Consider the following 56,425-nt stretch of genomic DNA (forward strand, 5'->3'; position numbering starts at 1 on the left):
CCGACGGGATGTTGATGCGCGCTTTGTACGCTGCGTCCATGACGGTCTCATAGTCGCCGACCTTGATGACCTTGGTGACGCCGTCCTCGAAGCTGAGGGCTACCTGATGGCCCATGATTTCCTCCTGGCTGGGAATCGCGTCTTCACGACCCCGAAAGTTATTGCTGTTGTCTCGTGTGAGGTGATGTCCGGCAGGACGCTGGGGACCGTGACCTCTAGCGAGTACGGCCGACGGCGCGGGCCGTCAGATCATGTAGACATCCACCACGTGGTGGATGTAATCGTTCTTCAGGACGACCTTCTTCTTGAGGATCACCGGCTCGCCGCCGGAGAGATCGATCGTGTAGAAGCTCGTGCCGAAGTAAGTGTCCGTGGTGTTGTAACGGAAGTACAGGGTGAACCAGTTGAAGCGGACCTTCACCTGGTCGCCATCATGCTCCAGAATCTCGACGTCGGTGATGTTGTGTCCGGTCCTCGGTTCCGGAAGCGACGTAGCCGACGAGCGGTCGGTCTTGATGCGGAAAACGCGGTCTTCAATCCCGCCACGGTTGTCGTAGTAGATGAGCGAAATTTCGTTCTGGGGATCCTCGGTGAGGCGGTCATCGACGTCCCAGGCCGGCATCCAGAACTCGGAGTCCGGGTGGTAGCACTGCAACCACTCATCGAACTGGCGGTCATCCAGCAGGCGGGCCTCCTTGTAAAGGAAGGCACGCACTGTTTCGAGGGTGGCAATCTGCTGGGCGGTTTTGAACGAGGTCACGGGTGTGGTCAGGCTTGTCATGGGTTTTGCAGCTCTCTCTGGGTCCGTTGGTCTGATCAGGCGGTGACGGGTACGGATTCCGGTGTTGAGCGCTCTTCCTCGGTTAGGGCCCTGTCCATGACTTCCTTCCAGTACCCATGCTGGATCGGGTACAGTCCCTCGTCCTCGGTGCGCACACCGGAGGCGATGACCCGGGTCATGCCCAACGCCTGTGCCTGCTCGTCCGGGCCCTGGATCTCGTGGGTGGAACCGCGGGTCATGTCATTCCACGGTGCAGCGGTGGCCCAGTAGGTCTTGTTGCAGGAACGGAACTCTTCGAGGTCATCGGGAGTGGCCATGCCGGTGGCGTTAAAGAAGTCTTCGTACTGCCGGATCCGCTTGGACCGGTTTTCCTGCGATTCACCCTTGGGGGCGATGCAGTAGATCGTGACTTCGGTCTGGTCCGCCGAAATCGGCCGGAAGTGCCGGATCTGCGAGGAGAACTGGTCCATGATGTAGACATTCGGGTACAGGCAGAGGTTCCGCGAGATGTTGATCATGAAGTTCGCCATTTCCTCGCCGTACTTTTCGACGAGTTCGTCGCGGCGGTCCCACAGGGGGCGGTCCTCGGGGTTGGTCCATTCCTGCCACAGGAGCAGGTGCCCGTGGTCATAGGAGTAGAACCCGCCCTTGACCTTGCCCCACTTGCCGGCGTCCATGGCCTTGGTCTTATTGGCTGAGTCGCCGGCGCTGCGGCGCGCAGTTGTTGCTGCGTAATTCCAGTGGACAGCGGTGACGTGGTATCCGTCTGCGCCGTTTTCCGCCTGGACCTTCCAGTTGCCGTCGTATGTGTAGGTCGAGGAGCCCCGCAGGACCTCCAGTCCTTCGGGCGACTGGTCCACGATGGAGTCGATCACCTTGGTGGCGTCGCCCAGGTGTTCTTCAAGCGGGAGGACATCGGCATTGAGCGAGCCGAACAGGAAACCACGGTATGACTCGAAGCGGGCGACCTTGGTGAGGTCGTGCGAGCCTTCCTTGTTGAAGTTCTCCGGGTACCCGGCATTGCGGGAGTCCTTGACCTTCAGCAGCTCGCCGGAGTTCTTGAACGTCCAGCCGTGGAAGGGACACGTGAACGTGGTGCGGTTGTCGGTCTTGCGGCGGCAGAGCATCGCGCCCCGGTGGGAGCAGGCATTGACGATGCAGTTGATCTTCTCGTCCTTGTCCCGGGTGATCACGACGGGCGTCCGCCCGATGTAGGTGGTGAAGTAGTCCCCCACGTTGGGAACCTGGGATTCGTGCGCCAGGTAGACCCAGTTGCCCTCGAAGATGTGCTTCATCTCGAGTTCGAAGATTTCTTCATCGGTGAAGATCTCGCGCTTGGCCCGGATGACGCCGTTTTCACGATCATCGATCACGGCATCTGCAAGGACCTCACGGACCCGGCTCAGGTTCTCGGTCATGACGTACTCCTTCTTCGGAGAGTTTGGGGCTGGCGGGCGGCGTCTCGAAGACCACGGTTCCTGCCGAAAGAAAAATGTATGTGAGCAATTCTGCTTCAAGGTGACAGCACTCACATCAGGTAAAACCCTAGGATCGACCAAGGGTGGCATTGATTACTGCCGGTGTCATAATCAGCCGCTAATAAATATTTGTTTCGTCCTTATCGGCGGCCTAACCTGAGATAAATGTCACGTGAAGCCACCTGACCGCTGTTGCGGCGGCGGGGCGCTCACGACAGGATGGGAGCCCTTCCCGTCCCCGCTACAAGGATCAGTGGAGATCACCATGACTGAAATTCAGAACGACATCCGCCAGGAAAACGAGGGAACCGCCGTGGAGGCCGGCTCGAAGGCCACCGAGCGCTTCGCCGCATCGGGCAAGACCTCCAGCGTGGCCGTGCCCAAGGAGCGCGTGAGCCTGCTCGCTGGCGCCTTGATTAAGGCTGCGAACGACATCGTCGTCGAACACCAGGTCACCTATGAGGAGTACAACGCGCTGAAGGCGTGGCTGATCAAGGTCGGCACCGACGGAGAGTGGCCCCTGTTCCTCGACGTGTGGCTCGAACACACCGTTGAGGATGTCAACTCCCAGGACCGTCCCGGCACCAGGGGAACCATCGAAGGCCCTTACTACGTGCCGGACTCGCCCGTGCTCGAATCCCCGGCCACCGTCGAGATGCGTGAGGATGAGGAGGGCACGCCGCTGCGCTTCAGCGGCCGCTTTACCGATACAGACGGCAACCCGATCCAGGGAGCACAGATTGAGATCTGGCACGCCGATGCAGCCGGTTTCTACTCGCAGTACGCACCGGGCCTTCCGGAGTGGCTGTTCCGTGCAACGGTCAAGGCCAATGACGATGGGCAGTTCACCATCCACACCATGCGCCCGGCTCCATACCAGATCCCTACAGACGGTGCCTGTGGGCAGCTCATCGAAGCAGCAGGATGGCACGCCTGGAGGCCCGCCCACATCCACATCAAGGTTTCCGCGCCCGGATTCCAGCCGGTGACCCAGCAGCTCTACTTCCCCGGAGACCCGCACAACGCTGATGACATCGCTTCCGCAGTCAAGCCCGAGCTCATGCTCGACCCCAAACCGCGCACCGATGGCGCGGCGGGCGAGGAAGCTGTATACGACTATGTTCTCGCCCGGGTCGGAGAGTCCAAGTAACAACTAACGCGCCTGCCCCGGCCAGGGGCGGCCCGTCCAGATGAGGCGCCCCGGAGCGGAAGGCTCCGGGGCGTTTCTCCAGCCGGCGGAGCCATTCCCGGCCAGCTCCCACCGCCCCTGAGGGGATTCGTTGTTGTTGATAACGAATTACGAAAACTCCTTCACCGAATTTCCATCGCTATGCCCAGTGCAGCCAGCTTCACCTCGTTCGCCATGACCCGCCCCGCCTCACTGAAAGGAACCGCGCCGTTGAAAATCGAACGGATTGAAGTGATTCCCTACTCCATTCCCTATACGCACCCCTTGAAGTTCGCCAGCGGTGAGGTGACGAATGCCGATCATGTTTTGGTGCGCCTGTACACGGACGACGGTGTCGTTGGAGTCGCAGACGCACCCCCACGTCCGTACACCTATGGCGAGACCCAGGTGTCAATCGGGACGATCATTGAGGGAACTTTCGCCCCGCAGCTGATCGGCCTTGAGATCACGGACCGGGAGCAGATTCATGCGGTGCTGCGTCGGACCATCCACAACCAGGTGGCAAAGGGTGCGGTCGACATTGCGGTATGGGACGCGATCGGCAAGACACTCGGCACTCCGGTCCACAAGCTCCTCGGAGGGTACACAGACCGGATGAGGGTCAGCCACATGCTCGGCTTCCGGCCCGCCCAGGAGCTTCTGGACGAGGCTCTGCGCTTCGGTGAGGAATACGGCATCACCACGTTCAAGCTGAAAGTGGGCCGACGGCCGCTGTCACTGGACATCGAGGCATGCCGCGTACTGCGCGAGGGCCTCGGTGAGGACGTGGAGATCTACCTTGACGCCAACCGGGGCTGGACTGCCAACGAGGCCCTCGAGGTACTGCACCGCTCCGAGGGGCTCGGACTGACCCTGCTCGAGGAACCGTGCGATGCCAAGGAAGCAATGAGCCGCCGGCGCCTGGTCGACAAGTCGCCAATCCCTGTGGTGGGTGATGAATCCGTCCCCACGGCAGGGGACGCGTCCCGCGAGCTTCTTTCAGGCGGTTGTAATGCCATCTGCATCAAGACCGCGCGATCGGGTTTCACTGAGGCCACTGAGATTCTGGGGCTGTGCACCGGGCTCGGGGTCGACGTGACCATGGGCAACCAGATCGATACGCAGGTCGGCTCGCTGGCGACGGTCGCCTTTGGTGCCGCCCACGAAGCCACCAGCCGCCGGGCAGGGGAACTGTCGAACTTCCTGGACATGTCCGATGATCTGCTGGCCGATCCACTCCGGATCATCAACGGGACGATTGCCGTGCGCGATCTGCCCGGCGTCGGCGCAGAAATCGACGAAGTCAAGCTCGCGAAGTACCGGCTGTCCTAGCCCCCCGATCACCAGGAGAACGAAATAATGTTGTTTTTGGCACGCATGGACGTGCAGTTCCCCCCGCACCTATCCGCAGCGGATATCACCCGCATGCAGGGACTGGAGAAGGAATACTCCCAGCAGCTGCAACAGGAAGGCCGACTTGCCTCGATCTGGCGGGTTGTCGGCGAGTACGCCAATTACTCGGTATTCGACGTCGCATCAAACGACGAGCTGCATGGTGTCCTCAGCAGCTTCCCCATGTACCCGTACATGAAGGTCAAGGTCACACCCCTGGCCAAACACCCCAACTCCATCCGCTGAGGGTCCATCCTCATCGATTCAGGAGCAACCATGCCCCAGTCCTCGAAGGCCCGGTCCACAGCCAACAAGTCGGCACGGGCCCTGCAACCAGGTCCCCAACCGCTCTTCGAGAGACCCAGGGTCCGCCCGGCAGGCATCCGCGATTTCTTGCGGGACATCGGGCCGCACTACGCCTCGAACGGGGCAGTCGGACTGGCCTTCTCCGCCTCGGGCCCGATTGCGGTCACCCTTACCGTCGGGTCGCTGGGCGGACTGACCCAGGGCCAGCTGGCGTCGTGGGTCTTCGCTATCTTCCTCTCGGCGGGTGCGGCGACGGTGCTCATGTCCATGATCTATCGCCAGCCCCTGGGTTTTGCCTGGTCCATCCCGGGCACCGTACTGCTGGGGCCATCGCTGCAGCACCTGTCCTTCCCCGAGGTGGTGGGGGCGTTCTTCTCAGCCGGAGTCCTGATCCTCGCCCTCGGCGCCACGGGAGTAGTGCGACGGATCATGGCGGCCATCCCCCTGCCGATCGTCATGGCCATGGTCGCGGCCGTTTTCCTCCGGTTCGGTACCGACATTGTCACCTCCACGCGCGACGATCCCGCAGTGGCGGTACCCATGGTAGTTGCGTTCCTCGTGCTCACCGCTGTGCCGGCATTGGGCAAATATCTCCCCCCGGTACTCGGCACCCTTGCGGTGGGCATCGTCTCCGTCGCACTCAGCGGCCGATTCATCATTGAGGGGGGAGGACCGGTTTTTGCCTCGCCATTGTTCACTGCCCCCGTCTTCACCTGGGCAGCCCAACTGGAACTGGTCATCCCTCTGGCGCTCACTGTCCTAGTCGTGCAGAACGGGCAGGGCGCAGCTGTGCTGACGGCCGCAGGCCACAAACCGCCAATCAACGTCTTCGCCATGAGCTCCGGGGTATTCTCCCTGCTCAATGCCTCCTTCGGCGGAATTTCGGCATGCGTGACCGGCCCCACCAATGCCCTGTTGACCGCCTCCGGGCAGAAAAATCGCCAGTACACCGCCGCGGTGATCTACGGTTTACTGTCTCTGGTATGTGCTCTGGTGGCTCCCATGCTGACCCGGCTCATGCTCGCCACCCCGCAGGCGTTCATTCTGGCCTTGGGCGGCATTGCCATGCTCAGGGCCCTCCAGCAGGCGTTCGTTGCTGCCTTCGCGACGAAGTTCACGCTCGGCGCCCTCGTCACTTTCGTCGTCACAATTTCAGGGCTAAACCTCTTCAACATCCACGCCGCGTTCTGGGGCGTCGTCATCGGTTACGGCGTATCCCGCCTGCTCGAGCGGCAGGACCACGCGACGACATGAAACTATCGCCGACGGCATGGAATATTCCTGCCTCCAGACGCGCACCCATAACTGCCGTTTGTACCTGAAAACGTTGACCTGCACTGCCACCGACCTGAAGGGAGTCATCGTGGCCAAGCCGAACATCACGGGCGAACTGCTATCGACCGTACCAGCCGATTCCTCGGCCGCCCCCGAGATCCAGGCCTCGCTTCCCAACTCCAGCGTCGTGAAGGCATTCAACACCACCTTCGCGGCCACCCTGGCCTCGGGCGAAATCGCCGGGCAGCCCACCACGGTGCTGATCGCCGGGGACGACGCGGACGCGAAGACCCGGCTCGCTGGGGTCATCACCGCCGCCGGCCTGCGCGCCATCGACGCCGGATCGCTGCGCCGGGCACGTGAGCTGGAGGCAACGGGCTTCCTGCAGATCGCCCTCGCCGCCGGTGAAAAGATCGCCTGGACCGGCGGCTTCGCCGTCAAGGCCTAAGCAGGCAGTCAACCCGACTCCGCACCACCGTATTTTCCGGGAGCCGGCCGCCTAATAGGCCGGCTCCCGCACCACGGGCGCGGCTTCCGTACCGAGAAAGAACCACCTCCGATGCCAGTCTCACCCGTCCGGCTGAACCATGCCGTACTCTTCGTCACCGACCTTGCCAGGACCGAGCGCTTTTATACCCAGGTCTTCGGGATGGAAGTCGTCGCCCGCGAACCGCGCGCCAACGCGTCCTTCCTGAGGCTTCCGCGCTCCGGTAATCACCACGACCTCGGCCTCTTCGGGGTAGGCGCCAGCGCGCCGCCCAGGGTGCGTGGCGGCGTCGGGCTCTACCACCTTGCCTGGCAGCTGGACACCATCGAAGAGCTGGCTGAAGCCCGAAGGACCTTGGAAGATGCCGGCGCGTACACAGGTCAATCCAGTCATGGGGCCACGAAAAGCGTCTACGGCGCGGATCCGGACGGCAACGAGTTCGAACTTATGTGGATGCTTCCCCGCCAGCATTGGGGCGAGCACGCGAACACCGCGCCCGTTGAGCCGCTGGAGCTCGACGACGAACTGCGCAGATGCTCCGGTGTGCCCACCGCTGGCCGAATCACCGACATTAACCCTGATGAGGACAACAAATGAATGACGCCTTCGCCGAACCCACGGTTGTCTGGCACAGCCCTGACACCACCGACCGTCCCCTGGTGGTGCTGCTGCACGGACGCGGCGCCGATGAGACCGGCATCATCGGCTTGGCCGGACACCTCCCAAAGGGCCCGTCGTACGCAGCTGTCCGCGCACCGATTCCCGCCGGAGGCGGATACGCCTGGTTCGCCAACCGTGGAATCGGCCGTCCGGTCGCGGAGTCCCTCAAACAGACCATGGCTTGGTTCCGGACGTGGCTCGACCACCTGGCACCCGCCGGGCGCCCGGTAATACTCGTTGGCTTTAGCGGCGGCGCAGCATTTGCCGGAGGTCTGCTCCTGTCCGATCCACAGCGATTCGCAAGCGCCGCCATCCTCTACGGAACGTTACCGTTCGACGCCGGCGTCCCAACTTCACCTGCCCGCTTGGCCGGAGTGCCCGTTTTCGTAGCCCAAGGCGAAACGGACACAATCATCCCGCGCGAGCTCCTGGACCGCACATGGACCTACCTGCTTGGTGATTCCGGCGCACCCAGCTACGCCCGCCGCGACCCCGGCGGCCATAATCTCACCAACACCACTGTTGCCGAGCTCGGCGGATGGATCGCGGAACGGCTGCACTTCCTTGCCTCTCGCGGCACCCTGCCGTCCGACGATGGCACCTGGAGCAACCTTCCCGACGGCGCACTCCCGGCCCGTTCCGGTGCCCGCCCCGACGTTTCCTGGTCAATACCGCAGGAGCAACGCTCCGACAATAGCCCGCGCCAAGTCCGGGAGCGGCTCCTGAACCGGGTCCTCGCCTTGCCCGGGGTAACTGCACGCCAGTCAGCCATCTCCGTACCAGGTGCAACCGGGTTCATGATCGAACGCGACCCGCGGACGCCGCTTGATGCATTCCTCGTTCCACAGGCCGGAGAGTTTGCGCACCTCCACCCCGAACACGACGGATCACTGCATATGGCCTTGCCTCCGGCGCTTGCCCGCGAGGCCATAGCCAAAGGTTGGGGCGTGGCTCATCCCTTGGCCGGCATCAGGCTTGCCCGGGGAATGGTCATGATCTACGGACCACGGAACGACGCTGAACTTGATGTCGTCACCGGAATCCTGCAGACAAGCCACGCCTACGCCACCGCCCCGCTCCCCGCAGGCAGCGGAAACGCCTGACATCCCGCGGAGCCTCTAGCTTTGGCGGACAGCAGCCCTCACGGTTTGCGAGAGGTGAATCGCCCTCACATCCGCGCCGCCCGGGAGTTGCATCTGGAGCGGGATGTAGCCAAAGCTGATGCCGTACAGCGGGTCGGCGTACCCCAGCGCTCCACCAGCACCATCATGGCCAAACGCCTGGTAGCTGCCAAAATCACAGCCTGGGTGGGGCTTCATGAAGACGACGCCGAACGCCGTCGGGAAATTCAGGACTCCAATCCCCACACCTGTTGCTGGCTTTTTTGCCGCAACAGTATCGGAGTCCAGGAAGGCATCCCCGTCAGGCCAATTGCCGCTGCGCAAACCTGCGCCAGCCCCCTTGACGATCCGACTACGCCAACTGCGGCCGGCCCAGCCCGGCGATTGGGTGAGTAATGAAAGCCCCGCAAGAAACAAGGTCGTCAAGCTAAGTACACCCCAACCTGACGTCAGGCTGGGGTGTAGAAAGCGTCAGGATAGGATCGAGAATCCCCCTTTCTCGACACACCTTCTCGGGGGCCTTAGACCCCAACCTGACACTTCGGAGCTGGAAGTTCGAGTGGCGGCTAGGCGCATCGAATAGGCATTTGCGTGGGGTTCTGCGCTTCGTGGCGGCGTTCAGATCCACGGATGTCGCCATTGCCAGCGTCAGTTGCTGGTTTCTGGCTCCCCTGCTTATCCCGATGGGCGTGTAGCCGGGAATGCTCGGGTCCAGGAGGACTCTCATGTGGCGGTCTGCCAGGTCGCGCTACCAGACGCCCACGCTGGTGGCGGGTCGAGGGGCAGGTGTTCACAGAAGGGACGCCGCGGACACACGTCCCCACCTGAAAAACAAACTAGTCTAGATCAGGTTTGTGTGTCGGCGAAGATTTGGGGATCTAGTGAATTCACGTACAACTAACAGCCTCATTACGGCCTCCTATGTGGCTTTCACAATCGGTTTCGGTGCAGTCATGGCGGATCTCACCATGCCGGGGTGGGACCCTCCAATCTGGTCTAGCTTGTGCGCTCTGCTACTCATGGCCCCCGTGCCTCTCGCACTTGTCGGGTGGGTCAGGCGCTATGGGGCACAACATGTACCGGAGGCCGAGCCGGACTCCTTGCTTGGAGTGGCATCCTTTCTGTTGACTGCCATTGCGTTCTTCGCAGTTCCCGTTCTAAACAAAAAACCTGAACCAGATGTAGACGGATGGACACTGTTCGGAGCCGTGCTTGGGTTGATCCTAAGTGCTGTCAGCTTTCAACGCGGACTAACTCATCCAGGGGCCGCACTGCCGACTGCACGTCGCGAACTACGCGAGTGGAAGAAACGCTGTAGAAAGTCGGAGCGACTGGCCCAGACGATAATCTCCCTGAACGCCCAACTTGCCAACTGTTCCCCAGCCCAAGCCCAGAGCTTGAAGAGTCAGCTATCTTCAAAACTGAACGAGCTTGATAGTCACTTAGGGCAGCCGCTGCCCTAGTCTTGTTCCGCCAGGCACTTGGTCAGCAAGAAACATGGACTCCTGTTCGTGCCGAAGCCCCACTATGAAGACGTGGCTTAAAGGGCCGCAGAACGGCTCGTGGAAGAGCGAATAGCGATAGTCCCCTTTGGGATGGGAACCTCGCCCGCTGGTAGCAGTGGATGATGCTCCTATAGGCCCGGTACAGGCCGCCCATATTCGGGCACACTGCCTTCCAAGCCCTCTCGCCGGCGAGTTAGCCATGGGGTAGACCACGGTCTGGAGGCCGTTTCCGGCCTCTGACGCCGTCCTGTCACCTCTGTTTTGGATGACACGACAGGCATGACTCCCCGCGCCACGATGGAACTTTTATCCAACGAACGGATGAATATCTGGCCGTTTGCCTGTATGAATGAAGCAACTTCCCGCCACCCCGACAGGAGGTGCGGGAAACCGTGCCAAAACCCCCCGCCCGGACCATGAGGACAGCATCTGCCATCACCGCCGCTGTGCTGGCAGCTTCGCTCAACACAGCGACCCCCGCACTGGCCCAGCCGACGCCAACCCGGACGCCGACAGCCGTAACGGCAGCCCTCACACAGACGCAGCAGCGGCAGCAGATCGCAACCCTCTTCAACACAGTCAACGCGACGCGCGCCCAAAACGGTTTCAAGCCTCTGAAGTTCGGCGCCGCCGCCACAGCAGTGCTTCAGGACTTCGTGGACCATCCCGGGCAGGACCCAGCCGGTCCGGATTCGCTGGAGTTCAGCAAACGCATCCGCGGACACAGCGGCTACGAGCACTACGAGGCAGCACCCACAACGTGGTGGTGGGAATGGAACGCCTTCACCATCCAGTCAGGCATGAGCGTCATCGGCATGGTCTCCGGCACGGATTCGATGCATGCGGTCGGCTACAAGTACGTCACCCCTCCGGCAGAAACCTTCGACACCGCCGATGAATACTTCGCCTACATGGACCGCACCCAGGTCAGCGGACCTGCCCCCACGGTGAGCGGTGACCCCGTCTGGGGCGGAACCCTCAACGTTGCTCCCGGCACCTGGCCTGAGGGCACAGGCTTCGCCTACCAGTGGTTCTACACGAACGAGTACGGGTATAGCTGGCAGGTGAACAACGAGGACCACGCGCCCGCGAATTCGATCTTCATCTCCGACGTGGACATGCGCAGGAAACTCTCCGTGCGGGTGGCCGCAACACTCCCCGGCTACCGCGACAACGTCATGTTCGTCGACGCCTCCGACTTCATCGCCGTCCCCGGCTACGTCCAGGGCCCTGCGACTGTCGCTACCACGGGATTCGCCGAACCCGGCGGCACCCTCATCGCTAACCCCGGGATCTGGGAAGCGGGCACGACACTGATGTACCAGTGGCTCAACGGCTCGGGTTACCCGCTCGACGGCGAGACTGGCAAGACGTTCACCTTCCCCGTGGACGGCGGCCCGGCGACCAGCACGGTGAGCGTTCGGGTCACCGGTTCCAAGGTCGGCAAACGGGACACCTCGGTCACCTCCCCGCAGACGGCCGTCACGGACCTGAACACCACCCGGCCCTTCGTCCTGGTCGGCAATCCGTTCGTGGACCTACGCGGCGGCGACGCCGAGGTCGGCGAAATCCTCAACGGCTACGACAACGCCTGGCTCACCGGCACAGTCCTCACCCGGCAATGGAAGCGTGACGGCGTCGCAGTCGCCGGAGCCACGACCGATAAGTACACACTCACAGCGGCAGATATCGGGCACACCATCACTTTCGTCGTCACTGGTAGCCGCCCCGGTTACACGGCCAGGACTGTGTCCTCCGAACCGACCACCATCATCGTGGCCCGCCGCCCCCAGGTGCAGAACACGGCAGCGCCCCGTTTGACCGGCACCGGACTGGCCGGCAAAGCTATCTCCGCCTCGTCCGGAACCTGGACACCCGGCACCAAACTTGCGTACCAGTGGTTCTCGGTCGACGGTGTGACCACCGCCCCGATCACCGGCGCGACAGGCACCAGCTACACACCGCCCGCAGCCTCGCACGGCCGCTACGTCTACTTGCAGATCACCGGGACCCTGGGCGGATACGATCCGAAGCAGGTCCGCACAGCCAACTCGCCGAAGATCTCCAAGAACGTCGTGATCGCTCCGTACATCGTTAATAAGACCTGGTACGCCGGGGATCTGATCACCGCCGGTGTCTGGAACAGCGGCGCCAGGCTGACCTACCAGTGGAAGCGGAACGGGGTCGCCATCCCCGGTGCCACCGCTGCCAGCTACAGGCTGGGCCTGGCCGACCTCGGGAAAATCATCACCCTTACGGTGGCCGGTTCGCTGGCGGGCTATCCGACGGCAACGGCGTCGTCCACCCCGACTACCAGGATCGCCCAGCGGTCCATCATCATGTCCGCGCGGCCTACCACCAGTTGGGGCATCGGCCGCACCTATCCGAAGGTTGGGCAGACGGTGAGGATCGTCAGTGCAGGCCGCTGGTCGACTGGAGCGAAATCCTACTATCAGTGGAAGCTCAACGGTGTCCCTATCAAGGGCGCCACCGGCACCTCATACTTTGTGCCTTCCGCGGCTGCCGGAAAATTCCTAACGGTCACGGTGACCGCGAAGATCCCGTATTGGAGGGATGCCTCCACGACAACAGCACCGGCTCCCGTGTTGTGGCGCTAACCGCCGAATCATCCCGAACGGTCACCGCCTGACAATCAGCCAGAGAGGGGGGCCGGGACCATCCCCGTACATAGTGGGCATGGAAATACTCAGCCGTTCGGGCCGGACCCCCGCTTCAACCTTCCGACCTCCGGACACGAGCGCGGTGTTGAGACTTTCGGTCTTAATTGTTCGTTCGCCGACAGCGACGCTGGGCGCGCATAGATCCCAACTCGACATTGAAATGGGGCAGGGCAGCAGCATTGCCTTAGGTGCAGCAGCACTGCCTTAGGTTGAGCAGATTTTCTTACGCAGGCTGGGTCCGTACGTCTGGGAACCATCCGTCCGGTGCTTTCTTTGGTTCCAGGTGTTCGGGGTCGCGGTGTTCTTTCATGTCGCAGTTGTAGAAGGGGCCTTGTGGGTCGAGGAGGACGCGCATGTGGTGGTCTGCGTGGTCGCGCCACCAGACGCTCATTCCGGTGGCTGGGTCGAGACGCAGGTGTTCCCAGGCTCGCCACAGGGCGGCTATGCGCGAGACGGCTTCGGGGTGGAAGTACCACTGGATGCACCATTTGGCTGATTTGCCGGTGACGCTGCGGACGTATGTGGGCAGCAGCTGTTCATGCAGGAATTCTTCGGCCGAGCCGTACACGAGCTCCGGTGCCATTTCCTTGCTCTCGCCGTCGCTCTTGCCGGGAGTCGGTGCCGGGGTGTCTGTGTCGAACAATCCGAAATCATCTGCCATGGCTGACTGCATCCTTGCCTGTGATCCAGGGGTTCGCGGTCGTCGCAGCCGATACCGGGACTGGCTCTTCTTCGGGCTGTGGGCTGTATTTGTTGATGGATGCCTCCACGGCGTCTTTGTGCGGGCCGGTGTACCAGGGGAGTGTACGGACCAGGGTGGCGGGTGCGCCGGAGGCGAGCACGACGGCGCGGCCGCGGTCCAGTTCGGCGAGGTTGGAGACGTCGAAGATGCGTTCCTTGGCCTCCTGTCGGGATCGGCTGGAGCCGGACCTGCCGGAGGATGCGGAGACGTTGATGTAGCTGTAGTCCCCGATGAGGTCCGAGAGTGCCCGGAGGAAGCCTTCCTCTGCGACGCCGCCGCCGTAGACTTTGACGTTCGCGGCCGACCAGATTTTCCGCATGTTCGCCTCCCCCCACAGCTCGACGCCTTGGGACCATGACTGCAGGATGCCCATGACGATCAGTCCCTTGGAACCGTAGTGGCTGAACTGGTCCGGCAGGGCTGCCCAGCGGACGACGTTGGCCAGCTCGTCCAGGGCGAACAGCGCCGGCTTGGGCAACCGGCCGCCGCTGCGCTCGGCGCGTTCTTCCATGGCCTCGGCGATGGCCACGGTCAGGGCGGTGGTGAGCGGGGCGGCGGAGCCGGCCCCTTCCTTGGAAAGGATGTAGATGGTCTCCTGCGAGGCGGCGAAGGCGTGCGGGTTGAACAGACGCCGGCGGTCCGTTGCTACAGTCGCGCCGCCGGTAGGGGCGACCCAGCGCAGCGTGTTCCTGCTTTTGAGGCACTGGACCATCTTCTCGGCGGTGCCGAAGATACCGTCGCGCTGTTTGTCGGCAAGTTCCAGGGTTGATTCCAGGCCTTTGTACTGCAGCTCGTAATCGTGCTGTTTAAGGATGTTGATGGGTTCCCGGTTCACCTGCTCGGTCACCCACAGGTAGACCTGCGTGATGGGCAGGTTCCCGAGCGCGGCGGCGAGGAAGTACGAGGAAAGAATGTCCTCGGCTTTGGGGTCGAAGTAGGCATCGGGTTTGGATCCGGGGACCCGTGAGCCGGACGAGAAGTGCTGGGTGAGCTTGTAGGCCTTCTCTTCGTCGGTGACGTAGGCGAGCGGGTTCCACCACCAGTCCGGTTCTTCCTGGGCGATCTTCTGCGGGTCGAACACCCACACCGGTGCCGTGGCCTCGCGGACGCCGCGGGTGCCGTCCACGACGTCCCGTTTGTTCGAGGTTGAGACTACGGCGCCGGGGGCGTCGAGGATGGCGGGGATCACCCGGGAGGTCGATTTACCGGTCCGGGGTCCCCAGATATCGAGGCTGAGGTCTTCCCACGACTGGATGAACTTCTGGCCGGTGGAGACCACCTTGCCGACGACGATCCCGGGACTGCCCGTCACGCCCAACCGTTCCGCTTTGGCGGCGGCACCCTTCTCGGAGAACGGGGCCAGCGATTTTCCCCGGCCCAGGTACGGGGCGGCTTTGTCGACACGGGCACGCTGGGACGAGCCCTTCCTCCAGGCCACGAGCACGACGAGGGCCACGGCCAGGAGCAGGCCGGCCATGACGCAGGCGGCTACCGTGGCCTGCGTGGGCCAAGGAACCCTTCCTTTGATGAGCCCTGCGATCAGGTCGATCGGATGGGCCGGAGGTGCCTGGATGCCGGCCATCCAGGAGCCTAGGTGGGCGGCCCCGTAGGTCCCGCCGCCAAAGATCACGACGAACGCGATGCCCAGCCAGACCAGCAGCGCGTCACCGAGGCCTATTCCTTTACGGTTCCGTGCGCTCACAGGGTCCCTCCTTCAATGGGCTCTGGAGCTTCCGGCTCCATAAGCGTCTTTGGGTGCCATTTGGTGTTGGTGTCGTTCAGTCCCCCGTCCCGTTCGAGGGAGGTCAGCCCGATCTGGACGGGGATGCCCGGGCGGCCGCCGACCTTGATCAGGAACTTCCCCCGGCCCGGGGGTTCGACGTCGACGCCGCGCGAATCCCACGCGGGCGGGTCCTGCCAGGAAATGAGCTTTTGCTGTTCCTGCCGGGACAACGGGATCGCGGAGGTCAGCAGGCGCATTTCCGAGGCCGGCAGGCCGCCGCAGATCACCATGCCCGAACGCTCCACGAAGCCGCGGGCCTTCATCCGGTCCTCCTCAGCAGGCAGTGCCAGAAGGTCGGACATGGTGTGGGAAATCATGATCTGCCCGACCCCTACAGACCGGTTCAACCGGGTCAGGGCATCGACTCGATCGACCATGCCCTTGCCCGAGCGCAGCGCCCGCCACAGCTCGTCCAGGACCACGAAGTAGTTCCTGCGCGGCTCCAGGTCCGCGTCGGCGAGGGCGTTGGCGACGTTCACGGTCCCGAACCCGTAAGACCAGCACGCCAGCAGCACCGCGGCCTGCAGATCAGTCTCGGTCTCATCGATGCTGGAGACATCAAATACCACGGCCCGGTCGCGCCGCATGGGGTTGGTAGTCTGCCGGGAGAAGATCTCTCCGAGCTTCCCTCCCCCGGTCAGGCCCAGCAGGGTCGCTTCCAGCGCCCGCGTCTCCCGCAGGTAGACGCTCCTGTCGCCGCGGTCCAGGGCGACCTCGCGCAACTCAGCCGGGGCGGACACGATCACGTCGAGCAGGTCTTTCAGGACCGGGATCCCATCGAACCGGTCATCGAGGACCCGCAGCGCCCGGTCCAGGATCGTCTGCTCCTGGTCGGTAGGCGGGTTGTTCCTGCTGATCGTGATCAGCGAGACGACCATGTTCAGCCGGCGGCCATGCGCGTCGGCCCGAACCCGGGCAGCGGCAGCGTGATGACCGTCAGCTTCGAGGAGCCCGGCGGCCTCGACGGCCTGGCCGGGATCGAGGATGTTCAGGTAACCGACACCGCGGCCCAGGCAAATGACCTGCCCGCCGAGGGCCTGGACGGCTTTGATGTGCTCGCCCTTCAAATCCCCGAGCACGAGCGGGTGGACGCCTTGGGCGGACAGGCCGAGGAACATCCGGCGCACCAGCGTGGACTTTCCCAGCCCGGGTTTGCCGAGGATGAAGGCGGAAGGGTTGGAGATGAGCCGGGCGCGCTGGAACCAGCTGATCGGGTCACAGCACACCGTGGCCTGGGTTTCTTCGTGCCGGCCCAGCGGGACGCCGATCATGGGCGAGGACGCGCCGGAGGAAAACGGCCACAACCCGCAGACCTGGATGGTGGTTCCCCGGTATTCCGTCACGGACGGGACGAGCTGCGCCATGCCACCGCCGCGTCCGGGCCAGCCGCGGGCACCCGGCCCGGCCTCGCGGGACTCCTGCTTCTCAACGTTCGGGGCGGGCTTTGCCGGGCCAGCAGTTCTCCTGGAGAGACGGGCGAAAAGCTTCATGTGGGCCATTACAGGGCGTCCTTGATTTCGGAGGGCAGCATGCTGTGTTTGGGCAGGACCAGTCCCAGCGGCAGGGAAGCAGCGAAGGCGGTGTCCTGCGCGCCGTAGGCGCGGCGCAGCAGTACGCGGGCGGTACCGGAGGTCTGTTCAATGGCGGCCACGGCATCGGGGAGGCGTTCCCTGTCGGTGACGGTGGCGGTGACGACCATGCCGAAGTTCACCAGCCCGGCGCCCTGGGCTTCCTCGGCCGCTGTCTGGGCAGCGGATCGGGCATCGACCAGGGCACGGGCGCTGGGACGGGTCCCGGAGGTGATGCGGACGTTGGCGTTGTTCTGGTCCCGCTCGACCACGGCAGCGGCCCGGGCCGAATCCATCGGCCGGTACAGCAGGGAGACCCGCTTGCGGTCGATATCGCCGTGCGGGGCCAGCAACCGGGACAGGACTGAGGAGTTCACGGACCCGCGCGGGGCTCCCGTCATGGTCCAGGACGCCGAGAACGCGGAATCGTGCCGGTAGTCCTCCCAGTTCGCCTGTGCCGCGGTGGGTCCTGCCTCACCCCAGGTCAGGGAAACCGGGGACCCGGCGGCGTGGGCTTCATCAATGATCAGCGCAGCGGGGGGATCATAGGCGACCCGGACGACCTCGCAGAGTTCCTGCGCCGTCATCGGACGGGCGATACCGGCGCCGGTGGACTGCAGGCGCGCTGACAGGCCGGGGATGCGGGCGGCGAGGTCACGTGCCACGTCTTCCGGTGTGCGCTTCTTCGCCCCGGCCCGAAGGGCGGCGTTGAAGGTCAGGGACACCCAAGCGCGGACCGTGGCCGATCCTTCCGGATAGGTGTTCACGACCTCGTGCAGGATCGCCTGGGCAAAGTCCGGTGCGCCAGGGTCGATGTTCATGTCCACTTCGTTCCGCAGCCGGTACCCGGAGTCCGGGGCGGTTTCCACCGTGACGGCCGCAGCGTCCAGTCCGGCCTCGTCGGCCAGGCCGGCGAGCCAGCCGCCCCAGTTCGCCACCCAGGCATCGACCTGTTCCGGGTCCACCAGTGAGGCGCCGTCAGGTTCGGTGGAGAAGATCACGGTGAAGTGGCTCGTGGCCGGGACGTGGAGCATGGCGAACGGGCGCTTGTAGGAATCGGTGAACTCGTAGAGGGTCGACTTCGCGGCAAGGCCGGGGAGCTGGTACATGCCCCATCGCGTGACGCCCAGCGGGCCGGAACGGTAAAGGTTCGTCCCGGTGGATCTGGAGATCCGGAAGCTCATCCGGGTGCCGAAGCGGTCGACGACGGACTGGCCGTGCTTGTCCTTGACCGTCAGCAACAGGACGCTGACCCCGGCCAGGGCCAGAACGCCCAGCCCAATGAGAAGGCCCCAGATGGCGAAGCTGATGATGCCCATCAACAGCCCAGCCATGACAATTCCGGTGCCGATGGCACCGAGGTTGCCCAGTCCGGCAGAGCGCGGGATGCGCCAGTTCCCGTAGGACGGTTCCTTGTACTCGGTGTTAATTGCTGCCACTGGGGCCCTCCCCGGTTGAATCCTGTGCGGTTTTTTCGATGGCCTGCGACGTCCTGGACGCCACCTGCGCGCCCACAGTTACGGCCGTGCCGGCTGGACCGGCTGCGGCTGTTGCCCCGCTGGCTCCGGTTGCTGCACGAGCAGTGCCTGCTGAGGCCCCGGCTCCTGCCATGCCCGCCTTACCTTCGGCTGCGGTGCCGGCAGCTCCGCCAGGCCCCGTGGCACCGGGCATGGGTTGGCCTCCCCCGCCTCGCGGGCCAGGCGTTCCGTCACTGCCCTTCGGCGCGTCACCGGCATCGGGGCTGCGTGTGCCGGACGTGCTGGTTGTGCTCGCCGGGATGGGGGCGGCATTGCCGCGTCCGCTGCCACCGCGGCCCAGGGAAACAGCGCCAGTGGCCAGGGCCCCAACCGCGGCTCCTGCCCCTGCTCCCCCGCCGGAAGCGACGGCGGCCACCATCGGTGTGACGAACCGCATCAAGGCCGGCAGGGCGAACAAGGCCACGATCATCAAGGTGAAACCGGTGATAGTGCCGACAATGGCATCCCTGCCGTCCTTCTTGTCCATGAGGAGAAACGCGACCGAGTACACGGTGGCCGCTGCCGGTTTGTAGAGGATGAAGGCGATTGTCCAACCGACGGCCTTTTGGAACCATTGCCGGCCCATCTCCGTGTTCGTGAAAGCGGCCGTGGTGGGCAAGATGCCCGCCAGGATCACCAACATGCCGCTGCGAACGACCATCAGGATGATCTGGACGAGGGAAGCAATCAAGCCGATCAGGCCCAGAACAATGAGGACAAACACGCCGATGCCTGTCTGACCTGTCACGACAAGGATTTTCATGGATTCGGCAAAGCCCTTGCCGTCCGTGGACCGCTCGATGATGGCGGCCGAAAATGCATCGGCGGCGATGACGAGAATCGAGATGACTCCCAAGCCAAGCCCAGAGACCAGTGTGAGCGTGATGAGGGAACGGAGCAGATCTTTCAGGGGTGCTCCGCGCTGTTCCCAGATCATACGAAAGCCCCCGGTAATGACTGCGAGAACTGCCAGCGTCAGGGTCCAGGTCATCAGTTCGCTGTTCACCATAGACACGACAGAGCTCGGCTGAGTTCCGTCTTCGCTCGTGAGGTTCACCGCGGGCATGGAGACCCAGAACGTGGACAGTGTTGTCACCATCTGGCTCATGCCCTCCATGATGGCCTTGGCCATGTTGCCCATAGCGTCGTCAGCCAGATCAGATACGGCGGCGCCAACTCCGCAACCAACGTCCAGAAAGCCGCAAGCCATTTCAGACCCCGGCCCATAGGATCAGGCCACTCAGGTCCCTGATCTGTGTGGGACCCATGAAGGTGACGCCATCATCTGCTGGCTTCACTTTCCAATCTCCCTCCATCCAACGCATGGACAACGTCAGCCGAGCCAATGCACCCTTATCTGTCTCAAAGGCAAGGTCGATATTTGCTTCGGCAGGCGTGTAGGACTTCATGAGAAAACCACGCACCTGGATGGGAGTGCTTGAGCCTGCGGTACCGGAGCCAGCAGCAACTTCGCGCATCGCTGCGTCTCTACCAGCACCGGGAACAAGCAGCTTGTCAGCTAGCTTTTGCTGCAGCTCGGTGGAACCGGAAGAGCCCAGAGCGGCGACATTCATTGCTGCATACAACGCCCCGGTCGGGGAATGCGCAAAGCAAGACCGAAAACCACTTTCATCGGTTGTGCCCGGTCCGATTGTCTTCGGATCGGTGGGCGTGGCTATGCGTCCCACAAGCTCCCAGTTTGATTTTGGCGCACTTCCCAGCGCTGTTTCCGACGAGGCAGGCAGTCCGCAAACACTCTTGCCAGCTTCAGCCGAAGCGCTGGGACTGGCTGCCGGACTACCGGACGGTGCTGTTGGGGCCGGCTGTGAATTGGCGGATCCTTTGGGAAGCAGGAAGATGACGACGGTTGCTGCGATCAGCGCGATCACCAGCGCGGCGGCGATGATGAAACCGGGCTTGGTGAACGGGTTGCTTGCGGTGGTGCGCTCTGTTGATTGGCTCATGGGGGACCTCCCGTTGCTGGTGCAGGCTTAGACGAAGGCGCGGACGATGCCCGAAGAGCCGCTGATGATGATGCAGCCCATAAGGACCCAGCCGAGCTTTCCGATGGCTTGGGCGCCCTCGCCGCGCTGGAGCTGGATGACCATGCCGATGCCGACGATGATGACGCCCAGGACCCCGAGGATGAGGCCGATACCGGAGGCCCAGTTCAGGATGGTCAGCAGTCCGCCAGCCTGGTCGGGGACGGTCGGGGTGGGGTCGGGGATGACGCTTGCTGCACGGGCGGAGAAGGAGTTCATGGTGGGACCTTTCAATTGGTGGTGCTTGGTCGGGTGGCCAGAACGGTGATGTCGTTGATGAAGCATTGGTACTCGCGGGCCGGCGGCGCCGTGGATTCCCCGTGCCGCCAGGCCTCTACCCAGGGCAACCTCCATAGGCGGGGTGCTCCCCCGCCGACGATGGCGGCTAAGTCTCGGAGCGCTTTGGGAGTCTTCCCTGGTGCGTCGGCCAGGATGGCCAGGCCGAGCAGATCGACCTCCGGCGCCGCCCCTGATGCCCATTGGGTCAGTACGCCCCTGGCGGCTGTGAGGCCGTGCATGTCGGCCCGGCAAACCAGCAGCACGCTTGGCCTGCTGCCGTCCTGCAGGACGGGCCAGCAGTGATCGGTGACGCTGGCCCCGTCGAGGAGGCCAGCGATTCGGCTTTCACCGGATCCACCGTGGGCGCCCGTGATCCAGACTGCTGCCGTACCTGACATGGTGCGCCGGCCCAGGCAGTCTGCGGCGTCGGGTTCGACCATTCCACGCAGCGGCGCAGTTATCACTGCGACAGGGGGTAGGTGTTCGGACGGTGCTGGCTCGGCCGCGTCTTGAGCGATAGTTGGGCTGGTGATCCAGGGGTTCAGGGACTGTTGCATGTTCCTCCTCTCAGGGTCCGTTGGGGGTTGGGTTGTCTTAGAAGCCGTGGGCGACGGCGGCCGCTGCGGCCAGCCACGCCCGCTGGGTGGCAGGCTGAAGTGCCTCGTGGCGGATCGGGCCGTTCACCAAAGCCGGGTCGTAAGGAATGCGGACGACGGCACGGACGAACGGCTCAAAGCCGTCCGCGATCCGTTGTGCCTCGGCCTTGGCGCGCTTAAGGGCCTCCCCGGTCATGCTGCGTTTGGCGTCGGTGGATTCGGAGACGATTACGACGGCGTTGCGTGCCAGTTCGGCGTCGTGGCCTCCGCGGGATTCGAGGGTCTGGAGGGTCAGTCGGGCTGCTTCGGCGCGGTCCTCGATCGCCGTCACGGGCACGACGAGCTGGTTGGTGTGGTCGATCATCCGTCGCCAGTTCGCTGCCCGGGCGGTGTTGCCCGAGTCCATGACCACCAGCCGGTAGTAGCGGGTGAGGACCTGGTGGGCGATGTCGACTTCTTCGGCGGTGACTTCGTGGTCGCCTTCTTCGTTTTCGTCTGAGCGCAGCACGTCGAACTTGTCGGCGGTCTGATGGTGGACGAACTTGGCGATCTCGGCAGCGTTCGTTGACGGTGAGAGGAGTTCGGTGGAGGCATCGATCAGGTCCAGGACGCTCCGGTCATGGGCGCCCTTTTCCGTCCGCCAACCCAGGGTGCCCTGGGATTCGTTGTTGTCCCAGGCGACGGTCGCGGCCCCGCTATAGCGGGCGAGGATGGCCGAGAGCATGACGACGGTAGGGGTCTTGTTCGCCCCGCCCTTACGGTTGACCACGGCAATGGTCCTGGGACCGGGCCAGTGCTGGCTGACAGTGCTCACATCCTCCCGCTCAGAGAGTTCGTCGGCGGAGGGGTCCATCCGGAAGCCAAGGCGCGTAAGCGCTCCCCGCCAACCACGTGTGGCCGGTTCCAGAATGGGGGCGCTTACCAGGAATGAAGTTTCCTTCAGGTTGCGCCGGGTCGGAGCCGTGGTCTCAGCGGTGACAGCCGTTTGCGTTTTCCGGGCCGCCGGTGTCTGTCTGGACTCTGATGAGGCAGGGCCGGGTGGCCACGTCTGATGGTCCACCGTGGCGACAGGCGCAGCCGCGGGTTCTCCCGGGGTGGCCACAGGCTCAGTTGCAGGAGGCGGGACGGTACGAGTGACGATGGGAGCGGAGGTCTTTGTAGTGAGTGCTTCTGCTCGGCGCTGGGCGGGGTGTGTCTCGTAAGAGACAGATTCGATCCTGCTGTCCGGGTGCACGATCAGTTCGCCGTGCCCTTCGGGATCCTCGATCCGGACCCTGACAGGTCTTTGCAGTGTCTGGGCTTCGCCCACGACAAGGGCAAGGGCTTTGTTGCGGAGGTCCTGCAGCGATTCCCCGTCAGGAACGAGACGGGAGTTACCCGCGACGACGACCTCGGCCGTGCCGTTGTCGCGGACGATGGCCCTGATCTTTGGAAATGCCAGGACTTCGGTGGGTGCGGTAGCCATGAACTTCTTCCTTTACGTGAGATACACAGGTGCGGGGCTTAGGAGGATGGGGGTGTGAGCCGGTTGACCTTCCACGGGGCTTCCTTGTCCGTGCGCAGCAGCTGCAGCGTGTAGGTCCCGGCGTTGGTGGGGACCGCGGCCAGGACCCCGTAGCCGTTGGCTTCATCCACGCTCAGCGTGGCCGGCCCCACGCGGTTGGCCGGGACGTTGGCCGGGTCAACTGCCGAGTAGTCGGCGGTGGCCTGCGGTGTCAGCCAACGGGCCAGATCGTTGGCCCACTGCTTTTGATCCACGGCAGGGCGGGCAAAGTCAGCCATCGCCTGTTCAGCTACTTCCATGGCCCTGTCCCTGCTGGCCTGATCCCAGCCAATGCTTGTGGTGGCCGGGGCTGTGCCGCCGGGTGCCTGGGGGCCGCTGTTGGCGCTCAGCGAGACCGGCGCGGAGGCGGCTGGGGAACTGCCCGCTGATTCTGCCGGTGCTGGCATTGTCCTCGCTGGCGGTGCGCACGCAGCGCACAGCAGAGCCACGGCGATGAGGGCCAGGGGTGTTTTCACTTCTTCTCCTCTGGAGTGGGCAGGTACAGGAAAGCGGAGGGGACGGTGCTGCGGACGGTCCGGGTGTAGTAGTTGTGGTCATCGGGGGGCGGATTGCCGTTGTAACCCTCTTCGACGTAGGTCCCGTCGGCCTGGACTTTCTTCACCACGCCAACGTGACCGAATCTCGGGTCCGCTCCCCCGACGCCGGGGGCGTACCAGACGACCGCCCCGACCCGCGGAGTGGTTCCGGTGGGCCAGCCCTTGGCGTCCCAGCCGGCTTTCCACGTCACGGCAGAACCCAACCGTTCCCCGTCCGGACGGAATGTGCCATTGAGGAACTTGAACGGTGCGCTGATGGAGCCCATCTGCTGGTTCACCCGCCACAGCGCGAAGTCCACACACTCGCGGTAGTACATATTCAGGGGCGAAGTACTGACGTCGTTCGCCCCCACCTGCGACCAAGTAGGCGAGTCTTTCCAGGGATAGTCATCCCCGGCACCGGACTGCCCCGGAATGGCGCAGCCGCTGCCTTCCAGGGAGAGCTTCCCGTCTGAGAGTGCCTGGACGAGTTTGACGGCCTCGGGCCAGTACTTCCGGTAGTGGTACGGGTCGGCGTTGCGCTGCACCTTGCTCGCGGCGATGGTCGGCTCCAGCAGCTCCCACCCCTCAACGGCCTGCAGGGCCCTAACAAAGTTCGTCGCACTGATGGCGGGGTCCATGCGGTCTGCATAGGAGCCCCACGCGCCGTTGCCGCGCTGCTGGAACAACCCGCGAGAGTCAGGGCCGGCTCCGTCACCGTAGTCCAGCACGCGCAGCCCGGACTCCCCCAGGGCGACCATGACGCTGACCATCTGGCCCTTCCGGGGCAATTTCAGCGCCTTGCCGGCGTCCATGATCAGCGCAGCATTTTTCAACTGCTCTTGGGAATAGCCATCGACGCCGTTGATCGCCACTGAGACGGTCGGGCCGCAGTCGGCAGCGGCGGGTTTCGCCGGGGCAAGGAGTAAGAGTACGGAAAAGAGCAGCCCGAACAAGAGGCTGGGAACCACGATCAGCGCCACGAGGCCAAGTGACTTCCGCTGCATGTGAATCCCCCTTCGAGCCGCAGGCGTCAACTGGCTCGCTCAAAACAATACATGCGTGTAGTGAACATGTGCAATGCTTGTAGTGGATACGCATTGTCCATGTGCATTCCCTTAGGGGACGTTACGATGATTTGGCTTCGTTGCTCTTCCTGGATCGGCGCTGGAGGGTGAGACCTAATGCTGACGACACGGCACGGCCTGGCCTGCCTGGCGTTCCTTGTACCCACGGCCGCACTATCTGGATTCGCGGTTGTCATGGCCCGCAAAATCGTTAAACGGGGACCAAAGGACTACCGTCGGGCCGAACTGACAAGTGATGGCCACAGAGTCCGCATCGATTTGGACGACTACACCAAAGCCCCTGGTGACTTTGGAGTGTTCGATCCTGTGGCAGAGCGCTACACGAGAGTCGGTGAGGTCACGCTGATCGACGAGGATCGAAAGTACGTGGAACGCCGGATTCATAGGCCGGACTCCGGGCCGGCGTCCCTGGGGCCCGTGGTCGATTGGACCCCCGATGTGTTCTTCGAACCCTCTGCGGTGGCCGGACGGTTCGAAGAGGTACACATCCCCACCGCGTACGGCGCGGCGCCTGCATGGCTATTCCAAGGAAAGAAGAAGGACACGTGGGTGATCCATATCCATGGCAGCTGGACGGACCGCTCGATCATGTTCCGGGACGTACACGCTTTCAGTCCCTTGGGATTCACCTCCTTGGTTCCCTCATTCCGTAGCGACCAGGAGGTGAGCCCACCACAGGCCGAATCGAGCCATCTTGGGCAAACCGAATGGCGTGACGTGGAAAGCGCCGTGGCCTACGCCGTGGCTCATGGAGCGAGGCGAATCATCCTCTCGGGCTGGTCAATGGGTGGGACCATTGCCCTGCTCACAGCGGAGCGCAGCGTCCACCGGGACCGGATATTCGGCATCGTCCTGGTAGGCCCGGTCACGAGCTGGCGTAAGACCATAACAGCGGGGGCAGCGCGCGCAGGTGTGCCGGCGGTAGGGGCAGGCCTTGTCATGTCCCTACTGCAGGCTCCCCCGTTCGCGAAGATGCTCGGGCTGGAGGAACCGATCAACTTCAATGCACTTGAATGGGTCGATGCACCCAACCGGGTGTCTGTCCCGACGCTGGTCTTGCACTCCAGCGCAGATCAAGAGGTTCCCTGGGAGATCTCAGCGGCGTTCCAACGCGCGAATCCTGACACCGTCACCCTGATTCCCCTACCTGAGGCGCACCATACCCAGGAGTGGAATGCCTCGCCTCGCACCTTCACCGACGAACTCACGAGTTGGATCAGCAAAACGATCCTGACTGAGCAGGGCTAGCTTTGCGCGTCCAGCTTGGTCTCAATTTGGCTGATTCTGCCTTGAACAGACTCCGGGAACGTCGTCATGTTCCCCCGCTGGTAGTTGTGCAGAACAATGAGGCTTTTGTAAACGCCATTTTCGAGCGTTTCGTTGAAGAGGTCCCACGCCGGACTGACTCGTGAGTGATCTGCATTTACCCGGATCCTCAACGCAGTAAGCCAAAGCGCATCGATCATCCAGAGACGCAACTTCGGGAGCTGCTTCGACAGGAAAAGAATCAGCCACCCCGCAGCCGTCACCGAGAGGCCTGCATAGAAAAGACGGTCAAACCAAGATCCGATCGCTTGGGCGAAGGCATGCCAGGGCGAGAAATGGAACAGCAGCACGTACGTAATGTGGCACGAGCAAGCCGCCGCAACCACGAGCAGGCCCGCTGAGAATGTTGCGTACAGGCCCCTCGCCTTGTGGCGAAGCATGTAGATAATCCTGAGCACGGTGAATAGCAACGCGAGCATGTACGTGCCGCTGTACGCGGCAGTTGCGAGCTGGTCCATCCGGTAATCAATGAAGCCCGCAGCCGTTGGAGCTTTGTCCTCAATCAGGGCGAAGCTGACAATCATGATGGGAATGCTCAGCAACGGAGCGTAGTAAGTCCACCTGACTGGTACGTTCGCTAACCGCCGCACGCTGTCGTTGAAGAAGAAGATCGCCAGCAGCGCGAAGATGGCTTGAAGCAGGTTCGTCACGTTGACGCCACCGAGGTAGCTGTCGATGGCCGCTAGCGGTGTAACCGTTCCCAAGACATAAAGCGCCGCGAGGCCGAACATCGATGCCAGCCACGACGCCCGGGATTCCGCCACCTTGACCACCGAGGGGATCCGAAGGAGGCATAGGGCACTCAGCAGCGCAAAGAGCAACTGTTTCATGGTCTATCAGAGGAAAGGATCAGGATCGGACGAGCTGCGTGGACGGGTCTTCTTCGACATCTCGAAAGCGAAATCCTCTACCCACCGTTCGACAGGATGATTCGGAACGGACCGGCAGCTGACACTAATTGCGTCCGCGGTTTCCCGTAGCATCTCTTCCGAGAGATCCGGCAGAGCCAAGGGAGTCCGAAAGCTCTCCAAATAGATGTGCCCGAGCTCGTGATAGATGCAGTGAAGTTTGTACTGCTGCGACTTCTGCGGTGGGAAATAGACGTTAATACGATCTTCAAAGTCGGCTTTGAAGGCCGTCAGCGCACCCCAGGACTCCTGGAACTCGATTAGATTGATCGGCTTCTCGCAGATCACGGCGAGGCGATCGACAACTTCCTTCATCGACGTCGTGCCGTCACCGCACAACTCCCGAACCTTGTCCTGAACCGGTGGGAGCGTCATTCACTCTTCCTCTTCGCCGTTCATCGACGCATCGATAATCCTGGTGATCGTCCTCAGCATTTCTGGCGAGGTGGCCCCCAGGTTTCTCGCTGCAAAGTTCTTCACCTTTAGCTTCCGCATCTGCACAAGGAACTCCATACGCGCTTCCACTTCAGGAGGAGTCTCACTGTTGAGGTCACACAGATAACTAGCTGGTACGGCAAAAACGTACTCAGCTATGCCCTTCAGCAGTTCTTGATCTGTCACCAGGCTTCCAGTGCCATTGATCAAGTAGGACCACCGCGTCCGCGACAGGTGGATTCCGTGGGCGGAAAGTGCTTCTTCGACATGCGGGTACGTGAGCGCAGTGTTGTTATCGGACTCCCAGATATCGACCAGGATGCCCATGCGGTCCGCTAGCCGCTCTTTCTTCTGTTGCTGCGTAAGAAACACGCTGCGGCCCCCATTTGCCATCTATACAGCTCCTTAGCCGTAGCTCAGCTACTTGTGTAGACCGCCACACAGATCAGGCGGGCAGCTGACACAAAATGTTACCCGATGCCTACCGGAGGGTACAGGCAGTGAGTTGTGCATGTGCGGAGCATGTATGTAGTCTGTCGCTTGCTTGGTCTTTTTTGAAGGAGCAACCGGTGACGCCTTAGCAGAATCTGTATCTCTACAGGTTCTGCTGAAACCGAAGTGAGGGTGATGATATGGACGAATACCGTCCACCCAAGCTGATCGGCAAGAAGGCGCCACTGAACTGCCTTGTGCTCCCAAATCAGCACCACGCCGCCTGGAAGGCGACACAGCGGTACAACATGTCCTTCGGTGCGTACGTCGGCGCTCTGATAGACCGCGCGGAAGGACGTCCGAACAAGCTTGATGGGATGCAACAGGGGGCATTGCCTATCGAAGAGTCGTAGGACGCCGAAAAGCGTCACGTCACAAAGACGACACGCTCCCGTTTTCTGAAAACAAATCCCCAGAGGGCTGCTGGGCCGGTGATAGTTTCGGACCAACCGCAAAGGATCATCCAGTGATCCCGCGGGGCGGGCACCACAACGATGAAGCTGTAGCCGCTTAGGCGGCGGCTACAAAATCAAAGGACACAGCAAATGACGGCAGTAGCAGTAAATCGAGGCGGCGGGCGTCCCAGCAAGGGGCTGCGTAAGTTCATTGGTTTTCGCTCACCCGAACCTACCGCTGACGGTATCGCTAAAGTGGCAGCGCACAAGGGCCTGACCGTTACGGAATACCTTCTGTCCGTTGTCGAGCCACGCCTCAAAGAAGACCTAGCCGCACTTGACCAGGACGACTACCAGCAGGAGCTGCCCATTCGCATCGCCTCATAACACAAAAGAAGGCCCGTACTAAGACGGGCCTTCGAAGCTTGAGACTCACCATCTGGATTGCTTGCCGGCGGATCAGATTGTAAGTCGTGGAGGGCCCTAACAGGCCATCCCTTGTGTTGCTATGAAACCGATCTGGCAGGATCGGCCCTTTTTGGTACCTCAATCCCCGAAAGGATTACCCACATCGTACATCAGCACATCTCCGTGCTTCCAGCATGCCCAGCTTTAGGCGTGTCGAACCAACGCGACAGCCCGGCTGCCGTTTGGGCAGCCCTGGCACCCCTGCTAGCCGGCCAGCCCAGAATGCGCCTTTCTCGCGATGCAGGCAAAACATATCCGCAAAAGCACGAACGGAACTTAACGGAAGCGCTTCCCTCGCTTCCTGCGGCTGTGAGGATCTTCGGGAAAGATGGCACATGTGCAGCCATCTTTCTCGACTTTGACTCCTCCGTAGCAGGCCTGGACCGGGTTCAGGCGGACGTCCGCTCCGTTCAGGCCTGGCTGCACTCGGTCGGTGCCCGCTGGATTGAGGACTACTCTCCGAACGGCGGCCGCCACGTCTACGTCCCACTGGCGCGGCGGATCACGTTCTCTGAAGCGCGTGATCTTGTCGAGGCGCTGGGCACCCGGTACCTGACCCTAGACAAGACCCCTCACCAAAACCTGCTCCACGGCTGCATGCGAACCCCCGGATCACCGCACAAGCGCGGCGGCCACCAGGAACTGGCGATGAGCCTATCCATGGCCTACGACATCGTCCGCCGGCCCAATAACGCCTCCGTCTGGGCGGCCATGACCAACGACCTGGCCGCTGAGATCAAGGCCGTCCGCGCGCTCCGGCAGGATGAGACCTTCACTCCGGCGACCTCCGACGCACCCGCCATCAACGAGCCCGTGGGGCGCATGTCCCGGACCATGCAGGTGCTCGCCCAGACCGGCATGTACGACACCAACAGATACGCCTCTGACTCCGAGGCGCGCCAGGCCGTCATCCTCAGTGCTGCGGCCGCCGGTCTCGAGCTCGTGGATGTGGAGCGCCGGATGCTGCAGGGAACCTGGCCCGGATTGGCCTCCTTCTATGCCCGCTATGCAGCCCGCCACCGATTCACGTCACTGCGCCGCGACTGGATGAGCGCCCTCAGCTACTTGAGCAAAAGGACGGTCCAAACCGACCGGAATGACAATGTCCGCAGATCCCCCACAAGCCAGCCATCTACACAGGCGGTAGGGGTAAAGGGTTCAACCCAAATTTCAAACCCCGATGCGGAGCATCGGTTTATTCGGACCTGGCGAAGTGCTCTAAGGATCAAGGAGGTGAACTACCAGCACCCCAGGTCTGGTATGGCCCGGCGAATGGTGTTGAGGGCTTTGGGGGAAGCAGCGCACATGTCGGCATCTCGTTTTGTTGAATTCGGCGTCCGGTCCATTGCCGTGGCCACTGGCCTTGACCACACGACCGTTGCGCTGCATCTAAGGGAGCTGCGTGCGGAGAAGGATCCCCTGGTTACCTTGGTTGAAGAGGCTAGGGGCACTAAGGGCGATCTATACATGCTCACCGTGCCCGAAGAGTTGAAGACAGCGGCCGAGGATGCTAGCTGGCAGAAGGGGAAAATCCACTCCCTCCGCCCGGTTTTCCGTGAGCTGGGGCTGCCGGCCGCGTTCGTCTACGAAGCGCTTGAGCACTCCCCCGCGATGCCGACAGCTGAGATTGTGCGGATCACCCGGCTGTCTCGTTCTGCGGTCCACGAAGCCCTGGAAGTCCTCGCCGCCTGGAACCTGGTCGTCCGCAGTCCCAGCCGGGCCTGGTCAATTGTAGCCGGGACATCGCTGAAACAGCTCGCCGAACAATTCGGGGTCTTCGAAGCGGTTGCCCTCCAATTACAGCGCTACCGCAATGATCGGATCATCTGGCGGGAATGGCTCGCCAAGAACGTCAACACCGTGCCGGAGCTGCTTTCCCCCGACGAAGACTATCCATGGGAGATGTTCGAGGGGCCACCCGATGAATGGTCACTGTCCGCCATGGCCTTCAACAGAACGGGATGAGGGTCAGTGCCAAAGGGGGCATGCGAGTTGTGTGCCCATTCCCCCCGTCTGCACTCCTTGACGGGTGGATGCGGCTGGCCGGCGCATCCACTTCCCAGGCGCAACTTTGACACTCTCTGTTTCGTGCCATAACTCATGCCATAAGAACTATTGGAAGACAAGCCATGCCTGTCGCAGGTGGTCCAGCATCACTCCCCCGCAGGCTGTCCCGTTTGGATATGAAGCTTGAAGACGACCGAGACGAGCGCGCTGCGTGAGGGTGCGTCGAACTCGGTGACCTTTTCATCCAGCCAGGCAACCTGCAGCCCATCGAGGCGCAGCTGGATCTGGATTCCGGCCTCTCCCCGTTTACGCGCAGCGCGGCGGGGCATGCCGGAGCTCGTCAGCGTGGTCTCGGGAGTGAACTCCTTGGCGATCTGCTCGTCATCGACGGCTTCGAAGGCGTCAATTAACAGGTCCGCGTACGTGGTCCGCTCCTGGTAGACGGCATCCTTGACCCGTGCCAGGAGCGCCGGTGGCAGGTACACCCCGACGTTGCGCAGCGCCCCGGGAACCAGCTCGGAGGCTTTGGTCGCGTTAGTAGCTTTCTTGGCAGCAGGCTGCTGCCGCGTGGTGGCCTTTGGGGCCTTGACGGATGTAGGCGTGGGCTCCGCCCGCTCTCCTGCCGCCTCAAGGGGCGCCTCCTCAACATTTGCATGCTCAGCGGGCCGCCTATCCGTCTGCGGCTGCTCAGTAGGTACCTGCGTGTCAGTGGGCTCGGGTGCAGCTGTTGGCGGCACCTGGACAAGTTCCCGGGCCGGTGCCTCTACGGACTCTCCGGTTTTGGGTTCCGGCGCAGGCGCGCCCCTCCCCCGCTTCGGAGCCAGCAACCCTTGTAGTGCTGCACCGCGGGCAGGCGCTACAGGTGCGAATGCCCCGGCAAGGCTCTGTCGGCCGCTCATGCTTCGTTCCCGCTTTCGATCTCGTTCAGTCGGGCGAGGATCTCGCCGGTCAGCTGCTCGTACTCTTCAGCGAGTCCCCCGGCGTTGCGCGAGAAGAAGCCGTCCGCGGGCTTCTCCCCCGCCCGAAGCGCCTTTAGGCGGTTCTTCTGAGCGTCGGTAACGGCACCTTCAAGTTCGTGGAAGAGCAGGCCTTTGCGGCGGGCGTCCGCGCTTGCGCTCTCCAGGTTCCTGATGCGGGTTGCGAAGACCGGGGCGACGGTGCCGAGCATTTCTTCCAAGGTGTCCCGGACGCTGCGTTCGAGGCGCATGGAGCGCGGGCCGACACCGAACAGGACGATGCCCGCCAACTGCAGGGACGGGTTCCGGTCACGTACAGCCATGAAGCGGCGTGCGATGCGTTCGACACCATCGATGCTCGCATCATCGGAACGGGTAGGAATGACGACTGCACTGGAGATCGCGAAGGCGCCTTCTACGAGGATCCGCTCCCCCGGGGGGGTGTCGATCAGGATCAAGTCGTAATCGTCTGCCAGCGGGGCCAGGACGGCGTAGAGCATGTCGCCGAAGTCGCCGGCATCGGAGCGGCTGGAGCGGGACACCATTAAGCCCTGGATGTCTTCGAGGTCCTGGCCGCCCGGGATGACGTCCAGGTTTTCCCGCACGTCGCGCAGGATCATCGGCGGCGTCCCGGCGATCAGGGCCTGGAAGAATTCCCTCCCTGTCTGCCGGTCGTATCCGAGGTCGCGGGCCAGGTCACCCTGCGGGTCAAGGTCGATCAGCAACACACGGGAGCCAGCCAGCGCGACGTACCCGCCAACGTTGGCTGCGGTGGTCGTCTTGCCGACTCCGCCTTTGCCGTTCGCCAGGGAGATGACACGGTCAATGGCCCGTGTTGCCTGGGGTTTCGGGGGTACGGGGGTTTGCAGTGATCGTGCCATCGGCCGGCGACTCTCCTACTTGGTGGGTTGCATGTTGTCCTGCTGTCGACCCTATGTGCACTCCTCTTGGAATGCTGGCAATGACACGCATAAGAGGGATCACAGTGCGTAGAGTAGGGCGATTCACCGCACTTCACGTTATACGTATGGCGGGATGTAAAGCCCTGTGCCCTACCTTATTTCAAAGTCGAAGTTCCATTGATGTCTCAATGTCATCGCACGTTGACACTATTGCCGGACGGCCCGTGTGGGTTTTCATTGCGCATCCCATAAGCCATCCAGTGGTTTTTCCTGCATCTTTAGTAGCTCGTCCTCGTCTGGGATATACAGCGTAGTCACTTATTGACACACATATTGTGCTTATGGTGGGCCTTTAGGCCTCGCATGAGACAGGCATAATGGCAAGACTTCCGGTTAGTTCTCTAACAAGCGCTATACTCTGGCGTCCAATAGGAGCTATGGCATGTGTTATGGCGTGAATGTTTGTTGGTTCGAAAATGGCCTTCATAACCTATGTCGCAACAAGGAGCACGGTTGCGCCTGCCGGGCCTACGGTCATGTTAACCGGGGAGCCCGGAGGCCGCCATGGCGGGGGAGCGGCCGAATTAACACAGTCATGTCACTGCGGGTGCTCAACCAATGACGAGGGCTTCGGCTGGGGGCATCGGGGAGGAGGCATTGCTGCTGCTTGGCTGAAGAGAAACGACCGTTTCTGACCGGCCGGCTGCTTGCCACGCAGGAACGCCTAGAAAGCTCTCTTATTCCTGGTCAAAACTGGTTCTCGAAATGAAAACCAGTCAAAACCCAGAGGGGAGGCTTTTTGACTTAGCGACGTTGTCCTCAGCCGGGACATGTTCCGGGGGGGTGTCCCTATGCTTTTGGTCAAGCGGCCAGGGCGGGTTTTTCCTCGTAGAAGGTGCCGTGTTTGAGCATTGAGTAGATGACGTCGCAGCGCCGGCGGGCCAGGCAGATGACGGCGGCGTTGTGCTTCTTCCCCTGTGCCCGTTTCTTTTGGTTGTAGGCCTTCGACGCGGGGTGGTGGCAGCTGGCGATCCAAGCGGATCTGAAGAGGGCGTTCTTGAGTTGTTTGTTCCCTGATCGTGCGGGGAATTCGCCGCGTATCGAGGTGCCAGAGCGCCGTGTGACAGGGGCGATGCCCGCGTAGGCGGCGAGGTGCCCGGGAGTGGTGAAGGTGCCGGCATCGCCGATGCTCAGGAGTATCGTCGCTGCGGTCTTGATGCCGACTCCCGGCATGGACATCAAGACCTGGGAAAGAGGGAAGTCATCGAGGAGCCTTTCGACTTCTTCGGCCACGATGGCTCGCTGGTGTTTGAGTTCCTTGATCTGGGCGGCGACGCGGGGGATGACCAATTCGACGGCTTCGGTGCCGATCACGGTGACCGTCTGCTCGCCCAATGCCGCGAAGATGGCGTCAACCACGTTCACCGGGTCCTTGCGGTTGTGGTTCCTGGCCCAGCGCAACACGTTGGATCGCCCCGCGGCCCGCAAGCCGGTCGGCCCGGCGTATTTGATGAACAGTTCCAGGACCAGGGACCGTGTCAGCACTGTCCCCGGGAAGACTCGCTCCAGGGCGGGGAAAATCTGCAGCAACAGCGACCGCAGCCGGTTGATCGCCCTGGTGCACTCATGGGTCAGGTCTGCGTCGAATCCTGAGAGCACCTTTAGTGCCGCGAGCACCTCGCTGTCCCGGTCAACGGCCCGCAGCGTGTGCGGCATTGCACGTGCAGTCTCGGCGATGATGAACGCATCACGCGCGTCGGTCTTGGACTTTCCCGGATACAGGTCAGCGGCTTTACGCATAGCCAGGCCGGGCAGGTAGGCAACAGTGCAGCCGCAGTCCCTCGCCACGGCTATCGGAAGAGCGCCGATGGTGTTGGGCTGGTCGACGATCACGAGCACGCGGCCGTGCTGCTGCAGCCCGGTGAACAGCTCGCGCAGCCGCGCCTCATCCTGAGGCAGGGGCTTGTCGAAGACTCGTTCGCCGGCTGCGTTCAATGCCGCGGCGTGGTGCTCGGATTTGCCGACATCAAGCCCGCAGAAAACCTCGTATCGTTCGTCCATCCGGCGCTTCTTTGCACCACTCATGGCCGCAGTCACGACACCCGATGCTGGCACCCACGTTACAAAGACCTGACCCCATCGGAAGGAGCCGGCCGTGTCCCTATCAGCAGTCAACGCGTGCCTCCGAACCCGGCGACAACACCCCCCGGATCATCAAAGACAGGGCAAGAAAGTCATACCGGATCCAGCGACCAAATCCCCGACCCTCGGGGACCCAATAAATGTAACGGGGCTGTCAGGCAGAATGGGCTTCATGTGCGGCAGATATGTGATGTCCAAGGCCACCGGTGACCTGCTGAGCCACTTTGAGGCCAAAGAGGTCGATGGAAGCCCACCGCCACCGAGTTGGAACGTGGCACCAACTCAGAATGTGCCGATCGTTGCCGAACGTCTTGATGAGGGCACTCTCGACCGACACCTGCTCATTGCGCGCTGGGGCCTGGTCCCGTCCTGGGCCAAGGACATCAAGATCGGCTCCAAGCTTCTCTGCACTAACAAGTCCGCGGTTCGCTTGGCTTCAGTCTTGTTCTCAGTTTGCTGAGACCGGGAAGGTGGCCAGGTGATTCTCGCGTAGTGCTTGGGTGAGGGTGTCGTTCTGGGCGGAGCGGGCCATGTAGGCGGCCCCTAGCAAGGGCGCATTTTCTCCCAGGCTGGATGGACGTATTTGGATTGGTGGCAGCCCGGATGCTTCGAGGCGTCGCTGGAGTTGGTCGGTAAGGAGTCTGGACTGTTCGAGCCCACCGCCGAGGAATATGGCTTCTGGGGCAATCGTCCAGGCAAACGTTGAAACTACCGGTTCGATGAGGTCAAGCAGCTCCTCGACCGATTTCATAGCTTCCACGTCGCCCGCCTCGGCCGCGTGAACGATCGAGAGGGCTTGGGCGCGCTGGGCCGGAACGGGGGAGGAGATGAGCCCCAGTGGTTGTGCCCGCATGGCAGCCAGCCCCATTGATTCGACTTGGACGACTTCGCCTGCTGCGCCGTGCAAGCCTTTGTGGATGTCTTTCCTTATGACGACTCCTGCGCCAAGCCGGTAACCGGCGATGAGCCACACGAAGTTCGAGTAGCCGCCTGCGCCGCCGACCCACTGTTCAGCGAGAGCTGCCAGATTGGTGTCGTTGTCGACCAGTGCTGGCAGTCCGAAAACAGAGGCAAAGTGCTCTCCAGGACGCACACCGGTCCATGCCGGGGTGTAAGGCAGGTGCATAACGGTTCCGTCGTCATCGATGCGACCGGTGACCGAGATGCCGATACCTCGCAGTGACGGCCGAGGACATCCTGAGTCCGCTATGACAGATTTCAGCAAGTCCGACGCCGATTGCAGGCATTCGGAGGGATTGTCGATGTCTTCGAGCACGGTTGAGGCTTGATGCCGGATATGACCGTAGGCATCAACGATGGCCGCGGTGGCGGCATGGGGGTCGAAAGCTATAGTCGCGAATAGCGCCGAATCGGTCCTGAATTGATAGCGGCGAGGAGGGCGGCCAAGGGTGTCGCCTACCGGTTCGCTTGTCTCAGCAGCCCATCCTTCGTCGATCAGCGTCGACAAGATGAGTTCCACGGTGCGCCGGGATAGTTGGGTCTGTCTCACCAAAGTGGCCATGCGCACCGGCTCCCTGGCTTGAAACAAGGACGCCAGAACCAGTCCGGAGTTGTGCTGCCGCATCGCGGCAAGATCGATCGCGGTCATCGTCGGTCGTGTTTCCTCCCTCGGATCTCCACCTGATCTTTTACAGCTTCTCATGTTCTACCATCCATTCTATTGCTACAGTCCCGCATATTCCGCTACTCTGTAGCACAAAGGAGTGTGGGCGGGGAATTTCCGGCACCTCCCGCCAAGGGTTGAAGCCTTTGGATCAGACGTCGACGACACGGATTCAACGAGGACTGGCCGGGCGACGGATTCTCCAACACAACGCATCGCACGACCGAGGTTCAGCACGGTTTGCAAAGGAGCAAAGCAATGACCAGTAAGGAAACATCCCACTCCCATGTCGCGGCCCGAACGCCCGGCCACGACTCACCTCAGCCCGCGAGGCTGAATGCGGGACTGCAGATCAGGCTCTCCGCCCTGTGGTTCCTCCAGCAGTTCGCCATCGGGGCCTGGATCGTCACCGCCGGCACCTACATGGTGACGAAGTTCGCCGCCAGTGGAACCGAAGTCAGTGTCGTTTACCTGAGCCTGTCCATCGGGGCCATTGTTGCCTCCATACTCGTCGGGTACCTCGCGGACCGGGTCTTCACACCTCGGGCGACGTACATCGTCCTGCATGTGGGCTCCGCTGCAGCCATGTTCTTCGCCAACTCGACCGCGTCGCTGCCACTGTTCATCGGCATCTGCGTGGCCTACATGATCCTTTACATGCCCACGCAGCCTCTGGCCACCTCTATCGTCTTCAGCTTGCTGGACAACCCCGAAAAGCAATACCCGGTCATCCGCGTATGGGGAACCGTGGGTTGGATCGCCGGCGGCTTGCTCATCGGCGGTCTCGGCTGGGAACAACAGCACATGCTCGAATGGACCTTCATCCTGGCAGGTGCGGCCTCACTGCTCATAGCGGGCGGAAGCTTCGTCCTCTTGCCCAGGACTCCCCGGCAGGCCGGTGGTGCTGAGAAGCAATCCATCGGTGCAGCCCTGGGACTTGATGCCCTGAAACTGCTGAAGAACAAGTCTTTCCTGGTCTTCTTCATCGCATCAGTGCTGGTCTCGATTCCCGCATCGTTCTTCAACGGCTTCACCAACCTGTGGCTTAACGACATCGGCGTCCAAGGTGCGGCAGGCGTCCAGACACTGGCACAGGCCTCCGAGGTCGTGTTCTTCCTCCTGATGCCATTTATCCTGGGACGTTTCCGCATCAAGACCGTCATGATGGTCGCCATGATCGGCTGGGTCATCCGGTTCGTGCTCTTCTCCTACGCCGACACCGGCTCCTCGTACTGGATGATCGTGCTGGGCCTGGTAATCCACGGCGTATGCTTCGATTTCTTCTTCGTCACCGGACAGATCTACACCGATCGCCACGCCCCCACGTCGCTGCGCGCCTCCGCCCAGGGACTCATTTTCACCGGCACATACGGGGTAGGGTTCCTGATCGGCTCCGCGCTGGCCGGCCCAATCATTGACATCCTCCGCGTCAGCGGCGGGCACAACTGGGCACTGATCTGGCTCATTCCGTGCGCGATCGCAGCCGTGACAGCCATCTACTTCGGGATCACATTCCGCGAAAGCAAGGAAGCAGCCGATGATCCGGCCCTGACCACCACGACCAAGTGAACCCAGCGCTCCAAAGGAAACAGCAATGCACGAGATACAAGCAGCCGACCTCCTGATTATCGGGGGAGGGATTATGGGCGCCGCCGTCGCCCAGCAAGTGAGAACCTCCAAGCCCGAGGCCAGAATTGTCATCGTCGACGCCGGAGGGAAAATCGGGGCCACCCCCGGACAGCACCTGCACGACGTGACGGACCCGGAACTGCGTGCCCGCTACGTCAAACAAGCCTCCCCGGGGATCCAATCAGCGTATGTGGGCGCAGACGTCTCCCACCGCATCGACAACGGCACAGAAAGCATCGAACCGGGCCTGTACACGGTGTCGGCTCTGTCGGGGAACACGACGGCTTTTCCCGGCGCCGCTGTCGGAATGAACCAAGGCGGAATGGGTGTGCACTGGACCGCAGCATGCCCCTGGCCGTGGGGCGATGAGACCTTCGCGGGAGAGGACCCGGACGGTTGGAAGGAAGACCTTCACACCGCCCAACGGCTGCTTGGCGTGCACCCAAACCCTTACGGAACGTCCATGCCGGGACAAAAGATCCTTGAAAAAATCAGCGGACTCGTGGGAAAAACCTGCGCAGCCAGTCGGCAACCCCAACCCATGCCGATGGCCATCACCCCTGACGGGGACCGGCTCCTGCGTACCGGACCGAACCGGATCTTCCCGCGCATGATGGAACCGGCCGGTGAAGACTTTGAGCTGCTGACCGAAACGCTGGCGCTGGCACTGGTCCATGACGGCGACACCGTCAGCGGCGTCCGCGTCAAAGACATCCCAACCGGAACCGAAAGGATCATCCAGGCAGCCGCAGTGGCCGTAGCGGCAGACCCCCTCCGCACGCCACAGTTGCTTTTCGCCTCAGGTATCCGGCCGCGGGCGCTGGGCCGGTACCTGAACGAGCACGCCTTCCTGACCGGCCAAATTGTCGCCGACCTGGACAAGCTCGGACTGACCCTGTCCGATATCCCAAGCCACCGTGCCGGCGAATGGGTTCTGAATTGCTACTGGCTGCCGCACAACGGATCCAAGCAGCCATTCCATGGCCAATTCATGGACCGGACCTTCTTTGACCAGAACGGATCACCATTGGCCTACGGTGCTGTGCTGGGGTTCTTCATCCCCACCGACATCAGTGCCAGCAACCGGATCGACTTCTCCGAATCACGCGTCGATTCCACCGGCCTGCCCGAAATGGCGTTCACATTCGATTACAGCGACGTCGACAAGGCCCGCATCGAGAAAGCAAGGCGGGTCCAGCGCGCCCTGGCCGAATCCATCGGCGTTGTTGATCTCAAATCCTGGGAATCGGAATTGCTGCCCCCTGGTTCGTCACTGCATTTCACCGGGACGACACGTGCCGGAGTCGCGGACGACGGGACATCGGTCTGCAACCCCGACGGCAAAGTGTGGGGTTACTCCAACCTCTACCTCGCCGGCGGATCCGTGGTTCCAACGGCTCTCGTAGGCAACTCGACCCTCACCGCAACCATCACCGCCGTCAAAGCCGCCCGTGCCATCACGGCCAGCCTTTCGGACCAAGAGAACGCCAGAGGCAAAGCACTGGCCCTGCAAGGAGAACCGCAATGAAAAAAGCACCCCTGGGTGTCGCCGCCATCGGTTACGCCTTCATGGGCAAAGCTCATTCGAATGCGTGGCGGAACGTGGCCAATTTCTTCGACGTCCCGGTCTTCGAGCAGAAAGTGCTCGTGGGCCGGGACGCCACCGGCGTAGCCGAAGCCGCCGCCAAATACGGCTGGGCCGAAACAGCCACGGACTGGCGGAGCGTGATTGAGCGGGACGACATCGACATCATCGATATCTGCGCCCCCGGTTGGATGCACGCCGAAATCGCCATCGCAGCCCTCGAAGCCGGCAAGCACGTCCTGGTCGAAAAACCCCTCGCGAACACCCTCGCCGAAGCCGAAGCAATGACCACAGCCGCAGCTGAGGCAAGGAAGCGGGGCGTGCAGTCCATGAGCGGATTCAACTACCGCCGCGTTCCCGCACTCGCCCTCGCCCGCGAGTTGATTGCGGAGGGCCGCCTGGGCACTATCCGGCACATCCGCGCCGCCTACCTGCAAGACTGGCTGTCTGATTCCGAGTCCCCGATGACCTGGCGGCTCCGCAAGGAAACCGCCGGCTCAGGCGCCCTCGGCGACATCGCCTCCCACGCCATCGACCAGATCCAGCACCTTACCGGGGAAACAGTCACCGAAGTGACCGGAACAATGCGGACCTTCGTCACCGAACGCCCCGGCCCGCACGGCACGGAGGAAGTCACGGTCGACGACGCCGCTTGGGCAACGCTCGGCCTCACGGGGAAAATCAGCGCATCCGTCGAAGCGTCACGTGTGGCCACCGGCCAAAAGAACAGCCTCCGCATCGAGATCTACGGCTCAACCGGGTCGCTGACCTTCAACCTAGAGAACCTTAACGAGCTCATGTTCCTGGACTCCACCGTGCCTGTCCGGGAGCAGGGTTTCCGGCGGATCTTGGTCAATGAACCCGACCATCCCTACATGGAAGCATGGTGGCCACAAGGGCACATCATCGGGTGGGAACACACCTTCACCCACCAGATCCGGGACTTCCTGCTCGCTATCCGCCACGGAAACGACCCGGTTCCCTCGTTCGAGGACGGACTCCAAATCCAGCGGGTCCTTGCGGCCATCGAAGAATCAGCGAACAACCGCAGCATCATCAGCGCCGTCGCAGTACCTGTCCCAGCAATGACAGTAGGAGCCTGACATGCCCCGCCCGTACACCTTGTTCACCGGCCAGTGGGCCGACCTGCCCTTCGAGGAAGTCGCCAGGCTAGCGTCCGGCTGGGGCTACGACGGACTGGAAATCGCCGTCTCCGGCGACCACCTCGACGCCTGGCGCTGGGACGAACCCGGCTACGTCGAGTCCAAACTCGCCGTCCTGGAAAAGTACAACCTCAAGGTCTGGGCGATCGCCAACCACCTCAAAGGCCAGGCCGTCTGCGATGACCCCATCGACTTCCGCCACGAAGCGATCGTCGGATCCAGGGTCTGGGGCGACGGTGACCCCGAAGGCGTCCGCCAACGTGCCGCCGAAGAAATGAAACACACCGCCCGCCTCGCCAAAGCCCTCGGCGTGGACACCGTCGTCGGCTTCACCGGCTCCTCCATCTGGCAATACGTCGCCATGTTCCCGCCCGTCCCGGACAAAGTCATCGACGCCGGCTACCAGGACTTCGCCGACCGCTGGAACCCCATCCTGGACGTCTTCGACGAACAAGGGGTCCGCTTCGCCCACGAAGTCCACCCGTCCGAAATCGCCTACGACTACTGGACCACCGTCCGCACCCTCGAAGCCATCGGCCACCGCGAAGCGTTCGGCCTGAACTGGGACCCCTCCCACTTCATGTGGCAGGGCATCGACCCCGTCTCCTTCATCTGGGACTTCAAGGACCGGATCTACCACGTGGACTGCAAGGACACCAAGCTCCGGTTTACCGGCCGGAACACCGTCATGGGCTCCCACCTGCCCTGGGGCGACCCCCGCCGCGGCTGGGACTTCGTCTCCGCCGGACGCGGCGACGTCCCCTGGGAATCCTCCTTCCGCGCCCTCACCGCGATCGGCTACACCGGACCCATCAGCATCGAATGGGAAGACGCCGGCATGGACCGCCTCCACGGCGCCCCCGAAGCCCTCGCGGCGCTGAAGAAGTTCGACTTCCCCGCCTCACAAACCAGCTTCGACGCCGCCTTCAGCAGCAAGTAGCACCCACGAAGCACTAACCCACCTAGTACATAAGGACCGTCATGAACCTCAACAAGGCACAGTTTGCCCTAAACCCCCTGCAGTACATGGCCACCGACGACGGCTGGCTCGACCCCACCTTGAACCCCCCGCTGGCAGAACGGCTCCAGTACATCGCTTCTGTTGGATTCACGGCGATCCAGAGCGATGTCCCGGCTGACCAAACAACCGAAGAGTACGGGGCCGCCCTCGCAGCTGCTGGACTCCAACCAGGACCCGGTTACGTGAACCTCAAATGGTCCGACGACCCGGAAGTGCGCCAGGAGCAGCTGGGCCAGGCGCAGGACCTGGCCGAGAAGAACGTAGCATTGGGCACCCCGCTCCTCTTCCTGTCCATGGGCATGGAAAGGGACGCACTGCGCGTACAGCATCCTGCCCGCGGCTATGGCTCGACCCCTGAACATCTCGCCCATGTACGGGACTACCTGAAGGAAGCAGCAGAAAGCATCACCGCGGCCGGCGGCGTTGCCGCCCTCCACCCACACGTTGGCACCTGGGTTGAGACAGCAGAGGAAACCCGCTACGTCCTGGACAGCATCGACGAGAACGTATTGGGCTTCGGCCCCGACATCGGGCACCTGGCATGGGCCGGAGCGGATCCGGCGCAGATCATGGCCGAATATGCTGAACGGATCGCCGGGGTCCACATCAAAGACCTGGACGCCGGAATTGCCCGCACGAGCCGTGAATCGAAATGGACCTACCGCCAGACCGTCCAAGAAGGAATCTGGAAGGAACTGGGCACAGGCGACCTTGACTACGCTCCGATCCTCTCCACCCTCCCCGAGGACTTCAACGGATGGATCGTCATTGAAGTGGACCGCGGCACCACTTCAACACCGGAAGAAAGCATCGACATGTCAGCAGAATGGCTGAAGGCCAACACCCAGAGCGCCCGCCTTTGACCTGAACCACCCAGCCCACTCGCTGCCGCAGGACGCCGTCGCGGCCACGTTCGACGTCCGACCCGGAACCAGGTGTTTCATCAAGGACTGGTCTGCATTTCACGACTTCGGTGCCGAGGTTCAGGCATACCCAACGACACCACCCCTGGGGTTTGTGGACCTTGGAGCTGTCGAAACTTCTCATCAAGGAGACGGAGCGTGAGGCCTATTCCTTCGATCTCACCCCTCCAGTTCTCTTTGACAGCTCTGTCACGGCGACCTTTAAGGTCCTCGCGAAGTTCCTCGAGCCGGTGGCACAGATACAGGCATGTTCGTGACGGCACGGCGCGGCGTAGGAGGGCAGCTACGGATATATCGACGTCGAAGGCGACACCTGCGACGAGGCGCGGGACAACCTCTACGCGCGTCTGGGAGAAGGACAAAAGCTCATCACCATCCGGACCGACAGTTAACCCGTATGAAGCTCGGGCAGGATCACATCGGCGGGGGACAGCTCCGGTCTGGCCCGGAGCAGGCGGAGGGGATGCCGGAAGGACCGGCCCGACCAGGCGGTATCGGCGGAGACTTCCACGACCACCGGCTCCACCAGTGTTAGGGCAACAGGTTCCTTGTCCCGGTTGAACCTGTCCAGGGTCGTGCCCTTCACAGTGGCGGGCCAGGGGTGCTGACCCTTTGGCGGTTTCAGCCACTGGGCCAGGTCCCGGGAGTCCGCGGTCTTCAGCGGGGTGGACCGGCCCACGATCCTCAGTTCACCCTCCAGGATCAGGCCGGCGACGACCTCAGCGGGTTGGGTGATCGGTCCGATCACGGCGCCGCAGACGACGTCTATGGTTTCCCTGTGTTTCAGCTTCAACCAGGAGCGGACTCCCGGAGTGTACGGCTCATTGGTGTTTTTGATGATGAGCCCCTCCACACCTGTGCGGGGCAGTTCTTCGAACCAGCGGGCGGCCTCATCGGGGTCAGTGGTGGTGGGGGAGAGGGACAGTGGCGGCTCCCAGCCGGCGGCGAGTTCTTCCAGGAGGGCCCTTCGCTGGTGCAGCGGCAGGTCGCGGGCGTCATGTCCGGCTACGGCGAGGACATCGAACGCGACGTAGTTGGCCGGGGTCTGCCGGACCAGTCCGGGAAGGGTTTTCGGGCCCGCGCTGAGACGCTGCTGCAGGGCGGCGAAGTTGAGCCGGCCGTTGGCCCAGATCACGGCTTCCCCATCGATCACGCACCCGGGAGGGACAGCAGCCTCCAAGACCTGAATCAGCTCGGGCAGGTACCGGCTTAGGTCTTGGCCCTGCCGTGACCACAGCGTGGCCCCGTCATTGTCCCGGACGACTATACAGCGGTATCCGTCCCACTTGGCCTCATAGAGGAAATTCCCGGGCCGGGCGCGGGGCATCTTCGTGACGGGGCGGGCGAGGGCGACTTTCACCGGCGGGGCAAGCCCTGCGGGCAGGCCGGTCCCGGCAGGGTGCTCAGTAGTCGCCATCGATGCCTTCGAGCGTGTCGACCTCGACGGCGTCCAGCAGTTCGGCGGTGCTGTTCCCGGTGGTTCTGGCCAGTTCATCGAGGGCGATGAACCCGGTCCGGGCCAGGGCGATGGCCAGCTCCGCCAAATACCCGGCCCCGTTGCGCTGCACGAAGTCGTCCAAGACAGCGTGCATGTGGCCGGTCATTTCATTCGGGCCTTCGGATTCCTCGGCGGCGATGCGCAGCAGGGTCAGAGCGGCCAGCCGTGGATCGTCGTACATCAGTCCCATGGCCCAAAGGCTACGCCAGGCACCGCGCGTGTGGGCCCGGTCTTCCGCCCGGATGCTGCCTATTTGTCTGCCCACAGGAGGCCCTGACAAAGAGAAGGCTTACCGCCGCTCCACAGGCACAGCCCCCGCAGCAGCCTGCAGGAGCCGGATGAGGCGGCTGGTTTCATCCAGGCGGTCCACGGGGCGGGCCCCGGACATCTCCCGGGCCGAGGTCATCATCCACAGGGCGAAGTAGTTGTGCGGCACTTTCGCCTCCAGCGCCGCCCGGAACAACGCCGTCACCCGGGAATCGAGCTGGCCGCCGGCGGTGAACTGGAAGCCGGGGCAGAAGGTCCCGTCGTCGATGATCTGAACACCCGGACCAGGCTCCGCAGCACCGGCTCCACGTCCGGCAGCGCGCTGAGCCGGCCGTAAACCTGTTCCAGGGACGGCAGGCCGAACTCACGGCGCAGCGCCGCCCACATCTCGTCCGGCACCGGGCCTGTGAACCCACCCACGATTGCCCCTTACCCGTCGGTGATGGAAACCAGGAGCCACTGCTCGGACAACGGGTCGCGGCGCAGCTCGAAGGTCCGCAGCGGCGCTGCGGTGCTGGTGCGGACCTGGACGCGCCAGTGTTCGACGCTGACCAGGTCCCCGGAGCCGATGGCGGCACGGGTGCCGTTGTGCCACCAGTCGCAGCGTTCGAACCAGTGCACTGGTTCGGCTGCGACCGCCCAGATCTGTCCGTCGTGGCGGATGGCCAGGGGAGTTCCGGCGCGGTTGAATCGCACCTGTACCGGCACGCCGGGCTTCACCGGCGCCGTTGCGGGCGCGGTCTTGAGTGTGGGGCCGGTAGGGGTGGTGGTGAGGGGTTCGTGGGTGATGGTCATGTGTTTGTCTTTCGTGTTGGTGCTGGTCGGGGGTGTTAGGCGGCTTTGACGAGGGGGAGTTCGTCCCAGTGGGTGGTGTAGCGGGGGGAGAGCATGTCGCGTTTCATGGTCCAGTCCAGGCCGGTTTTGATGCCGGCGTGGCCCAGGCCGATGGCGCCGCGGCCGTACCGGCGGGTCACGTCTTCGAGGAGGGTGCCGATGTGGCGTTCCTCATGCGGGTTCTCGAAGGGCTCGAGGGGGGATTGGTTGCCGGTGGGGCGCAGGTCGGTGACCATGATCCCGGCGCGGGCGTATTTGAGGCCTTCCTGGATGGTGGGCAGCAGCGCGTGCGCGGCGCGGGTGAGCAGGACCGGGTCCGCGGTGGGCATCGGCAGTGCCACGCACACGGACGGGTAGGAGGCCTGGTGCTGGTTGTAGTGGGAGGTGCCGGCGAACACGGTGAGGACCTTGGCCTGCAGCCCGTGCTTTCCCAGCCGTGCGCTGGCTTGTTGGCCGTAGACGGAGAGGACCTGCCGGAGCCCGGCGGCGGTGGTGACGGGGGTGGCGAAGGAGCGGGAGAAGATCAGCTGGTCCCGGCCGATGCGTTCTTCCTCCATAGGGATGCAGGGGGTGCCCTGCAGTTCCAGGACGGTGCGCATCATGACCACGGAGAACTTGTCCCGGATCGCGACCGGGTTCGCGGCCGTGAGGTCGGCGATCGTGTGGATGCCGATGGCGTTCAGGCGTTTGGTCAGCCGGCTGGCGACGCCCCAGATTTCCTCGACGGACAACCTCCCCAGCAGTGCCTCCCGTACGGGTGCGGGGACGGAGTCCCAGTGGCAGACCCCGCCGAAGGCCGGGTTGTGTTTGGCCCATTTGTTGCACAGCTTCGCCAGGGTTTTGGTGGGGGCGATCCCGACGCAGACCGGCACCCCGACGTGCCGCCGGACCGCGGTTTTCATGGCCCTGCCCAGGGCCACAAGCTCGGCGGGGGAGCCTTTGACGCCGAGGAAGGCCTCGTCGATGCTGTAGACCTCGAGCCAGGCCGAGTACCGGCCCAGCAATTCCATCACCCGGGCGCTGATGTCACCGTAGAGCTCGTAGTTGGACGAGAGCGCGACGAGTCCCCATTCTTTCGCCCGCGGCTTCAGTTTGAACCAGGGTTCGCCCATGGGTATGCCGAGGGCTTTGGCCTCGGGGGAGCGGGTGACGGCGCAGCCGTCGTTGTTGGACAGCACCACCACCGGCCGGCCTTCGAGCGACGGGTCGAAGGCACGCTCCGCGGACGCGTAGAAGCAGTTCACGTCCACATGCGCGATCTGTGGCATCCGCCGCATCACCGCCGGCCTAGACATGGAATCCCTCCGACCTTTCACGTTCAATGTAAAGGCGCGCGTTAGACATGGTGCAGGCACCTTGTGGCGACGCCCCACACGGTCAGCTCGGACAGCGCAGGGACGCGGATGTCCGGGTACTTGGGCTTGATGGTCAGCTCCCCGTCCACTACGGCGACCACGACCGACCCGTCCGTGGGTTCCAGCGCCCGGTTCACGATCAGTTCGTCCCCGTCGCTGATACCGGCGCCTTCCATCGAGTCCCCGGTCACCCGCACCACGTAGGTGCTGGTGATGTCCTTGATCAGGTGCTCGTTCAGATCGATCCGGCCGTCAAAGTAGTCCTGCGCCGGCGACGGGTACCCCGCCGCGACCGGCACCGGGGAGACCAGCACCGACAACAACGACACGCCCGCATCTAGCACACGGGGACCAACAATGACGCCCACAACACACCTTTTTCGAATATATGTTCGATAGATTCCAAGTGTAGACCCGGGGTCGGACAGTAAAGAATCCTCCAGGTGGATTGGGACGCACGATGCCCTTGCCCCGGCGCTTGACGCTACGAGTTGCACGCCAATGGGGACAGCTTTGAGCTGTGCGGAGGGCTCCACCTGCCCCCAGTGGGCACAACCCGTTCACCCGGTCTGGTGGTCGGCCTGGTATCTGCGGAGAAGCCGAGGTTACACGGTGCCGGTGCCGGGTTTGCGGCCCCGTTGCCGGCCGGAGCGCCAGCCCGGCAGCATCTCATCCAGTGCGCGTGCCTTGTCCGGTTCGAGTTCGCCGCGGCGTGCCTTTTGGCGCTGGAAATGCAGCCAGACGCCGAGGTCGTGTTCTTTACCGGTCACGATGGTCTTGTGCCGCGGCCAGTCGTGCCCGGCCGACCGGTACCGCACCAGTGCGGCAAGCCGGTCGCGCCACCTGGCCTCATCGGCCACGGAGCGCGGCGGCCGTTGCCAGTCCGGCAGGGCGGCCAGCCCGTCACGGTAGGCGGGTGCGAGTGTCCCGGCCGCGGCGTCGCGGCGGCGCCGCTCCAACCAGGACGCCAGCCTCCGCTCGTCCGCGTCGGCGGCGGTGCGGGAGGGATACCGCCCCGTTTCCTGAACCATGACCATGAGCTGCCGCATCCGCGCCAGCCCCTGCCCGCCCACCTGCACCGGCGGTGGGCCCGCGGCTTTCTCGTGCTCAGCCTGCAGCCCTGGGTCTGCAGCAAGTGCCACGGACAGGTGATAGCCGATGGTCGCGGCCGGCGCCCGGGTGAGCGCGGCGATCCGGGAACGGGTCAGCCCGCCCCGGTACATCAGCACCCACTCCGCGTTCGGAGCCGCAGTACGCCGCCTGGTCGCCACGGAACCATCCTGCCACCCACACCGCTTTCGAGCCGCCGCGTCCTCCGTCCACTGGCCGCGGCAATCCGGAGTGCCTTTCCGCCGGGGCCGGGCTGCATGGGGGACAGCCCGGGCCCCGGCGTCGGGGCCTACAGACCTTTGCCCGTGGCTGCGGCCCATTGGGGATGAGACAACTCTGTCCCGACAACCTTAGGGAAAGCCCCGAACACCTTGGAAGTCCATTGGCCGTCGGCTCGGAGCAGCACATGCTCGCAGGGCTCGCATCCATGCGGGCGTCCGCTGGCGCGGCCGGCTGTCGGGGTCCAGTGCCGGCTCCGCAGGGCTCCGCCGTCCCTGAACCCGTTGTCTACGTCTTCGACGTTTTTTGGCTGCTGTCCTTCGGATCGTACGTGCCCGCTCCACCCCGTCTAGCCCCTCCTTCGTCGGGGCCTGCAGAGCAGGAAATGTCCTTCCGGCGCTCCTGCGTCGCTTATTTCCTCCAGGAATTTCCTGTTCCTTGCCCTTGCGGGTAGACGGGGCTCCGTCGGGCACAGCTCCGCAAAGCTCCGCCAGCAGCCAAAAAACAACGGGAGGGACAGGGGAGCTGGCCGGTCACCACGCACCGCCCCACCCACCGAAGATCCTCTGCAAAGGACACCAAAACCATGAACGCAATCGCTACCGCGACCATCACCACCGCCGACACCGGCGAGGAAATCGACGGCATCACCGTCCTACGGGACTACCACCTGAACGGCGGCTACGACTGGATGGACCTGATCGCCGAGCACGGCTGGGCCGTGATTCCCAGCTGGGGGAGCGAGGGGTGGGATCTGGGCCAGTGGCCCTACGTCATGGTCGCCGCGACCCGCACCGCCGACAGGATCGGCAACCTGTTCGGCGTCGCCACCTACTGCGAAGGCGACGTGACCTGCACCTACTACAGGACCAAGGCCAGGCAGTGGGACGCGATCACCGAACAGGCGTTCTTCCAGTGGAAGAACGGGCAGGCCCACGGCCCGGCCGACCTGCCCGAAGCCGCCGCCGAACTGCCCAGCCGCGACCGCCAGCCCTACACCGTCCCCGCAGCCTAACCAGCACCCCAAACCGCTGTACTGCCCGGCCCCGCAGGCCGGGCAGTACAGCCCCACCAACCTTGAGGAGCATGACCATGAGCACCACTTGCACCGCCCTGATCGTCCCGGCCCGCCTGTCCCAGCCCGTCCGCACCGAAACCATCGACGCCTCCCTGCCCACGCTGCAGAACCTGGTCGAGGGCAACATCGAAGCCATCACCCGCGGGGACTGGCACGCCTACCTCTACGAGGAAGGCAAAATCATCAACCTGCCCCCGAACATCCGCGCCGGGCACCTCATCCGCGAAACCGGCCTCTACCTCACCGACATCTTCTGCGGAACCGTCGTCTTCCTCGGCCAGGACGCCCACGGCGAAGAAACGGACGTCCCCAACTACCTGATCGGGCTGGCGGAGGAACTCTTCGACGCCCGCCTCTCCGCTTAGGGTCCCCGAAGGATGACAACGGATGACAACGGATGACAACGGATGGCCGGGAGCGGCAGAGCTCCCGGCCATCTGTCAGGTCCGGGTAAAGTCTGGGCGGGCCGCCGCACGGGGCGGCTGCCGCTGTGGGTCACCGGCGGCGGCCCGCCACCCCGGACAGCACGGCGCCGATCACCTGGTCGCTGCGGGCCGGCAGTCGGGGGGGTGGCAGGCGTGAGCGGTGGTTGCGCCACAGCTTGTGGCAGAAATGCATGCTCGCAGGGCTCGCACCCATGCGGGCGTCCGCTGGCGCGGCCGGCTGTCGGGGTCCAGTGCCGGCTCCGCAGGGCTCCGCCGTCCCTGGCCCTGTGTTGTCTACGACGTTTTGGCTGCTGTCCTTCGGATTGTACGTGTCCGCTCCGGCCGGTCTAGCCCCTCCTTCGTCGGGGCCTGCGTGACAGGAAATGTCCCTGCGGCGCTCCTTCGTCGCTGATTTCCTCCGGGAATTTCCCGCCCCTTGCCCTGCGGGTAGACAGGCCTCCGTCGGCCACAGCTCCGCAAGCTTCGCCAGCAGCCAAAACAACGGAGGGGAGAGGGGACGCTGGCCGGTCGCCACAGCCGCCCCACCCACCATCATCCTCAGCAAAGGACTTTCAACATGAACGACGCAATCCGTATCTCCAGCCCCGCCGATATCCTCGGTTTCATCCCGCACTCCCTCGGGTTCGTACCGCGTGAATCCTTTGTGTTCCTGACCATGCGCGGCAAGACGCTGGGCGCGACACTCCGCGTTGACGCCCCCGCGTTCGCCGAACCCGCCGGTTTCGCCCGCTCCATGGTGGACTACATCGCGCTGGACACTCAGGCCACGGCTGTGCTGCTGGCCGTCTACACGACCAGCACCCCCAACCCCGGCCAGCCCCGCCCCTTCCATAACCACGTCGAGGCCGTCATTGAGGCACTTGACAGCGCAGGCACCCCGCTGCAGGACGCGTGGCTCATCACCCCGTCGCACTGGCAGAACCTGCTGTGCGACAGCGACGCCGGGTGCTGCCCGCCCGAATCGCTGGAATCCATCACGGACGGGCAGCTGAACGCGGAACTGGTGTTCCGTGGCAGCAGCTACCAAAAGACGCCCGGCACCAGCTATGCCCCGTTCGCAGGCCCGGCAGATAGGGAGGAGCAGATCCGTCACGCGCTTCCGGGAGTGCTCGGCGCGGAGCTAGCTCCGGGCCGGGAACTGTGGGCCGAGGCCCTGACCCGGGACGGCTGGACGGATCCGCAGACAGCGGTGGAGCTGCTGGCGTGCTTCCAGCGCCCGGACCTGCGCGACACGTTGTTTTGCAATGTAATCGACCCGGAGCTGCCGGATGCCGAGGAAAGCGGGAATCTGCTCGTGGGGGAGGGGATCGCCCCGGACTGGAACCGCGTGGACCGGGCGCAGGAAACCGCCCGGGACCTGATCGACGCCGCGCCGGAGGGCTACCGGGCGCCCCTGCTGACCTTGATCGGATGGCTGGCGTACCTCAAAGGCCAATCGTCAGTGGCCGCGGACCACTTCGAGCTGGCTCTCGCCGATACACCCGGCTACCGGCTTGCCGAACTCATGGACCAGCTGGTGAGCCGGGGAACCATCGCCCCGGTCGCGAAGAACGAGGCAACCGCCTACAAGCGGCACCGCTAAAAGGCAACGGGGCCGGACCGGGACAGCGGTCCGGCCCCTTGGGTGCGCCGGGCGGCCTCCCCCGCATGCGCTCCTCCGGCCGCCGATCACGCTGCCGCGGGCGCAGCACCACACGAGGGCAGCGGCCGGACGCCGGGCTACAGTGGAAAGAACAAGATCCACCAACAGCCTGGGGACAGCACATGAGCCACGAGTACATCCTGACCGACGATGACGCTGCATCTGCCGATGCCACCCATGCCCAGGACGTTCTCGAGCTCTCGATGTTGACCATGCCCCAGCCGGGCGCACCCATCATCGATATCTCCTGGGAGAAATCCCCGCTGGACCAGTAAGTTTCTGCAGCGATGACGCTGCAGCACCGATTTTCCTTTTGCTGAGGGAAAAACTGAGGCCGGCCCCAAGGGGCCGGCCTCAGCCCTTTCAAACGCTGAAAAGGACCTCGCTTCGCTCGGACTGTAGAAGCGCTTTCCTGTTTTGGCTGCTGTCCTTCGGATTGTACGTGTCCGCTCCGGCCGGTCTAGCCCCTCCTTCGTCGGGGCCTGCGTGACAGGAAATGTCCCTCCAGCGGTGGGTCAGATCTTAGGCCGCTGCGCCCTAACAACGACTTCGAGCGACAGGCCAACCTCTCGATGGTAGGTTCAACGAATGGTTGAGGGTGAAGTCGGGGGAGAGTCGGAACCAGTGGTAGATCCAGTTGCCGCCGTAATTGGCAGCGAAGCCGCTAAGTCAGTAGCGGGGAAGCTCCTTGGGCCTCTGGCGGGGGCCGTAGGTGAAGATCTAGCGCACATCTACACTGCATGGTCCCGACCCAGACGCGAGAATATCGAGGCGATACTGGCCAAGGGCGGTCGGCGAACCCGTAAGACGCGCGGTCGCGTCAACGACAGGGTCCTGCACGCTGTTTTTGAGGATGGGTCATGGGTGAGCGACGAGGTAGGCCAGGAGTACTTCGCTGGACTTCTTCTCTCCTCAGGCTCGGACGGCGCAGACGCTGACGATGGTGTCTATTACGCCGGGATCGTGGCGGGGCTGACATCGAATCAAATTCGACTCCATCATGCGATCTACCGTTGTTTTGCCTCGAATGTCGCTGAGTACCCAGAGTCAAACGAGGCCAAGGGGAAAAACGCCGTCTGGATGTCGCTCGATGATGCGGCCGGACTGATTAATATCATCGAAGGGGACGACCCGCTTGAAGTGGTGTCCGAGTCACTTGAGGCATTGAATCAACGGGGGTTGGTTGACCTTGGTGGCGTGAGCACTCCGAAGTTGTTTGCAGATATCGGCATAGTCACGGCTATTCCTTCTTGCGTCACCATAGCAACGGACATGGGAATCCGGCTGTTTCTTCGGGCATACGGAATTCGAACGTCTGATGCGAAGCGCATGTTTGAATTCGACTGGTCCCAACCTGACTCTCTCGGCGAGATTGCGACTAGTGCGTTTGTCGGCCCCTATGATAAAGGTTTCCCGCCATCCGGATCGTCCGCCAGCAAAGGCGACTAAGAAAGCCCGGAATGTCCGAAAGCCCCCAGCATTGCGCGAGGCAGTGCTGGGGGCGTTTGCATTTATGAGTCGGTGCATCGGCGGGTGCAGCGCGGTCCGCCGTCGTGGTCGGCTGACGCTGCGAGTCAGCGGCGGCGGACCGCGAATCTCGCACCTGCCAGGTGCCGGGCGGCGACCGCCAGTGGCAAGCCAGAGCTGGCAGTGTCGTTGGGGTCCGTGGGCAGGTGCGTGAAGGGCAGGCTCGCAGGGCTCGCCCCGGTTTCCGCTGCGCTCCAACCAGGATCGGGCGTCCGCTGGCGCGGCCGGCTGCTGGGTCCAGGGCGCACCGTCGCAGAGCTCCGGACCCCTGGCCCTGACTTGTCTACGACGTTTTGGCTGCTGTCCTGACGGATTGTACGTGTCCGCTCCGGACGGTCTAGCCCCTCCTTCGTCGGGGCCTGCGGCGCAGGAAATGTCCCTGCGGCGCTCCTTCGTCGCTGATTTCCTCCGGGAATTTCCCGCCCCTTGCCCTGCGGGTAGACAGGCCTCCGTCGGCCACAGCTCCGCAAGCTTCGCCAGCAGCCAAAACAACGGGGGAGAAAGGGAGCTGGCCCGTCACTTGGTCCGCGTCCGCACCTGTTTCACCCGCTTGACAGACATAGAAGCGTCGGGAGGGACAGGGGAGCTGGCCGGTCACCACGCACCGCCCCACCCACCGAAGATCCTCTGCAAAGGACACCAAAACCATGAACGCAACAACCACAGCACCCGTACTGGAAATGCTCGACCCGGCAACCCTCACCGTGGATGTCAATGTCCGCAGGGACGCCGCCCTGACCGGCGACTTCGTGGACAGCATCAGGGAACACGGCGTGATGGAACCGGTCATCGCCCACCGCAAGGACGACGGGACCGTGCATGTCCTGATGGGCCAGCGCCGCACCCGCGCCGCCGTCGAAGCCGAACGCCCGCTGATCCCGGTGATGATCATCGGCTCCCCGGAAGAGGCCGAGCGGATCGTGACGCAGGTGGTGGAGAACATCCAGCGCGCCGAGCTGACCGAAGCGGACGAGGCCGAGGCCTACCACCAGCTCTCCCTGATCGGCGTCTCCGCCGCCGCGATCGCGAAGAAAACCGGCCGGACCAGGACCACCGTGGAATCCGCCCTGAAAGCCAAGTCCACCGACACTGGCAACGCCGCCCTGCGCAAGGGCTACACCATCGACGAAGCCCTTATCCTCGCCGAATTCGAGAACGACCAGGACGCGACCGAAGAGCTCGAATCGGTCATCCGGGACGAACCCGACATGCTCGCCCACGTTACCCAGCAGCTGCGCGACCGCCGCGACCGGGCCGCCGCCCTCGCCGCCCTGCGGGCAGAGCTGGAAGCGGCAGGAACCACCGTCGTCGACACGGCAGGGTACGACGGGGACAGCGAGAACGTCAGGGTGTCCTCGCTGAACCGGCCCGACGGGGAACCGGCCGCCGAGGAGGACGCCAACGCCGTAGCCATCACGACCGCCTACAACGGCAACCACTCCACCGTCCCCGTTGTGGCCGGGTGGAAAGACCTCGGGTACACCCTCCGCTACACGGGTTACGGTTCCCCGTCCTCGGCCAAGGGTCCGATGACCGAGGAACAGAAAGCGGAGCGGAAGACCCTGATCGAGAACAACAAGCTGATGCAGTCAGCCACGACCGTCCGCCGCGACTTTGTGAAGACCCTGCTGGCAAGGAAGCAGGCACCCAGGGGCTGGCAGTACTTCACCGTGCACGCCATCACGCACCACCCCGAAACGGCCAGCGGCTACGACGGCAAGGTTGCCGCCGACATGGTCGGTGCGAAGGTCGTAGAGAGCGACCGGTGGGGCTGGAACCCCCTGCGGGACCACGTCGGGAAGACCACGGCACGGCCCGAGGTCGCCCTGATCGCCCTCGTTTGCGCAGGGTATGAGAAGACGATCGCCAAGGATTCATGGCGGTCCCAGAGCCAGACCCACCGCGACTACCTGACCCAGCTCGTCACGTGGGGGTACACCGCCAGCGAGGTCGAACAGATCATCCTCGACAGCGGCAAAGAAACCACGACCACGGAGTAGGGGAAGCTGAGCGGGCCGGGCGGCGCACCCCACGCCGCCCGGCCACCCAGCACAGGACGGCCACCCAGGGCAGGATGGCACCCGGGGCAGGATGGCACCCGGGGCAGGATGGCACCCGGGGCAGGATGGCACCGGGGCAGGATGGCACCGGTGGCAGGATGGGTACGTCACCTCCCAGAATCGTGGCGGTCCGCCGCCGGTGCGAACCACAGCATCGATCACCAGCGGCGGACCGCCGGTCCCCGCACGACGCCCGGGACCCACCCTGGTGCCGCGCCGCCGCACACGCAAAGGCCGGGCAACAACCACGGCCCGGGCTAGACTGGCCACAGATTTCTTTTGCAGAGGAACCCGAAGGGAGCCGGCCACGCGCCGGCTCCCTTCCGGATTAACCAGGTCGTTGCCCCCGGGGAATGCTTAGTCCCCGCCAGGACCGGCCGGGGCTTGGTGGACGAAGAACAGGCCATGGACGGGACAGGAAGCGGCTGGCCCGTTCAGCAGCGACCCTCCTGTGGCATCCGTGGTGCCTTCTACTGCGGCTCTGTTCCGAGGACCAGGTGCCGGTGGCTATTCGCCGACAGCTGACGGACCCACCTCCCGGAGGCTCCACCTTTTTGACGCGAAAAACCCCTAGAAATAAGGAGCGAACGCCTATTCATTCAGTTGAATGATTGCTAGAATAGAAGCAGCAGTACAGAACAGACGAACCTAACCAAAGTGATACGAAACCAAGGACTGAAAAATGACTGTCACCATCTACACCAAGCCCTCCGGATGCTTCGGCTGCGCCAAGACCAAGCAGAAATTCGTTGAGGCCGGCCTTCCCTTCCACGAAGTGGACGTCACCACGAACCAGGCCGCCTTCGAGTACATCACCGAAGAGCTCGGCTACTCCCAGGTCCCCGTCGTCGTCTACGACAAAGACGGCACCGAAAACCACTGGTCCGGACTCAACCCGGGCAAGATCGAGCAGATCATCGCCATCGAAGCGGCCGCCGGCCGTGTCCGGGAAGCCTAAACACCCCCTCATCACACCGCCCATACGCAACCAGCAGAAAAGGAAACGAAACCAATGTCAGGCGAAACCAGCATCACTGTCATCGGCAACCTCACCAGCGACCCCGAGCTGCGCTTCACCGCAGGCGGGGCAGCCGTCGCGAACTTCACCATCGCCTCCACGCCCAGGACCTTCGACCCGGCCTCCAAGGAATGGGAGGACGGCGACACCCTCTTCATGCGCTGCTCCATCTGGCGCGAGGCGGCCGAGAACGCCGCCGCGTCCCTGGCCAAGGGCTCCAGGGTTGTGGCCTCCGGGGTCCTGAAGCCCCGCACCTACGAGACCAAAGCGGGGGAGAAGCGCACCGTCATCGAGCTCGAGGTCGAAGAGGTCGGCCTCTCTCTGCGCTACACGGCCGCCACACCCGCTGCCAGGCCATCCAGCCCCGAGGCAGCCCCGACGGATGCGGAACCGAACGGCGCCCACCCGGCCGATGGCTTCACCATCAGCCCCCGCCAGTACGCCGACGACGATGCGTGGTTCGGCCTCCGGGCCAACCCGAGCGGCCTCGTCGCCCCTCCGGTCATCACCGAGACACCCGTCTACAAGAGCGAATAACAGGAACGATCTGGGCTCGGCGGGGGTGCTGGCGATGAGGCCAGCGCCCCCAGTCGGTGGGCCCTACGACGAGGACAGCCGCGCGGAAAGGCTTGAGAATCGCGTAGTAGTAGGATTAGTTTTATTACTACTCCTACTACTTTCTTTGTTTGGAAGGGTTTCCGCGATGGCCTTGAGTGTGAAAGACCGGGTTTTTGCTGCCGCTGAGCAGATCAGCGCCGAGCGTCGCCCGACGGTGTCCACGGTCCGCGCGGCCGCGGGGGTGAGCAACGCTGACGCGACCCGGTACCTGAAGGAATGGACCGAGGAG

The 56,425-nt window shown here is 63.4% G+C and carries 55 protein-coding genes and 2 pseudogenes (2 of these 57 cut by a window edge); 27 read left to right on the forward strand and 30 right to left on the reverse strand.

The window, feature by feature from the left end; all coding sequences use genetic code 11:
* The 3 genes from benC to benA all read right to left on the reverse strand — a co-directional run.
* Positions 1–115 carry the 5' portion of a benzoate 1,2-dioxygenase electron transfer component BenC gene (benC, locus tag ABRP34_RS23160; RefSeq protein WP_353713462.1) on the reverse strand. The gene continues 1,460 nt to the left of window position 1, outside the view, so 115 of the gene's 1,575 nt are visible here — the first part of the coding sequence; it begins with the start codon at positions 113–115; its stop codon lies beyond the left edge, outside the window.
* Positions 116–244: 129 nt separating this feature from the next.
* On the reverse strand, positions 245–781 hold the full coding sequence (gene benB, locus ABRP34_RS23165; RefSeq protein WP_353713463.1) for a benzoate 1,2-dioxygenase small subunit: 537 nt from the start codon (positions 779–781) through the stop codon (positions 245–247).
* Positions 782–816: 35 nt separating this feature from the next.
* Positions 817–2,199: a benzoate 1,2-dioxygenase large subunit gene (gene benA / locus ABRP34_RS23170; RefSeq protein ID WP_353713464.1), complete on the reverse strand. Its 1,383-nt coding sequence runs from the start codon at positions 2,197–2,199 to the stop codon at positions 817–819.
* A 325-nt stretch (positions 2,200–2,524) separates the two neighbouring features.
* Between benA and catA the strand changes: the two genes are divergently transcribed.
* The 7 genes and pseudogenes from catA (at position 2,525) to ABRP34_RS23205 (ending at position 8,650) form a co-directional block, all read left to right on the forward strand.
* Complete coding sequence (catA, locus tag ABRP34_RS23175; RefSeq protein WP_353713465.1) at positions 2,525–3,409, forward strand: catechol 1,2-dioxygenase; 885 nt, start codon at positions 2,525–2,527, stop codon at positions 3,407–3,409.
* Between the two features lie 249 nt (positions 3,410–3,658).
* Positions 3,659–4,759 (forward strand): enolase C-terminal domain-like protein, encoded by a 1,101-nt coding sequence (locus ABRP34_RS23180; protein WP_353713678.1) that lies wholly within the window; start codon positions 3,659–3,661, stop codon positions 4,757–4,759.
* Between the two features lie 27 nt (positions 4,760–4,786).
* Complete coding sequence (gene catC, locus ABRP34_RS23185; RefSeq protein WP_353713466.1) at positions 4,787–5,065, forward strand: muconolactone Delta-isomerase; 279 nt, start codon at positions 4,787–4,789, stop codon at positions 5,063–5,065.
* 30 nt (positions 5,066–5,095) lie between these two features.
* Positions 5,096–6,379: a benzoate/H(+) symporter BenE family transporter gene (locus tag ABRP34_RS23190; protein WP_353713467.1), complete on the forward strand. Its 1,284-nt coding sequence runs from the start codon at positions 5,096–5,098 to the stop codon at positions 6,377–6,379.
* A 145-nt stretch (positions 6,380–6,524) separates the two neighbouring features.
* Positions 6,525–6,848, forward strand: a pseudogene (locus ABRP34_RS23195) (diguanylate cyclase); the annotation flags it as partial.
* A gap of 111 nt (positions 6,849–6,959) precedes the next feature.
* Complete coding sequence (locus ABRP34_RS23200) at positions 6,960–7,484, forward strand: VOC family protein (protein ID WP_353713468.1); 525 nt, start codon at positions 6,960–6,962, stop codon at positions 7,482–7,484.
* A complete protein-coding gene (locus ABRP34_RS23205; protein WP_353713469.1) occupies positions 7,481–8,650 on the forward strand; it encodes a luciferase family protein in 1,170 nt (389 codons plus the stop codon). The genes ABRP34_RS23200 and ABRP34_RS23205 overlap by 4 nt, the downstream gene beginning before the upstream one ends.
* 15 nt (positions 8,651–8,665) lie before the next feature.
* Here ABRP34_RS23205 and ABRP34_RS23210 read toward each other — a convergent pair whose 3' ends face one another.
* The gene (locus ABRP34_RS23210) at positions 8,666–9,094 is read right to left on the reverse strand and encodes a hypothetical protein (RefSeq protein ID WP_353713470.1); all 429 of its coding nucleotides are present in this window, start codon (positions 9,092–9,094) and stop codon (positions 8,666–8,668) included.
* A gap of 1,471 nt (positions 9,095–10,565) precedes the next feature.
* Between ABRP34_RS23210 and ABRP34_RS23215 the strand changes: the two genes are divergently transcribed.
* Positions 10,566–12,791, forward strand: coding sequence for a hypothetical protein (locus tag ABRP34_RS23215; RefSeq protein WP_353713471.1), 2,226 nt, complete (start codon positions 10,566–10,568; stop codon positions 12,789–12,791).
* A gap of 286 nt (positions 12,792–13,077) precedes the next feature.
* On the opposite strand, the gene ABRP34_RS23220 is transcribed toward ABRP34_RS23215, so the two are convergent.
* The 11 genes from ABRP34_RS23220 to ABRP34_RS23270 form a co-directional block, all read right to left on the reverse strand.
* Positions 13,078–13,515: a DUF4913 domain-containing protein gene (locus ABRP34_RS23220; protein WP_353713472.1), complete on the reverse strand. Its 438-nt coding sequence runs from the start codon at positions 13,513–13,515 to the stop codon at positions 13,078–13,080.
* Complete coding sequence (locus ABRP34_RS23225) at positions 13,505–15,298, reverse strand: TraM recognition domain-containing protein (protein WP_353713473.1); 1,794 nt, start codon at positions 15,296–15,298, stop codon at positions 13,505–13,507. The genes ABRP34_RS23220 and ABRP34_RS23225 overlap by 11 nt, the downstream gene beginning before the upstream one ends.
* Positions 15,295–16,878, reverse strand: coding sequence for a DUF87 domain-containing protein (locus ABRP34_RS23230; RefSeq protein WP_353713474.1), 1,584 nt, complete (start codon positions 16,876–16,878; stop codon positions 15,295–15,297). Before ABRP34_RS23230 ends, ABRP34_RS23225 begins: the two co-directional genes overlap by 4 nt.
* Positions 16,878–18,386, reverse strand: a complete 1,509-nt coding sequence (locus ABRP34_RS23235) for an SCO6880 family protein (RefSeq protein ID WP_353713475.1) — start codon at positions 18,384–18,386, stop codon at positions 16,878–16,880. Before ABRP34_RS23235 ends, ABRP34_RS23230 begins: the two co-directional genes overlap by 1 nt.
* Positions 18,373–19,605 carry a hypothetical protein gene (locus ABRP34_RS23240; protein WP_353713476.1) on the reverse strand — a complete coding sequence of 411 codons (1,233 nt, stop codon included), beginning with the start codon at positions 19,603–19,605 and terminating at the stop codon, positions 18,373–18,375. Before ABRP34_RS23240 ends, ABRP34_RS23235 begins: the two co-directional genes overlap by 14 nt.
* 70 nt (positions 19,606–19,675) lie before the next feature.
* Positions 19,676–20,428, reverse strand: coding sequence for a hypothetical protein (locus tag ABRP34_RS23245; protein ID WP_353713477.1), 753 nt, complete (start codon positions 20,426–20,428; stop codon positions 19,676–19,678).
* Positions 20,429–20,455: 27 nt separating this feature from the next.
* Entirely contained in the window at positions 20,456–20,725 is a 270-nt protein-coding gene (locus ABRP34_RS23250) for a hypothetical protein (RefSeq protein ID WP_353713478.1), read from the reverse strand.
* 11 nt (positions 20,726–20,736) lie between these two features.
* The gene (locus ABRP34_RS23255; protein WP_353713479.1) at positions 20,737–21,342 is read right to left on the reverse strand and encodes a DUF6668 family protein; all 606 of its coding nucleotides are present in this window, start codon (positions 21,340–21,342) and stop codon (positions 20,737–20,739) included.
* A 37-nt stretch (positions 21,343–21,379) separates the two neighbouring features.
* Entirely contained in the window at positions 21,380–22,846 is a 1,467-nt protein-coding gene (locus ABRP34_RS23260; protein ID WP_353713480.1) for a chromosome partitioning protein ParA, read from the reverse strand.
* Between the two features lie 38 nt (positions 22,847–22,884).
* Entirely contained in the window at positions 22,885–23,400 is a 516-nt protein-coding gene (locus ABRP34_RS23265) for a hypothetical protein (RefSeq protein WP_353713481.1), read from the reverse strand.
* Positions 23,397–24,467, reverse strand: coding sequence for a CHAP domain-containing protein (locus ABRP34_RS23270; RefSeq protein ID WP_353713482.1), 1,071 nt, complete (start codon positions 24,465–24,467; stop codon positions 23,397–23,399). Before ABRP34_RS23270 ends, ABRP34_RS23265 begins: the two co-directional genes overlap by 4 nt.
* Positions 24,468–24,644: 177 nt before the next feature.
* Here ABRP34_RS23270 and ABRP34_RS23275 point away from each other — a divergent pair, with 177 nt between their 5' ends.
* Complete coding sequence (locus ABRP34_RS23275; protein WP_353713483.1) at positions 24,645–25,796, forward strand: alpha/beta fold hydrolase; 1,152 nt, start codon at positions 24,645–24,647, stop codon at positions 25,794–25,796.
* Here the strand turns inward: ABRP34_RS23275 and ABRP34_RS23280 are convergent.
* Genes ABRP34_RS23280 through ABRP34_RS23290 form a run of 3 tightly spaced genes read right to left on the reverse strand, consistent with a single transcriptional unit; the run spans position 25,793 to position 27,610 of the window.
* Positions 25,793–26,704 carry a hypothetical protein gene (locus tag ABRP34_RS23280; protein WP_353713484.1) on the reverse strand — a complete coding sequence of 304 codons (912 nt, stop codon included), beginning with the start codon at positions 26,702–26,704 and terminating at the stop codon, positions 25,793–25,795. The two genes, ABRP34_RS23275 and ABRP34_RS23280, sit on opposite strands and share 4 nt — an antisense overlap.
* 6 nt (positions 26,705–26,710) lie before the next feature.
* Positions 26,711–27,157, reverse strand: a complete 447-nt coding sequence (locus ABRP34_RS23285) for a hypothetical protein (RefSeq protein ID WP_353713485.1) — start codon at positions 27,155–27,157, stop codon at positions 26,711–26,713.
* A complete protein-coding gene (locus ABRP34_RS23290; RefSeq protein ID WP_353713486.1) occupies positions 27,158–27,610 on the reverse strand; it encodes a hypothetical protein in 453 nt (150 codons plus the stop codon). It lies immediately after the preceding gene.
* 239 nt (positions 27,611–27,849) lie between these two features.
* Between ABRP34_RS23290 and ABRP34_RS23295 the strand changes: the two genes are divergently transcribed.
* The 3 genes from ABRP34_RS23295 (at position 27,850) to ABRP34_RS23305 (ending at position 30,537) form a co-directional block, all read left to right on the forward strand.
* Positions 27,850–28,062: a hypothetical protein gene (locus tag ABRP34_RS23295; RefSeq protein WP_353713487.1), complete on the forward strand. Its 213-nt coding sequence runs from the start codon at positions 27,850–27,852 to the stop codon at positions 28,060–28,062.
* A 192-nt stretch (positions 28,063–28,254) separates the two neighbouring features.
* Positions 28,255–28,491 (forward strand): hypothetical protein, encoded by a 237-nt coding sequence (locus tag ABRP34_RS23300; RefSeq protein WP_011776892.1) that lies wholly within the window; start codon positions 28,255–28,257, stop codon positions 28,489–28,491.
* A 204-nt stretch (positions 28,492–28,695) separates the two neighbouring features.
* Positions 28,696–30,537 carry a helix-turn-helix domain-containing protein gene (locus tag ABRP34_RS23305; protein WP_353713488.1) on the forward strand — a complete coding sequence of 614 codons (1,842 nt, stop codon included), beginning with the start codon at positions 28,696–28,698 and terminating at the stop codon, positions 30,535–30,537.
* 188 nt (positions 30,538–30,725) lie between these two features.
* On the opposite strand, the gene ABRP34_RS23310 is transcribed toward ABRP34_RS23305, so the two are convergent.
* The 3 genes from ABRP34_RS23310 to ABRP34_RS23320 all read right to left on the reverse strand — a co-directional run bounded on the left by ABRP34_RS23310 (position 30,726) and on the right by ABRP34_RS23320 (position 34,498).
* Entirely contained in the window at positions 30,726–31,478 is a 753-nt protein-coding gene (locus tag ABRP34_RS23310) for a hypothetical protein (protein WP_353713489.1), read from the reverse strand.
* On the reverse strand, positions 31,475–32,416 hold the full coding sequence (locus ABRP34_RS23315; protein ID WP_353713490.1) for a ParA family protein: 942 nt from the start codon (positions 32,414–32,416) through the stop codon (positions 31,475–31,477). Before ABRP34_RS23315 ends, ABRP34_RS23310 begins: the two co-directional genes overlap by 4 nt.
* 882 nt (positions 32,417–33,298) lie before the next feature.
* Positions 33,299–34,498, reverse strand: a complete 1,200-nt coding sequence (locus ABRP34_RS23320) for an IS110 family transposase (RefSeq protein WP_353713491.1) — start codon at positions 34,496–34,498, stop codon at positions 33,299–33,301.
* A gap of 253 nt (positions 34,499–34,751) precedes the next feature.
* Here ABRP34_RS23320 and ABRP34_RS23325 point away from each other — a divergent pair.
* A pseudogene (locus ABRP34_RS23325) lies at positions 34,752–34,985 on the forward strand (SOS response-associated peptidase family protein); the annotation flags it as partial.
* A 42-nt stretch (positions 34,986–35,027) separates the two neighbouring features.
* Here ABRP34_RS23325 and ABRP34_RS23330 read toward each other — a convergent pair.
* The gene (locus ABRP34_RS23330) at positions 35,028–36,188 is read right to left on the reverse strand and encodes an ROK family protein (protein ID WP_353713492.1); all 1,161 of its coding nucleotides are present in this window, start codon (positions 36,186–36,188) and stop codon (positions 35,028–35,030) included.
* Positions 36,189–36,461: 273 nt separating this feature from the next.
* Between ABRP34_RS23330 and ABRP34_RS23335 the strand changes: the two genes are divergently transcribed.
* The 5 genes from ABRP34_RS23335 to ABRP34_RS23355 are packed head-to-tail and all read left to right on the forward strand — an operon-like array spanning position 36,462 to position 42,464.
* Positions 36,462–37,772 (forward strand): MFS transporter, encoded by a 1,311-nt coding sequence (locus ABRP34_RS23335; RefSeq protein ID WP_353713493.1) that lies wholly within the window; start codon positions 36,462–36,464, stop codon positions 37,770–37,772.
* A gap of 25 nt (positions 37,773–37,797) precedes the next feature.
* The gene (locus ABRP34_RS23340; protein WP_353713494.1) at positions 37,798–39,360 is read left to right on the forward strand and encodes a GMC oxidoreductase; all 1,563 of its coding nucleotides are present in this window, start codon (positions 37,798–37,800) and stop codon (positions 39,358–39,360) included.
* Positions 39,357–40,520: a Gfo/Idh/MocA family oxidoreductase gene (locus ABRP34_RS23345; RefSeq protein WP_353713495.1), complete on the forward strand. Its 1,164-nt coding sequence runs from the start codon at positions 39,357–39,359 to the stop codon at positions 40,518–40,520. Before ABRP34_RS23340 ends, ABRP34_RS23345 begins: the two co-directional genes overlap by 4 nt.
* Before the next feature lies 1 nt (position 40,521).
* Positions 40,522–41,520 carry a sugar phosphate isomerase/epimerase family protein gene (locus tag ABRP34_RS23350; protein WP_353713496.1) on the forward strand — a complete coding sequence of 333 codons (999 nt, stop codon included), beginning with the start codon at positions 40,522–40,524 and terminating at the stop codon, positions 41,518–41,520.
* 41 nt (positions 41,521–41,561) lie between these two features.
* Entirely contained in the window at positions 41,562–42,464 is a 903-nt protein-coding gene (locus ABRP34_RS23355) for a sugar phosphate isomerase/epimerase family protein (protein WP_353713497.1), read from the forward strand.
* Between the two features lie 448 nt (positions 42,465–42,912).
* Here the strand turns inward: ABRP34_RS23355 and ABRP34_RS23360 are convergent, their stop codons facing one another.
* The 8 genes from ABRP34_RS23360 to ABRP34_RS23395 all read right to left on the reverse strand — a co-directional run bounded on the left by ABRP34_RS23360 (position 42,913) and on the right by ABRP34_RS23395 (position 47,749).
* Positions 42,913–43,941: an ATP-dependent DNA ligase gene (locus tag ABRP34_RS23360; RefSeq protein WP_353713498.1), complete on the reverse strand. Its 1,029-nt coding sequence runs from the start codon at positions 43,939–43,941 to the stop codon at positions 42,913–42,915.
* Positions 43,928–44,212, reverse strand: a complete 285-nt coding sequence (locus ABRP34_RS23365) for a hypothetical protein (protein WP_353713499.1) — start codon at positions 44,210–44,212, stop codon at positions 43,928–43,930. Before ABRP34_RS23365 ends, ABRP34_RS23360 begins: the two co-directional genes overlap by 14 nt.
* Before the next feature lie 99 nt (positions 44,213–44,311).
* Positions 44,312–44,494: a hypothetical protein gene (locus ABRP34_RS23370; protein ID WP_353713500.1), complete on the reverse strand. Its 183-nt coding sequence runs from the start codon at positions 44,492–44,494 to the stop codon at positions 44,312–44,314.
* Positions 44,491–44,709, reverse strand: coding sequence for a hypothetical protein (locus ABRP34_RS23375; protein ID WP_353713501.1), 219 nt, complete (start codon positions 44,707–44,709; stop codon positions 44,491–44,493). The genes ABRP34_RS23370 and ABRP34_RS23375 overlap by 4 nt, the downstream gene beginning before the upstream one ends.
* 9 nt (positions 44,710–44,718) lie before the next feature.
* Positions 44,719–45,084 carry a hypothetical protein gene (locus ABRP34_RS23380; RefSeq protein WP_353713502.1) on the reverse strand — a complete coding sequence of 122 codons (366 nt, stop codon included), beginning with the start codon at positions 45,082–45,084 and terminating at the stop codon, positions 44,719–44,721.
* A gap of 35 nt (positions 45,085–45,119) precedes the next feature.
* Positions 45,120–46,400, reverse strand: coding sequence for a Y-family DNA polymerase (locus ABRP34_RS23385; protein WP_353713679.1), 1,281 nt, complete (start codon positions 46,398–46,400; stop codon positions 45,120–45,122).
* Positions 46,401–46,459: 59 nt separating this feature from the next.
* Positions 46,460–46,846 carry a S24 family peptidase gene (locus tag ABRP34_RS23390; protein WP_353713503.1) on the reverse strand — a complete coding sequence of 129 codons (387 nt, stop codon included), beginning with the start codon at positions 46,844–46,846 and terminating at the stop codon, positions 46,460–46,462.
* 237 nt (positions 46,847–47,083) lie between these two features.
* On the reverse strand, positions 47,084–47,749 hold the full coding sequence (locus ABRP34_RS23395; protein ID WP_353713504.1) for a helicase associated domain-containing protein: 666 nt from the start codon (positions 47,747–47,749) through the stop codon (positions 47,084–47,086).
* A 644-nt stretch (positions 47,750–48,393) separates the two neighbouring features.
* Here ABRP34_RS23395 and ABRP34_RS23400 point away from each other — a divergent pair.
* The 9 genes from ABRP34_RS23400 to ABRP34_RS23440 all read left to right on the forward strand — a co-directional run.
* Complete coding sequence (locus tag ABRP34_RS23400; protein WP_353713505.1) at positions 48,394–48,822, forward strand: hypothetical protein; 429 nt, start codon at positions 48,394–48,396, stop codon at positions 48,820–48,822.
* 77 nt (positions 48,823–48,899) lie between these two features.
* Entirely contained in the window at positions 48,900–49,250 is a 351-nt protein-coding gene (locus ABRP34_RS23405; protein WP_353713506.1) for a DUF3846 domain-containing protein, read from the forward strand.
* Between the two features lie 637 nt (positions 49,251–49,887).
* Positions 49,888–50,913, forward strand: coding sequence for a DUF4192 domain-containing protein (locus tag ABRP34_RS23410; RefSeq protein WP_353713507.1), 1,026 nt, complete (start codon positions 49,888–49,890; stop codon positions 50,911–50,913).
* A 182-nt stretch (positions 50,914–51,095) separates the two neighbouring features.
* Positions 51,096–51,248: a hypothetical protein gene (locus ABRP34_RS23415; RefSeq protein ID WP_353713508.1), complete on the forward strand. Its 153-nt coding sequence runs from the start codon at positions 51,096–51,098 to the stop codon at positions 51,246–51,248.
* Between the two features lie 589 nt (positions 51,249–51,837).
* Positions 51,838–52,422 (forward strand): hypothetical protein, encoded by a 585-nt coding sequence (locus ABRP34_RS23420; RefSeq protein WP_353713509.1) that lies wholly within the window; start codon positions 51,838–51,840, stop codon positions 52,420–52,422.
* 725 nt (positions 52,423–53,147) lie between these two features.
* On the forward strand, positions 53,148–54,500 hold the full coding sequence (locus ABRP34_RS23425; RefSeq protein WP_353713510.1) for a ParB/RepB/Spo0J family partition protein: 1,353 nt from the start codon (positions 53,148–53,150) through the stop codon (positions 54,498–54,500).
* 742 nt (positions 54,501–55,242) lie between these two features.
* Positions 55,243–55,518 carry a glutaredoxin family protein gene (locus tag ABRP34_RS23430; RefSeq protein WP_353713511.1) on the forward strand — a complete coding sequence of 92 codons (276 nt, stop codon included), beginning with the start codon at positions 55,243–55,245 and terminating at the stop codon, positions 55,516–55,518.
* A gap of 54 nt (positions 55,519–55,572) precedes the next feature.
* Positions 55,573–56,115, forward strand: a complete 543-nt coding sequence (ssb, locus tag ABRP34_RS23435) for a single-stranded DNA-binding protein (RefSeq protein WP_353713512.1) — start codon at positions 55,573–55,575, stop codon at positions 56,113–56,115.
* 166 nt (positions 56,116–56,281) lie between these two features.
* Positions 56,282–56,425 carry the start of a DNA-binding protein gene (locus ABRP34_RS23440; protein WP_353713513.1) on the forward strand. The gene runs 462 nt beyond the window's last position, so only the first 144 of its 606 coding nucleotides appear in the window; its start codon is at positions 56,282–56,284; its stop codon lies off the right edge, out of view.

The sequence above is a fragment of the Arthrobacter sp. K5 genome (genome assembly GCF_040448525.1).
GTDB classification, from domain to species: domain Bacteria; phylum Actinomycetota; class Actinomycetes; order Actinomycetales; family Micrococcaceae; genus Arthrobacter; species Arthrobacter globiformis.

Bases quoted from the DNA above. Each gene is read 5' to 3' on its own strand.
- ABRP34_RS23220 (WP_353713472.1), bottom strand. From the start codon at position 13,515: ATGGCAGATGATTTCGGATTGTTCGACACAGACACCCCGGCACCGACT.
- ABRP34_RS23360 (WP_353713498.1), bottom strand. From the start codon at position 43,941: ATGGCGACTACTGAGCACCCTGCCGGGACCGGCCTGCCCGCAGGGCTT.
- ABRP34_RS23255 (WP_353713479.1), bottom strand. From the start codon at position 21,342: ATGCAACAGTCCCTGAACCCCTGGATCACCAGCCCAACTATCGCTCAA.
- ABRP34_RS23275 (WP_353713483.1), top strand. From the start codon at position 24,645: ATGCTGACGACACGGCACGGCCTGGCCTGCCTGGCGTTCCTTGTACCC.
- ABRP34_RS23280 (WP_353713484.1), bottom strand. From the start codon at position 26,704: ATGAAACAGTTGCTCTTTGCGCTGCTGAGTGCCCTATGCCTCCTTCGG.
- ABRP34_RS23260 (WP_353713480.1), bottom strand. From the start codon at position 22,846: ATGGCTACCGCACCCACCGAAGTCCTGGCATTTCCAAAGATCAGGGCC.
- ABRP34_RS23310 (WP_353713489.1), bottom strand. From the start codon at position 31,478: ATGAGCGGCCGACAGAGCCTTGCCGGGGCATTCGCACCTGTAGCGCCT.
- benB (WP_353713463.1), bottom strand. From the start codon at position 781: ATGACAAGCCTGACCACACCCGTGACCTCGTTCAAAACCGCCCAGCAG.
- ABRP34_RS23190 (WP_353713467.1), top strand. From the start codon at position 5,096: ATGCCCCAGTCCTCGAAGGCCCGGTCCACAGCCAACAAGTCGGCACGG.
- ABRP34_RS23400 (WP_353713505.1), top strand. From the start codon at position 48,394: ATGAACGCAATCGCTACCGCGACCATCACCACCGCCGACACCGGCGAG.
- ABRP34_RS23250 (WP_353713478.1), bottom strand. From the start codon at position 20,725: ATGAACTCCTTCTCCGCCCGTGCAGCAAGCGTCATCCCCGACCCCACC.
- ABRP34_RS23270 (WP_353713482.1), bottom strand. From the start codon at position 24,467: ATGCAGCGGAAGTCACTTGGCCTCGTGGCGCTGATCGTGGTTCCCAGC.
- ABRP34_RS23295 (WP_353713487.1), top strand. From the start codon at position 27,850: ATGGACGAATACCGTCCACCCAAGCTGATCGGCAAGAAGGCGCCACTG.
- ABRP34_RS23205 (WP_353713469.1), top strand. From the start codon at position 7,481: ATGAATGACGCCTTCGCCGAACCCACGGTTGTCTGGCACAGCCCTGAC.
- ABRP34_RS23380 (WP_353713502.1), bottom strand. From the start codon at position 45,084: ATGACCATCACCCACGAACCCCTCACCACCACCCCTACCGGCCCCACA.
- ABRP34_RS23340 (WP_353713494.1), top strand. From the start codon at position 37,798: ATGCACGAGATACAAGCAGCCGACCTCCTGATTATCGGGGGAGGGATT.
- ABRP34_RS23245 (WP_353713477.1), bottom strand. From the start codon at position 20,428: ATGAGCCAATCAACAGAGCGCACCACCGCAAGCAACCCGTTCACCAAG.
- ABRP34_RS23350 (WP_353713496.1), top strand. From the start codon at position 40,522: ATGCCCCGCCCGTACACCTTGTTCACCGGCCAGTGGGCCGACCTGCCC.
- ABRP34_RS23405 (WP_353713506.1), top strand. From the start codon at position 48,900: ATGAGCACCACTTGCACCGCCCTGATCGTCCCGGCCCGCCTGTCCCAG.
- ABRP34_RS23285 (WP_353713485.1), bottom strand. From the start codon at position 27,157: ATGACGCTCCCACCGGTTCAGGACAAGGTTCGGGAGTTGTGCGGTGAC.
- benA (WP_353713464.1), bottom strand. From the start codon at position 2,199: ATGACCGAGAACCTGAGCCGGGTCCGTGAGGTCCTTGCAGATGCCGTG.
- ABRP34_RS23425 (WP_353713510.1), top strand. From the start codon at position 53,148: ATGAACGCAACAACCACAGCACCCGTACTGGAAATGCTCGACCCGGCA.
- ABRP34_RS23410 (WP_353713507.1), top strand. From the start codon at position 49,888: ATGAACGACGCAATCCGTATCTCCAGCCCCGCCGATATCCTCGGTTTC.
- ssb (WP_353713512.1), top strand. From the start codon at position 55,573: ATGTCAGGCGAAACCAGCATCACTGTCATCGGCAACCTCACCAGCGAC.
- ABRP34_RS23240 (WP_353713476.1), bottom strand. From the start codon at position 19,605: ATGGGCAACATGGCCAAGGCCATCATGGAGGGCATGAGCCAGATGGTG.
- ABRP34_RS23335 (WP_353713493.1), top strand. From the start codon at position 36,462: ATGACCAGTAAGGAAACATCCCACTCCCATGTCGCGGCCCGAACGCCC.
- ABRP34_RS23315 (WP_353713490.1), bottom strand. From the start codon at position 32,416: ATGGCACGATCACTGCAAACCCCCGTACCCCCGAAACCCCAGGCAACA.
- ABRP34_RS23330 (WP_353713492.1), bottom strand. From the start codon at position 36,188: ATGACCGCGATCGATCTTGCCGCGATGCGGCAGCACAACTCCGGACTG.
- ABRP34_RS23355 (WP_353713497.1), top strand. From the start codon at position 41,562: ATGAACCTCAACAAGGCACAGTTTGCCCTAAACCCCCTGCAGTACATG.
- ABRP34_RS23345 (WP_353713495.1), top strand. From the start codon at position 39,357: ATGAAAAAAGCACCCCTGGGTGTCGCCGCCATCGGTTACGCCTTCATG.
- catA (WP_353713465.1), top strand. From the start codon at position 2,525: ATGACTGAAATTCAGAACGACATCCGCCAGGAAAACGAGGGAACCGCC.
- catC (WP_353713466.1), top strand. From the start codon at position 4,787: ATGTTGTTTTTGGCACGCATGGACGTGCAGTTCCCCCCGCACCTATCC.
- ABRP34_RS23365 (WP_353713499.1), bottom strand. From the start codon at position 44,212: ATGGGACTGATGTACGACGATCCACGGCTGGCCGCTCTGACCCTGCTG.
- ABRP34_RS23320 (WP_353713491.1), bottom strand. From the start codon at position 34,498: ATGGACGAACGATACGAGGTTTTCTGCGGGCTTGATGTCGGCAAATCC.
- ABRP34_RS23300 (WP_011776892.1), top strand. From the start codon at position 28,255: ATGACGGCAGTAGCAGTAAATCGAGGCGGCGGGCGTCCCAGCAAGGGG.
- ABRP34_RS23200 (WP_353713468.1), top strand. From the start codon at position 6,960: ATGCCAGTCTCACCCGTCCGGCTGAACCATGCCGTACTCTTCGTCACC.
- ABRP34_RS23415 (WP_353713508.1), top strand. From the start codon at position 51,096: ATGAGCCACGAGTACATCCTGACCGACGATGACGCTGCATCTGCCGAT.
- ABRP34_RS23290 (WP_353713486.1), bottom strand. From the start codon at position 27,610: ATGGCAAATGGGGGCCGCAGCGTGTTTCTTACGCAGCAACAGAAGAAA.
- ABRP34_RS23430 (WP_353713511.1), top strand. From the start codon at position 55,243: ATGACTGTCACCATCTACACCAAGCCCTCCGGATGCTTCGGCTGCGCC.
- ABRP34_RS23385 (WP_353713679.1), bottom strand. From the start codon at position 46,400: ATGCGGCGGATGCCACAGATCGCGCATGTGGACGTGAACTGCTTCTAC.
- ABRP34_RS23230 (WP_353713474.1), bottom strand. From the start codon at position 16,878: ATGGCCCACATGAAGCTTTTCGCCCGTCTCTCCAGGAGAACTGCTGGC.